At 68.9% G+C, this 57671-nt stretch carries 49 protein-coding genes (2 of these 49 running past the window's edge); 26 read left to right on the forward strand and 23 right to left on the reverse strand.

Going from position 1 to position 57671, the window contains the following annotated elements:
• From H7K45_RS09440 to H7K45_RS09455, 4 genes are all read right to left on the reverse strand, one after another.
• Positions 1–111: the 5' end (the start) of a GNAT family N-acetyltransferase gene (locus H7K45_RS09440; protein ID WP_263995523.1), read on the reverse strand. It extends 201 nt beyond the left edge of the window; 111 of the gene's 312 nt are visible here — the first part of the coding sequence; the start codon lies at positions 109–111; the stop codon falls past the left edge of the window.
• A complete protein-coding gene (locus H7K45_RS09445; protein WP_263995524.1) occupies positions 108–1079 on the reverse strand; it encodes a pirin family protein in 972 nt (323 codons plus the stop codon). The genes H7K45_RS09440 and H7K45_RS09445 overlap by 4 nt, the downstream gene beginning before the upstream one ends.
• On the reverse strand, positions 1076–1525 hold the full coding sequence (locus H7K45_RS09450; protein WP_263995525.1) for an EVE domain-containing protein: 450 nt from the start codon (positions 1523–1525) through the stop codon (positions 1076–1078). The genes H7K45_RS09445 and H7K45_RS09450 overlap by 4 nt, the downstream gene beginning before the upstream one ends.
• A gap of 305 nt (positions 1526–1830) precedes the next feature.
• A complete protein-coding gene (locus H7K45_RS09455) occupies positions 1831–2163 on the reverse strand; it encodes a WhiB family transcriptional regulator (protein ID WP_263995526.1) in 333 nt (110 codons plus the stop codon).
• Positions 2164–2499: 336 nt separating this feature from the next.
• On the opposite strand from H7K45_RS09455, the gene H7K45_RS09460 reads away from it, so the two are divergent.
• Complete coding sequence (locus H7K45_RS09460; RefSeq protein WP_263995527.1) at positions 2500–3249, forward strand: helix-turn-helix domain-containing protein; 750 nt, start codon at positions 2500–2502, stop codon at positions 3247–3249.
• Position 3250: 1 nt separating this feature from the next.
• Here H7K45_RS09460 and H7K45_RS09465 read toward each other — a convergent pair whose 3' ends face one another.
• The gene (locus H7K45_RS09465) at positions 3251–4609 is read right to left on the reverse strand and encodes a MinD/ParA family ATP-binding protein (RefSeq protein WP_263995528.1); all 1359 of its coding nucleotides are present in this window, start codon (positions 4607–4609) and stop codon (positions 3251–3253) included.
• 530 nt (positions 4610–5139) lie between these two features.
• On the opposite strand from H7K45_RS09465, the gene H7K45_RS09470 reads away from it, so the two are divergent.
• The 13 genes from H7K45_RS09470 (at position 5140) to H7K45_RS09530 (ending at position 19949) form a co-directional block, all read left to right on the forward strand.
• The gene (locus tag H7K45_RS09470) at positions 5140–5979 is read left to right on the forward strand and encodes an ESX secretion-associated protein EspG (RefSeq protein WP_263995653.1); all 840 of its coding nucleotides are present in this window, start codon (positions 5140–5142) and stop codon (positions 5977–5979) included.
• 16 nt (positions 5980–5995) lie between these two features.
• Complete coding sequence (locus H7K45_RS09475) at positions 5996–6385, forward strand: DUF2694 domain-containing protein (protein ID WP_263995529.1); 390 nt, start codon at positions 5996–5998, stop codon at positions 6383–6385.
• Complete coding sequence (gene eccA, locus H7K45_RS09480; RefSeq protein ID WP_263995530.1) at positions 6378–8099, forward strand: type VII secretion AAA-ATPase EccA; 1722 nt, start codon at positions 6378–6380, stop codon at positions 8097–8099. The genes H7K45_RS09475 and eccA overlap by 8 nt, the downstream gene beginning before the upstream one ends.
• A 3-nt stretch (positions 8100–8102) precedes the next feature.
• The gene (gene eccB, locus H7K45_RS09485) at positions 8103–9575 is read left to right on the forward strand and encodes a type VII secretion protein EccB (RefSeq protein ID WP_263995531.1); all 1473 of its coding nucleotides are present in this window, start codon (positions 8103–8105) and stop codon (positions 9573–9575) included.
• On the forward strand, positions 9572–11794 hold the full coding sequence (eccCa, locus tag H7K45_RS09490) for a type VII secretion protein EccCa (RefSeq protein WP_263995532.1): 2223 nt from the start codon (positions 9572–9574) through the stop codon (positions 11792–11794). Before eccB ends, eccCa begins: the two co-directional genes overlap by 4 nt.
• A gap of 28 nt (positions 11795–11822) precedes the next feature.
• On the forward strand, positions 11823–13589 hold the full coding sequence (gene eccCb / locus H7K45_RS09495) for a type VII secretion protein EccCb (RefSeq protein ID WP_263995533.1): 1767 nt from the start codon (positions 11823–11825) through the stop codon (positions 13587–13589).
• 159 nt (positions 13590–13748) lie between these two features.
• On the forward strand, positions 13749–14045 hold the full coding sequence (locus H7K45_RS09500; RefSeq protein WP_263995534.1) for a PE family protein: 297 nt from the start codon (positions 13749–13751) through the stop codon (positions 14043–14045).
• 39 nt (positions 14046–14084) lie between these two features.
• The gene (locus H7K45_RS09505; protein ID WP_276069728.1) at positions 14085–15437 is read left to right on the forward strand and encodes a PPE family protein; all 1353 of its coding nucleotides are present in this window, start codon (positions 14085–14087) and stop codon (positions 15435–15437) included.
• 98 nt (positions 15438–15535) lie between these two features.
• Positions 15536–15841 carry a WXG100 family type VII secretion target gene (locus H7K45_RS09510; RefSeq protein WP_276069729.1) on the forward strand — a complete coding sequence of 102 codons (306 nt, stop codon included), beginning with the start codon at positions 15536–15538 and terminating at the stop codon, positions 15839–15841.
• A 28-nt stretch (positions 15842–15869) separates the two neighbouring features.
• Positions 15870–16160, forward strand: a complete 291-nt coding sequence (locus H7K45_RS09515) for a WXG100 family type VII secretion target (protein WP_263995536.1) — start codon at positions 15870–15872, stop codon at positions 16158–16160.
• Positions 16161–16253: 93 nt separating this feature from the next.
• The gene (locus H7K45_RS09520; protein ID WP_263995537.1) at positions 16254–17645 is read left to right on the forward strand and encodes a MinD/ParA family ATP-binding protein; all 1392 of its coding nucleotides are present in this window, start codon (positions 16254–16256) and stop codon (positions 17643–17645) included.
• Positions 17642–19171: a type VII secretion integral membrane protein EccD gene (gene eccD / locus H7K45_RS09525; RefSeq protein WP_263995538.1), complete on the forward strand. Its 1530-nt coding sequence runs from the start codon at positions 17642–17644 to the stop codon at positions 19169–19171. The genes H7K45_RS09520 and eccD overlap by 4 nt, the downstream gene beginning before the upstream one ends.
• A gap of 13 nt (positions 19172–19184) precedes the next feature.
• Complete coding sequence (locus H7K45_RS09530; RefSeq protein WP_263995539.1) at positions 19185–19949, forward strand: type VII secretion target; 765 nt, start codon at positions 19185–19187, stop codon at positions 19947–19949.
• Between the two features lie 4 nt (positions 19950–19953).
• Here the strand turns inward: H7K45_RS09530 and H7K45_RS09535 are convergent, their stop codons facing one another.
• The 12 genes from H7K45_RS09535 to H7K45_RS09590 form a co-directional block, all read right to left on the reverse strand.
• The gene (locus H7K45_RS09535) at positions 19954–21330 is read right to left on the reverse strand and encodes an EspK C-terminal domain-containing protein (RefSeq protein ID WP_263995540.1); all 1377 of its coding nucleotides are present in this window, start codon (positions 21328–21330) and stop codon (positions 19954–19956) included.
• Positions 21331–22337: 1007 nt separating this feature from the next.
• Positions 22338–23459, reverse strand: coding sequence for an ESX-1 system-associated protein (locus tag H7K45_RS09540; protein WP_263995541.1), 1122 nt, complete (start codon positions 23457–23459; stop codon positions 22338–22340).
• A gap of 225 nt (positions 23460–23684) precedes the next feature.
• Positions 23685–23951, reverse strand: coding sequence for a hypothetical protein (locus H7K45_RS09545; RefSeq protein ID WP_263995542.1), 267 nt, complete (start codon positions 23949–23951; stop codon positions 23685–23687).
• A 136-nt stretch (positions 23952–24087) separates the two neighbouring features.
• The gene (locus H7K45_RS09550) at positions 24088–25173 is read right to left on the reverse strand and encodes an ESX-1 system-associated protein (protein WP_263995543.1); all 1086 of its coding nucleotides are present in this window, start codon (positions 25171–25173) and stop codon (positions 24088–24090) included.
• Positions 25174–25219: 46 nt separating this feature from the next.
• Complete coding sequence (locus H7K45_RS09555; protein WP_263995544.1) at positions 25220–25561, reverse strand: YbaB/EbfC family nucleoid-associated protein; 342 nt, start codon at positions 25559–25561, stop codon at positions 25220–25222.
• Positions 25558–27132 carry a PPE domain-containing protein gene (locus H7K45_RS09560; protein WP_263995545.1) on the reverse strand — a complete coding sequence of 525 codons (1575 nt, stop codon included), beginning with the start codon at positions 27130–27132 and terminating at the stop codon, positions 25558–25560. The genes H7K45_RS09555 and H7K45_RS09560 overlap by 4 nt, the downstream gene beginning before the upstream one ends.
• A gap of 46 nt (positions 27133–27178) precedes the next feature.
• Entirely contained in the window at positions 27179–28576 is a 1398-nt protein-coding gene (gene eccE, locus H7K45_RS09565; protein ID WP_263995546.1) for a type VII secretion protein EccE, read from the reverse strand.
• Positions 28573–29904, reverse strand: a complete 1332-nt coding sequence (gene mycP, locus H7K45_RS09570; RefSeq protein ID WP_263995655.1) for a type VII secretion-associated serine protease mycosin — start codon at positions 29902–29904, stop codon at positions 28573–28575. The genes eccE and mycP overlap by 4 nt, the downstream gene beginning before the upstream one ends.
• A gap of 237 nt (positions 29905–30141) precedes the next feature.
• A complete protein-coding gene (locus H7K45_RS09575) occupies positions 30142–30399 on the reverse strand; it encodes an HPr family phosphocarrier protein (RefSeq protein ID WP_263995547.1) in 258 nt (85 codons plus the stop codon).
• A gap of 33 nt (positions 30400–30432) precedes the next feature.
• Positions 30433–32445 carry a PTS fructose transporter subunit IIABC gene (locus H7K45_RS09580; protein WP_263995548.1) on the reverse strand — a complete coding sequence of 671 codons (2013 nt, stop codon included), beginning with the start codon at positions 32443–32445 and terminating at the stop codon, positions 30433–30435.
• Positions 32446–32477: 32 nt separating this feature from the next.
• Complete coding sequence (locus tag H7K45_RS09585; RefSeq protein ID WP_263995549.1) at positions 32478–33455, reverse strand: 1-phosphofructokinase family hexose kinase; 978 nt, start codon at positions 33453–33455, stop codon at positions 32478–32480.
• Complete coding sequence (locus tag H7K45_RS09590; RefSeq protein WP_263995550.1) at positions 33452–34231, reverse strand: DeoR/GlpR family DNA-binding transcription regulator; 780 nt, start codon at positions 34229–34231, stop codon at positions 33452–33454. Before H7K45_RS09590 ends, H7K45_RS09585 begins: the two co-directional genes overlap by 4 nt.
• 102 nt (positions 34232–34333) lie before the next feature.
• Here H7K45_RS09590 and H7K45_RS09595 point away from each other — a divergent pair, with 102 nt between their 5' ends.
• Positions 34334–36055: a phosphoenolpyruvate--protein phosphotransferase gene (locus H7K45_RS09595; protein WP_263995551.1), complete on the forward strand. Its 1722-nt coding sequence runs from the start codon at positions 34334–34336 to the stop codon at positions 36053–36055.
• A 58-nt stretch (positions 36056–36113) separates the two neighbouring features.
• Positions 36114–37088, forward strand: a complete 975-nt coding sequence (locus tag H7K45_RS09600) for a pirin family protein (RefSeq protein ID WP_263995552.1) — start codon at positions 36114–36116, stop codon at positions 37086–37088.
• On the opposite strand, the gene H7K45_RS09605 is transcribed toward H7K45_RS09600, so the two are convergent.
• Entirely contained in the window at positions 37085–39238 is a 2154-nt protein-coding gene (locus H7K45_RS09605; RefSeq protein ID WP_263995553.1) for an FUSC family protein, read from the reverse strand. The two genes, H7K45_RS09600 and H7K45_RS09605, sit on opposite strands and share 4 nt — an antisense overlap.
• Before the next feature lie 21 nt (positions 39239–39259).
• Positions 39260–39823 carry a TetR/AcrR family transcriptional regulator gene (locus H7K45_RS09610; RefSeq protein ID WP_263995554.1) on the reverse strand — a complete coding sequence of 188 codons (564 nt, stop codon included), beginning with the start codon at positions 39821–39823 and terminating at the stop codon, positions 39260–39262.
• 189 nt (positions 39824–40012) lie between these two features.
• Between H7K45_RS09610 and H7K45_RS09615 the strand changes: the two genes are divergently transcribed.
• The 10 genes from H7K45_RS09615 (at position 40013) to H7K45_RS09660 (ending at position 48605) form a co-directional block, all read left to right on the forward strand.
• Positions 40013–40648: a TetR/AcrR family transcriptional regulator gene (locus H7K45_RS09615; RefSeq protein ID WP_263995555.1), complete on the forward strand. Its 636-nt coding sequence runs from the start codon at positions 40013–40015 to the stop codon at positions 40646–40648.
• Between the two features lie 84 nt (positions 40649–40732).
• On the forward strand, positions 40733–41665 hold the full coding sequence (locus H7K45_RS09620; protein WP_263995556.1) for an SAM-dependent methyltransferase: 933 nt from the start codon (positions 40733–40735) through the stop codon (positions 41663–41665).
• Positions 41666–41763: 98 nt separating this feature from the next.
• Entirely contained in the window at positions 41764–43170 is a 1407-nt protein-coding gene (locus H7K45_RS09625; protein ID WP_263995557.1) for an aldehyde dehydrogenase family protein, read from the forward strand.
• A 40-nt stretch (positions 43171–43210) separates the two neighbouring features.
• A complete protein-coding gene (locus H7K45_RS09630) occupies positions 43211–44074 on the forward strand; it encodes an SDR family oxidoreductase (RefSeq protein ID WP_263995558.1) in 864 nt (287 codons plus the stop codon).
• Positions 44075–44078: 4 nt separating this feature from the next.
• Positions 44079–45050 carry an NADPH:quinone oxidoreductase family protein gene (locus tag H7K45_RS09635; RefSeq protein ID WP_263995559.1) on the forward strand — a complete coding sequence of 324 codons (972 nt, stop codon included), beginning with the start codon at positions 44079–44081 and terminating at the stop codon, positions 45048–45050.
• Entirely contained in the window at positions 45047–45766 is a 720-nt protein-coding gene (locus tag H7K45_RS09640) for a haloacid dehalogenase type II (RefSeq protein WP_372512520.1), read from the forward strand. The genes H7K45_RS09635 and H7K45_RS09640 overlap by 4 nt, the downstream gene beginning before the upstream one ends.
• Complete coding sequence (locus H7K45_RS09645; protein WP_263995560.1) at positions 45763–46245, forward strand: DUF456 domain-containing protein; 483 nt, start codon at positions 45763–45765, stop codon at positions 46243–46245. The genes H7K45_RS09640 and H7K45_RS09645 overlap by 4 nt, the downstream gene beginning before the upstream one ends.
• 108 nt (positions 46246–46353) lie before the next feature.
• A complete protein-coding gene (locus tag H7K45_RS09650) occupies positions 46354–47403 on the forward strand; it encodes a DUF3060 domain-containing protein (protein WP_263995561.1) in 1050 nt (349 codons plus the stop codon).
• 15 nt (positions 47404–47418) lie between these two features.
• A complete protein-coding gene (locus H7K45_RS09655) occupies positions 47419–47739 on the forward strand; it encodes an EthD family reductase (RefSeq protein ID WP_263995562.1) in 321 nt (106 codons plus the stop codon).
• An 11-nt stretch (positions 47740–47750) separates the two neighbouring features.
• Positions 47751–48605 carry a carbon-nitrogen hydrolase family protein gene (locus tag H7K45_RS09660; protein WP_263995563.1) on the forward strand — a complete coding sequence of 285 codons (855 nt, stop codon included), beginning with the start codon at positions 47751–47753 and terminating at the stop codon, positions 48603–48605.
• A 2-nt stretch (positions 48606–48607) separates the two neighbouring features.
• Here the strand turns inward: H7K45_RS09660 and H7K45_RS09665 are convergent, their stop codons facing one another.
• The 4 genes in view from H7K45_RS09665 to H7K45_RS09680 are tightly spaced (at most 34 nt apart) and all read right to left on the reverse strand, a layout consistent with a single transcriptional unit that may run on beyond the window.
• Positions 48608–49456 carry a tyrosine-protein phosphatase gene (locus H7K45_RS09665; RefSeq protein ID WP_308206397.1) on the reverse strand — a complete coding sequence of 283 codons (849 nt, stop codon included), beginning with the start codon at positions 49454–49456 and terminating at the stop codon, positions 48608–48610.
• Entirely contained in the window at positions 49432–50670 is a 1239-nt protein-coding gene (locus tag H7K45_RS09670) for an acyl-CoA dehydrogenase family protein (RefSeq protein ID WP_263995658.1), read from the reverse strand. Before H7K45_RS09670 ends, H7K45_RS09665 begins: the two co-directional genes overlap by 25 nt.
• A 34-nt stretch (positions 50671–50704) precedes the next feature.
• The gene (locus tag H7K45_RS09675) at positions 50705–53125 is read right to left on the reverse strand and encodes a PEP-utilizing enzyme (RefSeq protein WP_263995564.1); all 2421 of its coding nucleotides are present in this window, start codon (positions 53123–53125) and stop codon (positions 50705–50707) included.
• A 6-nt stretch (positions 53126–53131) separates the two neighbouring features.
• Positions 53132–57671 carry the final stretch of a type I polyketide synthase gene (locus H7K45_RS09680; RefSeq protein ID WP_263995565.1) on the reverse strand. The gene runs 7907 nt beyond the window's last position, so 4540 of the gene's 12447 nt are visible here — the last part of the coding sequence; the start codon falls outside the window, past its right edge; its stop codon occupies positions 53132–53134.

Genomic DNA, 57671 nt, shown 5'->3' on the forward strand with positions numbered 1-57671 from the left:
GAACTCGGCGAAGCCGGCTTGCTTGCCGTCGACGGCGATTACGAAGCGATCGGACTCGGCGGTGACGGTGGCTTCCGCACCGGTCTTGTCGGTGGTGCTGGCGGCGGTCATCGATCTCCTTTGGTCAGCTGGTTGGCACGGGGCCGCAGCGTCGAGTTGGGTAGCGGCGGGGCCGACAATCGGCTACCCGGGTAGCCGCTGACCGAACCGAATCGGTCGTCGTGCCGCTCCCACTCTCGACGGTATTCGACGATCTCGTCGTGGGTTCGGCCGACGAAGTTCCACCACATGACCAGTTCCTCACCGAAGGGGAGACCCCCGAGGAGCAGCATCCGCGCCGGGGTGTCGCCGCCGTTGGTGAGCCGGACGACGTCGTGGCCCGGTGACTGAAACCAGAGGTCGGCCACGTCGAGAGGCGTGTCGCCGGCGCGCACGTCGCCCTGGTCGAGCAGGACGCCGTGTTCGAAGGCCGGGTCGACCGTCAACTCGACCGTGCCGGCCGGCGCCAGGTCGACCTGGGCGCCCAGCAGAGGGGTGAAGGTGTGCACCGGAGAACGGACCCCGTCGAGTTCGCCGAGGAACACCCGGACGTCGGCGTCGCCCATGGTGTGGGCGGCCGGCGCGAAGTGGGCGAAGTCGCGATCGGTGTGCCGGTCGGCGTCGGGCAGGGCCACCCACAGCTGCACGCCGTGCAGGATGGGTGCGGTGGGCTGCGACACCTCGGAGTGGCAGATGCCTGCGCCCGCCGTCATCAAGTTGAGCTCGCCCGGGCGCACGACGGCACGCACGCCGGCGCTGTCGCGGTGCTCGATCTCGCCGCTGAACAGCCAGCTGACGGTCTGCAGTCCGGTGTGTGGATGTGGTGGGACGTCCATGCCCGCGCTCGTTCGAACGTCATGCGGGCCGTAGTGGTCGGCGAAACACCACGCACCGATCAGCGACCGTTCGCGCTGCGGCAAGGTGCGGCGCACCCGAATCGCCCGAGGACCTCCGAGTGGCACCTCTCGCGGGTGCAGGACACCGGTGAATCGCGAGGCACCGCAGGCGACGTGCTCGGGCGCGGCCTCGGTGTTGCTCACCCCGTCAGAGTAGCTCCGGGCGGGGTCGTCGACCCCGTCATGGCCGCGCGGATCAACTCGAAGTCGCCGACGTCGATCTTGAAGACACCGAAGCGAAAGCGATAACCCCACTGGGCCTTGACCTCGATGAAGTCGAGCTCGTCGATCAGTGGACGGATCGGAGTCTCGACGCATGGCAGGAACTCGACCCGGCGCCGCCACGGCTGAAACTGCGGGTCGAAGTCCTCCTGGTAGACCTCGTCGTCGACGACCCGGCCAATGGCAGTGAACGACTGCAGGGGCGCGCCGTCGGGATAGTCGGTCTTGGGCGAGTAGAAGACGATCCAATCGTCGCGGGCCATCCGCCGCAACATGTGCGGCTTGCCGTGGTTGGCCTGGGTGAAGCCCCCGGCCACGCCTCGCACCACATGGCCTCGGCTGACGGTGTTGATCCAGTAGGTGGTCATGTCGGTGAAGCTACGAGTGGCTGCCGACGAATTTGCGGGCGGAAGTCGGAGTCATCCACAGTCCGGACTCGATGCACAGGCCCAACGTGCCCCAGAAAACCCAAAGCCGCCGATGCGAGTGCATCAGCGGCTTAGGCGACGGTACCGCCATGGCGCCTCACGGCAAGTGGTCGCTCTAGGCGACGAATTTAGTTGGTACCCGGGGCATGAGCGGCACCGTCACGAAGAGTCTAACCGCTCAGGGGCCCTTGAGTATTCCGAACCGGCGACCCCTCGACGCCGATTCTTCGTGACTCAGCCGTTGATCAGGCAGATTCCAGGAACTGTTCGACGAAGATTCGCCGAGCGCGAACGGGATAGCCGTGGCGCTCGGCCAGTTCGCGAAGCTGACGCAGGGCGTGACCGCGGCCGCGGCCGGCTTCTGGCACCACGATGCCTGCCCACAAACCCTCGGCCTTCGGCAGTTCGACAGCCTCGCGTGCGCATGCCCACCGGCGCGGGCAGGTCCGACAGATCGCCTTCGCGTCCTCGTCGGCAACGGTCGTCCATCGCTCCGGATCCTTGGTGCATTCGCCGAGTGGTAGTCCGTCCAACCCGACGGGGTTCGTCGCCGCCAGTCCAATCCGGGAAGCCTGCATGTCGTACTCCTCTCTCCGGCGTCGCCGTCCGGGGCGTCGCAATGGGGAGAATGTATAGCACTAAACCGTAGCAATGCAACAGTTCAAACCGAAGCAGTTCGGCGGGGCCGCTGCGGAACGTCCGGTGTCGCCAGGTCGCGGACGGACCCATATTCGACTGTGACTACCGCTCAACTGGGAGAACGCAACCGCTGCCACCAAGCCGTCGTCATTTCCCGTCTTGACCGCCAGCCGTAGCGATGAGACAGTTCAGGGGGTCAACCGAAGCGGTCGGAGACGACTGCTACGGTCAGCGGGGCCGTCAAACCATCGCAGCTCGACGAGGACCAAGCAGAGATGACCATCCCGGCGGAGGCGGACGACGACGCCACGATCGTGGACCCGGGCATGGCCCGAGCCGGAGCAGCAGCGGCTGCCCGCCGGCGTGAACTGGACATCTCACAGCGCAGCCTGGCCGCCGACGGCATCATCAACGCCGGCGCCCTGATCGCATTCGAGAAGGGCCGAAGCTGGCCGCGCGACAAGACCCGGGCGAAGCTCGAAGAAGTCCTTCGGTGGCCTCCCGGCACGATCAATCGGCTGCGCGCCGGCGCACCCACGGCGGAGCCCGAGCCCACGGCGGTCGGACGTCGGGACGCGGCCGCTGGTGACGAGGGCTCGCTCATCGCCGAAGCCGTGGTGGCCGCGGCCAATGCCCTTGGCTCCACGGTCGACGCACTGCCACCCGTCGACGACCCCGACTTCATCGCGCGGGTCTCTGCGATCCTGGCCGATCTCCGGCAACTCGAGGCCGTGGCGGCGCGCGCGACGAGGATCGGTCGCGTCACCCCCGCCCTGATCCGCGCGCTCAGCACGGTCCGGCGACGGATGGACGAGCTGACCATGCGGGCTGCAGTTGCCAAGGGCGCCACGCTTGGTCAGCGCCTCTATGCCGCGCGTCGCACCGCCAACCTCACCATCGATGAGACCGCCCAAGCCGCGGGCGTCGAGGAGGACGTCATCGTCCGCCTCGAGTCGGAGCAGACGGTTCCAGAGACCGCAGTCGCCGCCGTCGAGGCATTGATCGGGCAGCTCGACTGGAGCTGAATCAGCGGCGGTCCCGGTTCCGGTCGTCGGTGGTGGGGAAGTGCTCGGCCAGCGCGGCGGCGACCTCGACGAACTTGCGGCGGGTGGGCTCGGACATCACGGCCGTGCCGTCGATGACCCCGCCCGGTCGAAGGTGGGGGTCGAACGGGACCTCGACCACCACTTGGCCCTGGCCGGCGAACTGCTGGGCAAGGATCGCCCTGGTTCGCTTGTCGGCATGCCCGTCGGAATCGTTGAGCACCACGACCGTGCGTCGCAGCAGATTGGTCAGCCCGCGGTTGGCCAGCCAATCCAGCGTCTGACCGGCCGCCGCCGCACCGTCGACCCAGGGTGACGAGACCACCACCAACGCGTCGAGGTCTCGCAGCACCTCCTGGGTGACCGGCGTGTCCATCGTCGAGCTGCAGTCGACGATCGTGATGGAGAAGTAGCGGTCCAACCGAGCGGTGGCTTCGCGATAGATGGCCGGGTCGAGCACTCGCCGGCGCGCCGGGCTCGCCTCGCCCGCCAAGACGAACAGCCCGGCGGAGTTGTTGCCGACCCGGCTGCGCACGTCGGCGAACGTCTCGAGGTGCTGATCGGCCGCCAGCTCCCAATAGGAGCCCATGGCCTTCGGGTCGACACGGCTGCCGAGCTTGCCAAAGGCGGTGTCTGCGTCCACCGCGACGACGCGGTCCTCCTGGCGTAGTTCGGCGAACACCGAGCCGATGCTGGCCGACACGGTGGTCTTGCCCACGCCGCCCTTGCCCATCACGCCAACCTTGTAATGGCCGCGCATGACGACCTTGACGCGGGCCTCGAGCTCGGCGAGGCGGATCTCCTGTGGCGACGGGCCGGGGTTGACGAGTCCGAAGGTCAGCCGGTGCACCGCGCGCCGCCACCCCGACGCGGGGACGGGGCGCCGGGGTCGAACCAAGTCGTCGGCGCGGATCCGGTCGGCGTACGACGCGGGGGGAGCCGACGGCGCGAGGCGGGGATCCGGCCCTGGGGGCTGGCCCGGCCACGTGCCGTACGGGGGCGGCGGGCCGGGTGGCGGCGGGCCGGGCCGCTGGGGTGGACCCTGGTGCCAGGTCGGAGGCGGTTGCTGCGGCTGCGGCGGCCACTGCGGCGGTGGCGGGCCCTGCGGTGGCGGGCCCTGGGGTGGTGGTCCCTGCGGTGGTGGTCCCTGGGGCGGGCCGAACCGTTGCGGCTCGCGTGGTGGTGGTGGCGACGATTCGGGCAGGTCGACGGGCGGCCGCGGTGGCAGCGGAGCGGTGGCGGAGGTAAAGGTTTGTGGTGGGTCGGGATTGGGCTCGTAGTCCGAGTCCTCTGGTCCGGTCCAGCCCAGTTCCCTGCGCAGGGCATCGTCGCGATCGCTCACGGCACCATGCTCCTTCCCGTGTCCCACACGACGCGCCAGCCGGCTTCGGAGTCCAGTATCAACCACCCGGCGAGGACGCGACCGTGGCGTCGAGCCCCGCCGGATTCGTCACGCTGCCTAGCAAACGATCGGTCGGCGAACTCAGACGACGGGGTTCGAGCCGGCGCACGGCACGAATCCGACCTTGTTGCAAGCGCTGCCGCCGGGGTCCGAGGCTTCGCCCGTCTCGGCCCGGGGCGACGGACGCCAGGCCGGTCGGTTCGCGTGAATCGTCATAGACACAGTTCAACGGTGGTTAAAGGACGGATTCAACCGATCCGTGGCGGCGTCAATTAGTGCACCGGGGATGCCGAAACCGCTGGTAGCCTCATATCCAGTGGGGGACTGGGATCTGACCATCGCATCGGTGGCCGACGGGTCGTCGGCAAATCTCGGCGGGGCGCACTGCACGACCGTGATCACGTCGAGGCGGGCACTCGTCCCGACCCCCGGACCGACGTACAGGTGAAGGGAGTGGACCGACCGTGACGATGCCCACCGGCAGCCGTGGCACGCACGTCGACGACGTCGTCGCCGTGGAAGTGACGATCGACGGCATGCTCGTCATCGCCGACCGGCTCCACATGATGGAGTTCCCGCCGGCACTCGGCATCCGCCCCAACATCCCGCAGCTCGAACTGCGGGACATCGTCTGGGCACAGGTCGCCCGCGATCTCACCGACCAGGGCGTGCTGGACTTCTACGGGGCACCGCATCCCGAGGTCGCGGCCATGGTCGACACGTTGAGCCGTGCCGACCGCACCCTCGAGGGCCGTTGGTGGCGGCGTGAATTGGGCAAGATGGTCCGCTTCGCGGTCTGCCGCAAGGGCGACCGTCACGTCATCGCCGCGCGCGACGGCGACATGATCGTGCTGCAACGCATCGCGCCGCAGGTCGGACTCGCCGGCATGGTGACGGCGGTGCTGGGCACCGCGTCCCCCGCCGACGTCGAACCGCTCACCGGCGTGGCGAGCCAACTCGGGCAGTCCACGACGGCCAATCAACTCGCCCAGTTCGGCATCGACCCGCCGTCGGCCAGGTTGTACGCCGAGATCACCGCGGCGCCGAGCAGCTGGGTGGAGATCACCGCCAACGAGCGTCACCCCGGTGGCACCTACACCCAGTCCGAGGTCGCGGCCGGTGTCCTGGACTCCCGCCAGGGCCGGATCGTGTCGTTGCCCCGCCGCGTCAACGGCGAGTTGTACGGAAGCTTCTTGCCAGGCACCAACGAGAACCTTCAGCGGGCCCTCGACGGCCTCATGGAGTTCCTGCCCTCGAAGGCCTGGTTCGACAAGAAGCCGCTCGACTTCGACGCCCACCTTGCGGATTGAGAAGGGCCATCACGTGATGGACGACTCTTGGCCGCGAGACGAGGACGAGCCGGGTACCGACGACGGCGACGAGCACCCGACCTTCACCGTCACCAATCCGTCCGGCACGGTCACCGTGTCCGCGTTCACGGACGGCGGCGTCCACCGAATCGACCTAGCGCAGGAAGTGATCTCGATGACCGAAGCCGATCTCGCGGAGGAGATCGTCGTCATCGCCGGACTCGCCACTCAGGACGCGAGGGCCGCGCAGTACGTCCACGTCCTCGACGGGATGCGGCAGCAGGGCCACGACGACGCCGCCACCCGTGACTTCCTCTCCAGAGACCTCGACCTGCCGTCGCCGGAAGACGCCAGTGCCGCTCGCGCACGCGCCTTCGCGACGCGGTATGCAGGTGACCATGAATGAGCACCTGAGCGCGCTCTTTGGCAGCGCCGTCGGCATGCTGCCCACCGCGCCAAACCGATCCATGCAGATGTTCACCGAGATCACCGCCGTCGACGACACGGCGTGTGACGCCTGGGTCGGCCGCATCCGCTGCGGCGACTCCGACCGCGCAACCCTGTTTCGCGCGTGGTACTCGCGGGGCAGCTTCGGACAGCTGGCAGGTGCCGCCGAGGTCTCCATGAACGTGCTCGAGGCACGCGTCGAGATCGGTGGAATGTTCGGCAACATCACCTATCCGGTGAACTCGCCGCTGTCGCTGACGCTGGGCTTCGCCGTCAACGAGGCATTGCTCGGCAACTACGCCGACGCGATGGAGGCGCTGGAATCCGTCCATCCCGGCGGGGCCGATCACCTGGTGGCGTGGGCCAAGGCGGTGGTCTACGGCGCGGCCGAGCGGTGGACCGACGTCATCGACGAGGTGCGGGGGGCCAGCGCGTGGCCCGACAAGTTCCTGGGGGCGGCCGCGAGCGTCGCGCACGGCGTCGCGGCCGCCAACCTCGGGCTGTTCAACGAGGCCGAGCGTCGGCTGACCGAGGCCAACTCCTCACCGGCCGGTGAGGCCTGCGGGCTGGCCATCGCGTGGTATCTGGCGATGACGCGGCGCAGCCTCGGCAACGAAGAGTCCGCCGTCGTGCTGCTCGAATGGCTGCAGGCGACGCATTCGGAGCCCAAGGTCACCGCTGCGCTGCGGGACCCGGGTTACCGGCTCGCCACGACGTCGGCCGAGAAGATCGCCGCTCGCCGAGATCCGTGGGACCCCAGCAGTGTGGTGGCCGACAACTCCGGACGTGAGCGGCTGCTCGCCGAGGCCCAAGCCGAGCTGGACCGCCAGATCGGTCTCAGCCGGGTCAAGGAGCAGATCGAGAGATACCGCGCCGCAACGCAAATGGCGAAGGTACGGGCCGCCAGAGGAATGAAGGTGGCTCAGCAGTCCAAGCACATCATCTTCACCGGACCGCCGGGGACGGGCAAGACGACGATCGCGCGAGTGGTGGCCAACATCCTGGCCGGTCTCGGTGTGATCGCCGAACCCAAGCTCGTCGAGACCTCCAGAAAGGACTTCGTCGCCGAGTACGAGGGGCAGTCCTCGGTCAAGACGTCACGCACCATCGACCGCGCCGTCGGAGGAGTGCTCTTCATCGACGAGGCCTACACGCTGGTGCAGGAACGCGACGGACGGGCCGACCCGTTCGGCACCGAGGCACTGGACACGCTCTTGGCGCGGATGGAGAACGACCGCGACCGCCTCGTGGTGATCATCGCGGGCTACCCCAACGACATCGACCGGCTCTTGGAGACCAACGACGGTCTGCGGTCGCGGTTCTCGACTCGAATCGAATTCGACTCCTACGGTCCGGACGAGATCGTCGAGATCGCCAAGGTCCTTGCCCAGAACAACGACTCGACGCTCAGCGAGGAGGCGACCAAGCGTGTGCTGGCCGCGGCGACCCTGCTCAGCCAGCGGTCGCTCAACGGCAAGCCGGCGCTCGACATCGCAGGCAACGGCCGCTACGCCCGGCAGCTGGTGGAGGCCGGCGAGCAGAGCCGCGACATGAGGTTGGCCAGGTCCATGGACTTCGAGAGCCTCGGCGTGGATCAGCTCAGCGAGATCGACGGAGACGACATGGCCGGCGCCATCGAGGCCGTCCACAGCCGACTGAACATCGGCGACTGACCCATGGCAGGGTTCCGGTTGACCACCAAGGTCCAGGTCAGCGGCTGGCGCTTCCTGCTGCGGCGCGTCGAGCACGCGATCGTGCGTCGCGATACGCGCATGTTCGACGATCCGCTCCAGTTCTACAGTCGCGCAGTGTCTCTCGGCATCGTCATCGCGGTGTTGATCTGTCTGGGTGCCGCCCTGCTGGCCTACTTCAAACCGCTGGGCAAGAGTGGCGGCGACACCCTGCTGGTCGACCGGAACACCAACCAGCTCTACGTCGTCATGCCCGGCAACGGCCAGTTGCGACCGGTCTACAACCTGACCTCGGCGCGATTGGTCCTCGGCAACGCCGGCATGCCGAAGGCAGTGAAGTCCGAGGAACTCGACCGTATGCCCAAGGGACAGCCGATCGGCATTCCTGGTGCTCCCTATGCGACACCCGTTGCCGGCGTGGCCGAGTCGAGCTGGACTCTGTGCGACACCGTGACCAAGGCCGAGAGCGTCGCGCCCGTCGTCGCGACGTCGATCATCGTGCTGCCGCTCGTCACCGACTCCTCCGTCGCCCCGATGACGCCCGGGCAGGGAATGCTGGTGTCGTTCCAAGACCGGGATTGGCTCGTCACGTCCACCGGCCGGCACGCCATCGACCTGTCCGACCGCGCCGTCACCTCGGCGGTGGGCATCCCGGTGACCGCGAAGTCGACGCCAATCTCGGAGGGTCTCTACAACGCGCTTCCGAACGCTGGTCCGTGGATGCTGCCGCAGGTGCCCGCTGCCGGTGCACCCAATACCCTTGGGCTGCCTGCCAACCTGGTCATCGGATCGATCTTCCAGACCGTGTCCGATTCGGGCGCCCAGCAGTACGTCGTGCTGCCCGACGGCGTGGCCAAGGTCAACGACACCACCGCCGCGGCGTTGCGGGCGTCGAACTCCTATGGGCTGATCTCCCCGCCGTCGGTGGAGTCCAGCGTCGTCGCCAAGATCGCCGAGCAGGTGTTCACCTCACCGCTGCCTGCGACGCCGCTGCAGATGCTCCTGCGTGAAGACGCGCCTGCGCTGTGCTGGTCGTGGCAGCGGGCACCGGGTGACCAGTCACCCAAGGTCTCGGTCATCGCCGGCAGGCACCTGCCGATCGCCGCCTCGGCGATGACCACCGGTATCGACCAAATCGGCGGTGACGCAACGGTGTACATCGCCGGCGGCCAGTACGTTCAGCTGCAGTCCCCGGACCCGCGCTATGGCGAGAGCCTGTACTACATCGATCCCCAGGGTGTGCGGTACGGCATTCCCAACCAGGACACGGCGAACAAGCTGGGCCTGACCACCCCGCTGACCGCGCCGTGGCAGGTCGTGGGTCTGCTGGTCGACGGTCCGGTGCTGTCCAAGGAGGCCGCGTTGCTCGAACACGACACGCTGCCACCGGATCCCGACCCCAGGAAGATTCCCGACGGAAGGCAACCCGTGGTGGCGGGGGCCGGAGGTGGCTCGTGACGACGCGAAAGTTCACGCCGATCATCAAGCGCGGGCCGCGGCTCACGCCTGGTGAGATCAACGTGACCCCACCGGATGACCTCGGGGTCGAGATCCCCCCGTCGGGCGTCCAGAAGATCCTTCCGTACGTCATGGGTGGCGGCATGCTCGGCATGATCGCGATCATGATCTTCACCGGCATCCGCCAGCTGTCGCCGTACATGCTGATGATGCCGCTGATGATGATCATGGGGACCGTCGGCTTCATGGCCGGTGGCGGCCCGGGCGGAAAGAAGGTGCCCGAGATCAACGCCGACCGCAAGGAATACCTGCGGTACCTCGCCGGCCTCCGCACGCGCGTCACGTCGTCGGCGGCCGCGCAGGTCGCCTTCTTCAACTATCACGCCCCGCATCCCGACGACCTGTTGTCGATCATCGGAAGCAACCGCCAATGGTCGCGAACGTCCAACGCCGACTTCTTCGCGGCCACCCGCATCGGCGTCGGCCTCGAGGCAGCCGTCGACCGGCTGCTCAAGCCGAACGTCGGCGGTGAACTCGCGGGCCCGCAGGCCGCGCCGCAGCCCCACCTGGAACCCGTCAGCCACATGTGGGTGACGAAGTTCCTCCGTACGCACGGGCTCATCCACGATTGCCCGAAACTCGTTCAGCTGCGGTCGTTTCCGACGATCGCCGTCGGTGGCGACCCCGGCGGTGCAGCCGCACTGCTACGCGCCATGATCTGCCACTTGGCCGTCTTCCATCCGCCGGACCTCTTGCAGATCCGGGTGCTGACCGACGATCCGGAAGATCCCGACTGGGCCTGGTTGAAGTGGCTGCCACACGTGCAGCATCAGACCGACACCGACGCCGCGGGTGCCGTACGGCTGGTGTTCACCCGACCCGACGGACTGGCGGATCTGACTGCGCGCGGCCCACATTCGGCCGATTCGGCGCCCACCGGACCCTACGTCGTCGTCGTCGACCTCACCGGTGGGCGGGCGGGGTTCCCGATGGACGGGCGTGCCGGCGTCACGGTCATCACCCTGGGCAACCATCGGTCGGCCTACCGCATCCGGGTGGCCGCCGACGGCACGGCCGACGACAAGCTGCCCAATCTGAACTTTCGCCTGATCACCAGCACCTGCGACCGGATGACGCCCGGCCAGGCCGGACGCATTGCGCGCAAGCTCGCCGGCTGGTCGATCACCGGGACGATCATCGACAAGACCACGCGCGTACAGAAGAAGGTAGCCACCGAGTGGCACCAACTGGTCGGCGCGCAAAGCGTGGAGGAGGTCACGCCGTCCAGGTGGCGGATGTTCACCGACCTCGACCGCGACCGGCTTCGCATTCCCTTCGGCCACGAGCTCAAGACGGGCGAGATTCAGTACCTCGACATCAAGGAGGGCGCCGAATTCGGTGCAGGTCCGCACGGGATGCTGATTGGCACCACCGGTTCGGGCAAGTCGGAATTCCTTCGTACGCTCATCCTTTCGCTGGCCGCGACGCATCACCCAGACCAGGTGAACCTGCTGCTGACCGACTTCAAGGGCGGTTCGACGTTCCTCGGCATGGAGAAGCTGCCCCACACCGCGGCGGTGGTCACCAACATGGAGGAGGAGGCCGAGCTGGTCAGCCGCATGGGCGAGGTGCTCTCCGGCGAGCTCGACCGCCGCCAGTCGATCCTGCGTCAAGCCGGGATCCAGGTCGGTGCAGCGGGTGCCCTGTCCGGCGTAGCCGAATACGAGAAGCACCGTGAGCGCGGCGCCGATCTCGCCCCGTTGCCGACGCTGTTCGTCGTCGTCGACGAGTTCGCCGAGCTGCTGCAGAACCACCCGGACTTCATTGCGCTCTTCGACCGGATCTGTCGGGTCGGTCGCTCGCTGCGAGTGCACCTGCTGCTCGCCACGCAGTCCTTGAACACCGGTGGCGTCCGGATCGACAAGCTCGAACCGAACCTGACCTACCGCATCGCGCTTCGGACGACGAGCTCGGCGGAGTCCAAGGCGGTGATCGGAACGCCCGAGGCGCAGTACATCACCAACGCCGAGAGCGGCGTCGGCTTCCTGCGAGTGGGCATGGAGGACCCGGTCAAGTTCCGCAGCGTGTTCACCGGAACCACCTACGTTCCCGCGTCCTCGGAATCCGACGCCGTGGCCGCCCCAAAGCACGCGGCCCAGAGTCCGCTGCGGATCCGGCCGTTCACGGCCACGCCCATTCCGGAGCCGGTGATCTCGTGACTTCACGACGACGAGCAGGAGTCGAGGAATGACCATCGAGCCTGAACAGCGCGTGTTGCGCGAGGTCGTCCTCGGGCAGCTGGGCACCGGTGAGATGCGGGCCTACCGAATGTGGTTGCCGCCCTTGACCGATCCGACACCGGTCAACGAACTCGTCGCGCGCGACCACCGTCAGCCGTTGCGCTTCGGTCTCGGCATCATGGACGAACCCAGACGACATCGGCAAGAGGTATGGGGCGTCGACGTCTCGGCGGCGGGCGGCAACATCGCCATCGGTGGGGCCCCGCAGACGGGCAAGTCGATGTTCCTGCAGACCCTCGTGCTGTCCGCGGCCGCGACCCACACGCCGCGGCAGGTGCAGTTCTACTGCGTGGACATGGGCGGCGGCGGCCTGATGTACCTGGAGGACCTGCCCCACGTCGGCGGTGTCGCCACCCGCGCGGAACCCGACCGCGTCAACCGCGTCGTCGCCGAGATGAAGGCCGTGCTCCGTCAACGCGAGGCGACGTTCAAGGAGTACCGGGTCGGCTCCATCGCCTCCTACCGGCAGATGCGCGAGGACCCCAGCCACCCGGCGTCGGCGGATCCGTTCGGCGACGTGTTCCTGATCATCGACGGTTGGCCGGCGTTCGTCGCGGAGTTCCCCGAACTCGAGCCCGTCGTCCAAGACCTCGCCGGTCAGGGCCTCGCCTACGGCGTGCACACCATCATCTCGACGCCACGGTGGACCGAGCTCAAGTCCCGCATCCGCGACTACCTGGGCACCAAGGTGGAGTTCCGGCTCGGCGACGTCAACGAGACCCAGGTCGACCGCATCACCCGCGAGATCCCGGCCAACCGGCCCGGGCGCGCCATCTCGATGGAGAAGCACCACCTGATGATGGGGGTGCCGCGGCTCGACGGCGTCCACGGCGTAGCCGACATCGTCCCGGCGATCACGGCGGCCGTGCAGTACGTCTCTTCGCAGCACTCCGACGAGGCGCCCAAGGTGCGGGTGCTTCCCGAGCGCATCTACCTCGACGAACTGGACCCGGCCCCGCCCGGCCCGGACAGCGACTACCGGACGAGGTGGACCATCCCGCTCGGCGTCCGCGAATCCGATCTGTCAGTGGCCTACAGCTCGATGCACTCGTCGCCGCACCTGCTCATCTTTGGTGCGCCGAAGTCGGGCAAGACGCGCATCGCGCACGCCGTCGCGTCGGCCATCTGCGCGCGCAACAGTCCCGAACAGGTCCGGTTCATGCTGGCCGACTACCGCTCGGGTCTACTGGATGCGGTGCCGCAGAGCCACATCATGGACGGTGCCGGCGTCAACCGGAACAACGCTGCCCTGGAGGAGGCCATCAAGGCGTTGGCCTCGGCGTTGAAGCAGAGGCTGCCTCCGCCGGATCTGACCACGGCTCAACTCCGCGCCCGCTCCTGGTGGAAGGGACCCGACGTGGTCCTGCTCGTCGATGACTGGCACATGGTCGTGGGCGCCGGAGGACCGATCGGACCGATGACGCCACTGACGCCGCTGTTGCCCGCGGCGTCGGACATCGGCCTGCACCTCATCGTGACCTGCCAAATGAGTCAGGCCCAGCGCTCGACGATGGACAAGTTCGTCGGCGCCGCCTACGGCGCGGGCTCGCCCACGCTGTTCCTCTCGGGCGAGAAGATGGAGTTCCCCACCAGCGAGTTCAAGCTGAAGCGGCGGCCACCCGGTCAGGGTCTCCTACGTACTCCGGACGGCAAGGAAGTCATCCAGGCGGCGTACGTCGATCCCCCCGAAGAAGAAGTGTTCGCAGCACCCTAGAGGTGCCGGTAATATTCGACACAGACGAATAGCAACAATGCGGGGTACATCCCAGCAAAGGATCCAGGGGGATCCGACGGGGGAGCAAGATTTCCGCTCCGGGCGGGCCGCCTGGCTTCGCAGTCGAGGGATATTCGCAATGAGTGAGGAGTGATCGAAATGCAACCGTTGGAACACAATCCCGCCGCGGTCGGGGTCGGCACCGAGGTGACCGCAAACGGCACCCGCGGCTTGGCGACCGGAATGGCGGCGACGACCGAGGCCAGCGCGTTGGTGCCCGCCGGCGTCGACGAGGTGTCCATCCAGGCGGCCCTGTCGTTTGCGACCGAGGCGCTCGAGATGAATGCGATCAACGCGTTCGCACAGCAGGAATTGGCGCGGGCCGGCCTGCAGTACGTGGAGTCGGCGGCGATCTACGAGGCGGTCGACGCCTCCACCGCCACGACGCTTCTCTAAGACTTCCTCACGACCCAGAGAGATTGAGCTCAGCAAACCATGTCCGCCGTGCCCGCAATGCTCGCCATGTTCTATGGCGCGCTACCGCCCGAGGTCAACACGGGCCGGCTGATGGCGGGTGCGGGCGATGCGCCGATGTATCAGGCCGCCGCCGGGTGGGAGATGTTGGCGATCTCGCTGGAGACGCAGGCCGAGGAACTGGCCGCCAGTTTGGTTGCGTTGCAAGGGTCGTGGCAGGGCTCGGGTAGTCAGCAGGCCATCACCGCCTCGACCCCGATGGTGCAGTGGCTGCGGACCGCGGCGCTGCAGGCGCAGAAGCGCGCAATGCAGGCAATTGCGCAGGCGAGCGCCTATGCCGCGGCGTTGACGACGACGCCGCCGCTGCCCGAGATCGAGCAGAACCACATCACCAACGCGGTGCTCAACGCCACGAACTTCCTCGGTGTGAACACGGCGCCGATCGGCGCCAACGAGTTCGACTACTTCGTGCGCATGTGGAACCAGGCGGCGGGCGCCATGGAGGGATACCAGGCCGAGACGTCGATGAACACCATCTTCGAGCCGGTGCTGCCGCCCAAGCCGATCGTGGTGCCGGGGGTCGGTGAGATGGGCGCTGCGACGGCCGTCGCGCAGAATGCCGCGCTGATGGGCGGCGCCGTCGTCCGTGACGCGACCTTTGCCTACGTCACCGCACAGGGCGCGGTCGACTCGACGAACATGGCGGTGGGCAACGCCGTCGGGCAGGGGGCCTTTGCGGCCGAGCGCGCCGAGGGTGCCTCGCAGAACGCCCAGAACGCCGGCCAGCAGGCAGCCAGCCAGCAGGACAAGCCGCAGCAGGGCATGCAGATGATGACGCAGGTGGCGTCGCAGATCGGGTCGACCGTGGCGCAGCTGCCGCAGCAGCTCGGTCAGATGGTCACCCAGCCGTTGCAGCAGATGACTCAACCGATGCAGCAGTTCACGCAGATGTTCAGCCAGATGGGCAGCAGCTTCGGTTCCGACAAGGGCGCCCAGATCGGATTGATCGGGGCCAGCCCGATGTCGAATCACCCGCTCGCCGGGGGATCGGGTGCGGGGAGCGGCGCAGGACTGGTGCGGGCAGCCTCGTTGCCGGGGATGGGCGGCTCGGCCGCGCGCACACCGCTGATGTCCAGCTTGGTCGCCAGTCCCGAGGCGGCGGCACCGTCCGCCCAGGCCGGCGTCGTCGGTGCCGCGCCCGGTGCAGGAGGTCCCGGAGCTGCGCCGGTCGGCAATTCGGGCGCCGGTGCCGGCGGGCCCATGGGTGCCGCCGGCCAGCACGGCAAGAACGGCGGTGGCGGGACCAGGGCCGGCCTGAAGGTGCCGACCACGCTGCCGACGGACACGCGCGAAGACGACGACGACGACTGGTAACGGTCACCACAGACTTTCCGGCCCGGGGGGCTGGAAGACTCGCCAAAGCCTTGGTGAGGACACAAGGATGAGAGAGGTAAACAGCAATGGGTCAACCGATGCAGACAGACTCAGCGGTCCTCGCCAGCGAGGCCAGCAACTTCGAGTCCATCGCCTCGCAGCTGAGGGCCATCATGAGCCAGGTCGACTCGACCGCCGGCGGACTTGCGACGCACATGGTGGGCCAGGCGGGCACCGCCACCCAGCAGGCATTCGTGCGCTACCAGGAAGCGGCGCTCGTCCAGAAGAACGAGCTCGACGAAATCTCGGCGAACATTCACACCGGCGGCACGCAGTACGCGTCGACCGACGAGGACCAGAGCGCTGCTCTGGGGCAGACCATCAATCTGAACATCCACGGTTAACGACAGCCCGAGCGTCAGGAGACACGACATGAGTGAACAGGTTTGGAACTTCGCGCAGATCGAGGCCGCCGCTGGAGAGGTCCAGGGCTACGGAAGCGCCGTGCACGGGCTGCTCGACGAGGGCACCGCGTCCCTCGGCCGCTTGCAGGCCGCGTGGCAGGGCACCGGCCAGGCGTCCTACGAGGCCGTGCAGATGCGCTGGAACAACGCCTCCACCGAATTGAACGCCGCGCTGCAGAACCTCGCGACCACCATCAGCGAGGCCGGCATGACGATGCAGGGCACCGACCAACACGTTGCGGGTAGCTTCGGCGGCTAATCGTCGCCCTACTTCAGGTGGGCGGCAGGGTGACCGCCCCTCCGCCCACCTATGCACGTCTTCCCGCGATCGAAACACTTTGAGAGGCAACCCATGTCGGCGGACTACGATCGGCTCTTCCACTCCTCGGAGGCGTCACAGCCCGATGAGGAGCCCGTGACCGCCGACCGCGACTCGGTGGCACCGGCCGCACCCGCGCCGGCGGCCCCGGCCCGGGGTGACCTGCCGTCCGGACCGCTGCCCGCACAGGCCCAATCGGCGCCGAGCCCGACGACGGCGTCTCCACCGCGGCCCACCGAGGTGACGATGCAGATGCCCCCGACGAAGGCGGGTGCGCCACGCGTCCAAAACGGGTTGATGCGGGCCCCGCAGGCCGCGACCCAAACCGGTGCGCGCTTCGACCAGCGGGCCACGACCGCGGCGACACCGGCCCGGCCCACGACGGCACCGCCACAGCACTACGCCGACGGGCCGTCCGAAAGCCCCCCGACGTGGGCGTCGGCCCAACAGGCTTCGGTTCCGCCGGCTCCGACGTCGGCCGCGACGATGGGCAATCACCGCGCCATCGACGCTCTGTCGCACGTCGGTGTGCGGTCCGCGGTCAAGATGCCGTCGCAGCGGGGTTGGCGCCACATCGTCTACCTGCTCACCCGAATCAACCTGGGGCTCTCGCCGGACGAGATGTACGAGATGGATCTGCACTCGCGGATCCGCCGGAACGCGCGCGATTCCTACCAAATCGGCATCTTCGGACTCAAGGGCGGTGTCGGCAAGACCGCGGTCACCGTGGCACTCGGTTCGTCGCTGAGCAAGATCCGTGGTGACCGGATCCTCGCGGTCGACGCCGACCCCGACGGCGGCAACCTCGCCGACCGGGCGGGCCGCCAGTCCGCGGCCACGGTGGCAGATCTGTTGTCGGACAAGGAATTGTCGCGGTACAACGACATCCGCGCGTACACCAGCATGAACGGCTCCAATCTCGAGGTCCTCTCCTCGGAGGAGTACAGCGGTGCGCGCCGCGAGTTCAACGACGACGACTGGAAGGGTGCCGTCGGCATCGTGTCGAGGTACTACAACCTCGTCCTCGCCGACTGCGGTGCCGGGCTGTTCCAGCCGGCGTCGCGCGGTGTGCTCTCCACGGTGTCGGGCCTCGTGATCGTCGCCAGCGCATCCATCGACGGTGCCAGGCAAGCCGCGGTCACCATGGACTGGTTGCGGCAGAACGGATATCAGGACCTGCTGGGGCGTTCGTGCGTGGTGATCAACCACGTCACCCCCGGCAAGCCGAACATCGACGTCGACGACCTCGTGCAGCAGTTCGAGCGCCACGTCCCGGCTGGCCGCGTCATCGTCTTGCCCTGGGACAAGCACATCGCCGCGGGTCCCGAGATCCAACTCGATCTGCTCGGCCGCGACTTTCAACGACGGGTCACCGAACTGGCCGCCGCGCTGTCCGACGACTTCGACCGACTCGAACGTCGTTGACCGCCACAGCCGCCGCACCCACCTCGTCGAGCGTCACGCCCGGCAGGCCTTCGACGACCCGCGTCACGATCCTGACCGGTCGGCGTATGACCGATTTGGTGCTGCCGGCGGCGGCGCCCGTCGAGACCTACATCGACGAGACCGTCTCCGTGCTCGCGGAACTGCTGGAGGACACCCCGGCCGACGTGCTGGCGGGGTTCGACTTCAAGGCGCAGGGAGAGTGGGCGTTCGCGCGTCCGGGTGCACCGCCGCTGAAGGCGTCCGAGTCGCTTGACGACGCCGGTGTCGTCGACGGTGCGCTGTTGACTCTCGTCTCGGTGAGCCGCACCGAGCGGTACCGACCGCTGGTCGAGGACGTGATCGACGCGATCGCGGTTCTGGACGAGTCGCCTGAATTCGACCGCCGCGCCCTGAATCGGTTCGTCGGGCTGACGATTCCGGTCGTCTCGACGATCGTGGCACTGCTGGTCGTGCTGAGTTGGGCGCAGACCGACCACGGCTGGTGGTGGACGCTGGCGCTGGGGCTGCTCGGCGTCGGCACCTTCGTCGGCAGCGTGGTGGCACGCAACCGTTACGGCAATCCGAGTACCTCGGAGAGCCTGCTGATCGCCTCTCTCGCACCGCTCGCCGGCGCCGCGGCGTTGGCGGTGCCACTTCCCGTCGGGGTCGACGGCTTAGGCGCGCCCAACGTCGCGGGCGCCGCGGCGGTGGTGCTCTTGGTCGTACTCGCGTCGCGTGGTGGTCCGCGTAAGCGTGCCGAGGTCGCCTCGTTCCTGGCCGTCGGCGCCGTCGCAGTGACGCTGGCCGCGGTGGCCTACGGTTACGGCTGGCAGGAATGGGTGCCCGCGGGTGCCATCGCATTCGGCATGATCGTGGTGACCAACTCCGCGAAGATGACCGTGGCCGTCGCGCGAATTGCGTTGCCGCCCATCCCGGCCCCGGGTGAGACGGTCGCGAACGAAGAACTGCTGGACCCGGTGTCGGCCCACGAGGCGACCGACGAGGAGTCGCCCACCTGGCAGGCGATCATTGCCTCGGTCCCGGAGTCGGCTGCCCGCCTGACCGAGCGCAGCCACTTGGCCAAGCATCTACTCATCGGCTTCCTCTCGGCGGGCGTGCTGGTGCTCGCCGCCGGCGCGATAACCGTCGTCGAGCAGGGCCACTTCTTCGTCCACAGCTTGATCGTGGCGGGCCTGGTGACGACCCTGTGTGCCTTCCGATCCCGGCTCTACGCCGAAAGATGGTGCGCGTGGGCCCTTCTCGCTGCCACCGTCGCGATTCCCACCGGTGTGGTGATCAGGTTGACGCTGTGGGATCCGAGCAGCGCATGGCTGGTGCTCAGCATCTACGTGGCCGGTGCCGTGGTGACGCTGATCCTAATCGGCGCCACCGAGGGCGTGCGGCGCGTGTCGCCGGTGACCAAGCGCATCCTCGAGCTCTTGGACGGGGTGGCCATCGCGGCGGTCATCCCGCTGTTGCTGTGGATTGCGGGCGTCTACGACCTGCTGCGAAACATCCGGTTCTGAGCGGAGGCGTGACATGGGAAGCAGCCCCGGTGGTTATCCGACTCTGAAGGTGGATCCGGAACTCCTGCAGAAGTACGGCGGTCAGCTGCTCGCTGCCGCGGGAGACCTCCCCGACGCACCCCCGCCCTTCACGGTGACCGGATCGGATGCGATCAGTCAGGCCATCTCGGAGAAGTTGCAAGGCCTCGAAGACCCGATCCAACAGCAGCTTCCGCAACTCAAGACCGAGGCGTCGGACACGGCCAACAACGTCATGGCGGCCGCGGGACGCTACTCGGAGACCGACGCTCAGCTCGCCGCCAACTACGAGAAGCTGCAATTCGGTGAGGCGGGCGGTGCCGGCGGCGCGGGCGCTGGTGGTGCTGGTGCCGCTTTGGGCGCGGGTGGCGGCGCCGGGGGCGCGATGGGGCAGATGGGCCAGATGATGAGCATGCCCATGCAGATGGCGAGCCAGGCCGCGCAGATGCCCATGCAGGCGATGAGCGCGCTCGGTCAAGTGCCACAAGGGATCATGCAGGGCGTTCAGCAGATTAGCCAGATGGCTGGGGCAGGCAGCGGTGCCTCGTCGGCGTCCGAGGTCGGCGCGGATAAGCCGGCCGACGGCGACGCGCCGCCGCAGGACGATCGCCGCGAGCAGGACGACAAGCGCTCGCCGGGGGCGGCCGCGGGCGACAAGTCCGCCGAACGGGCTCCCGAGCCGGCACCTCCGGCTGCGGCCGCCGCACCTCGACCAGGGTCACCGCGGCACGCGGCACCGGACCCGACGGTCGAGCTGTAACCGATTAGACCGTCACCTCGGAGCTGATCGCGTCTGACATCAGCACGCTGAGGTGCTGCCAGTACACCCAGTCGGCGATGGCAGATCGTTGGACCTCCGCATCAAGAGCGTTGTGCGCCTTGTGAAGTGCCAACTCTTGAGCGTGATCGGCGTAGGTCACGAACGCTTCGAGGTGAGCGACGCCGCGGTCGGGCGACGTGCTCATCAGCGGCTTGATGAGGGCGAACCACAGTGCCGCGGTCCTGTCCTCGGGGGCGGTGGAATCGGTCGGCGCGACCGGCAGCAGGTCTTGCAATCCGCCGTCGGCGACGGATGCCAGCCGCGTGGCGACGCTGGGTGCGATCACCTCGAGTCGGCTGCGGCCTTGCATCTTTCCGGTCTCCGGGATGTCGTCGCGCTGCAGGACGACCTTCGGGACACCGGGGTCGAAGTTGGCGAACTGCTCCTTGGTGGCGATGACCGCGCGGAGCGTGTGATCGTGGGCTTGAGCCCAGCCCTGGATGGCGAGGATGGGGTAGGTGGCCCACTTGCCGCGGTCGGTCGGGCTGATGGATTCGTCGGCCGAGGCCACCGTGACTTGAGCCGGGAGCTCGACGCCGTCGGGGATGTAGGCCAGACCGAAGCTGTTGGCCACGACGATGGATCCGTCGGCAGTCAGCCCGGTCACCCAGTAGAAGCCGTATTGCGGGGCGCCCATGTTCAGCGCGGCGGCGATGCGGCGGGCCTGGATGAGGGCGGCGTTGGCGTTGCCGCGGTGTCGTTGCATGGCGCCGGCGGTCGAGGCGGACAGGATGGCGTCGCGCTCCAGTCGGGCGGGCGACACCGGGATGGGCGCCACGCCGGCCAGTGCGGGGTCGACTCGGCTGGTCGAGGCGGCGTTGACGCCGGGGCCGGTGCCGGTCGACGCCGCAGGTTGGGCCGGGGTGCCGCTGCCACTTCCTGGGGACGGTGGGCCCGCCGGGGGTGGGGTGGCCGGGGGACCCAAGGGCATCGGCGGTGGCGTCGGGGCACTGGCGGACGGCGAGCCGAATGATCCGTTGCCGCCGGCCATTCCACCGACACCGCCGCCGCTTCCTCCGCCAGCTCCGCCGGTCGACCCGGCGGAGTGCTGGATGGGAGCGGATGCGGCCGGGTCGGTCGGGGGTGCCAGGGGTGTGGGCGGTGGGGCGGTGGCCGCTGCGGGGGACATGGTGGGCTGCGCGGTGGCTGACTGAGCGGTGCTGAGACCCTTGGCGAGCTGATCGGCGGGGGCCTTCTCGCCTCCGCCGCCCGGACCGCCAGTGGCACCCGCCTTGGCCGGCGCGTTCTTGGCGTCGGCGGCCGGATCTGCCTTGGCGCCCATGTCCGCGCTGGCTTTCGCGCCGGCGGACGCACCGCTCATCGACTGCGACGGCGAGGACGCCGAGCCACCTGTTGACGCGCCACCGCCGGTGGACGGGGCTGAAGGAGAACCGCCGCCGCCCATGTTCAGGCTGGGGGCGCTTGGGGGGCTGGGGGCCGGTGGTCGAGGTGCAGGTGTCGAAGGAGCACCGGTCTGGGTGCTGTTGAAGCCAGCGTTCTGCACGTTCTGGGGAGTGCCGCGGTTGTCCGCGTTCTGATTCGAAGCACCGGCTGGTGGAGGTGTAACTGCGGTGACACCGGTAGCCGTTTGCTCGGAGTCGATGTTTTGTGTCTGGGCGGCTGTCGGTGTACGGACACCGTTTGATTGCCCGTTCGGATTCGACGATCCTGACGCGCCTGAGTTGGAGTTCGGTGCGGCAACAGGGCCGGCCCCCACGGCCCCCATGGCCCCCACGGCGCCCATCGCGCCCCGAGGTGTCTCGAGCGATGGGACGTTAATCGAGAAGTCTGGAACGGCCTTATCGGATGGGGGCGGGACGACTTGGCCAGCGCGCACGGCGGCGGCAGCAGCTTTTACAACTGCCTCATTTGCTTGGAGGGCCTGATCAATAACAGCCCGGATAGCGTTGTCACGTTGTTGCTGTTGGTCGGCCTGAATGGACTGCGATAGCATGCCATCAATCGTTTTCTGGGCGGCTTCGCAGTTGGCTATTATTTGATTTTTTGCATTGGTAATAGACGTGAATGCATTGCGGTGGAAATTAATTGCGTCTGCAAGTAGTTCTCCCGTTGAGCGCATCGTGTCGGCTAACTTTTCAATCAGCTTCTCGCCCGCCGCGGACGCCTGACCAAACCAGGTATTGCCGTCGAAAATCCAAGTCTGTGCTCGCAACCATGCTTCTGCAGCTCGCTCCAAGCCGAGGGCTGTCTTGAGGAGCTCGCCAGCCTGATGCGAGTGGGTGTCCTCATCGGCCTCGGGCCAAGCCGTGGGTGGCGTCGTCATCTGGCTTGTGTATTCGCCCGTCGGCCGCGTAATGGTCATTCTAGCTAGCCTGACACCGCGCGACACGCACCAAGAACGACTTGATTCAGTTTGAGCGAGACGTATGAAAGCCAACTGTCAGTGGCGGTGTAATTGTCGCCGACTGCAATATACGCGCGCAGGTAAACGGCCGCCGTAGCGGCGAAATCTTCCAGAGTGGGGTTGTTACTCTCTCTGCCGACTTTTTCCATTCCATCTGCCCAATTTGACATGGCAGGCAATGCTGCCGCCTGAGTTGCGCGCTGCTCGGGTGTCCACTGGTTGGCTGGAATCGATGAGTCCATCCGTTGCCATTCGGCTGCCTCTACATCGAATTGGTCGGACAACTGCTGGAACGAAGTGCACGCCGCGTCCTTGTCAGTGATGAACCGCTGCGGGCTCGAAATATCGGCGGGCTTATCGGTCGATGGCGGCTTGACTGGGTCCAGCGCGACCGAACGCGCGGCCGAACCGTAGGTGATCGCATTACATATCCCCACAAGCGCCGAGCTTGCGTTTACGTTTGCCGAAGCAAGTCCGTTATCTGCCGGCGTGTAGTCGTTAATGCTATCGGCGTACGCCCTTCCATAGGAAATAAACTGCTCGTAGAGCCTAGCTACCACTCGGTTCGGCGTCTGCCTCGCCAGCGGGGCCATCTGGTCGGCTGCATTTTGCGTTGCCTTTGTCACCAACTCCACCTGGGCAAGCTGATCAGGGGTCCAACTCTGCCGCGGTCCCAGCGTGCTGCGTTGTGCGCCCCAACCTTTGGCCTGGATATCGGCCAGGCTGTTGTTGATTCCGACAAATGCGTTGCAGGTGGGCTCGGTTGTAATCACTGACACCGGCCCCGTGTCATTCGCACTGGCGATATCGCTCGTACTGTTCGACGTCGGCGAAGTGCTCCCGGCACCACCGTCGCGCGTGAAAAGCAGTGTGGCCCCAACGGTTATGCCAATCACCAACAGAACCGCCACACCGATCAACAGCCACTTGAGGCTGCCGTTCTGCTTGGGCGGAGGGGTCTGCTGGGGCCATCCCGGCGGCGGTTGTTGAGGCGGGTAACCCGGTTGGCCGTACGGCTGGCCCTGATTGAACGGCGGGTTCGGTTGCTGCGGAGGTGGCCAGCCACCGGAAGGGGGCATGCTCATGCTCGCGTACCTGCGACCGGCAACTGCATTCCTACACCCTCACGAGATCCGCTCATCACGTCGCGAAGTTTACCGACGTGTAGACATATCGAGCCTAAGCCAGGAATGCAGGAGGGCGTTGCATCAATTCAAAAGTGGACTCGCAGCCATCACCCCAATAGACGACGCTGCCGCCACGTTAACGCGGCTTATGAGTGGCCACCGAAAGGTCGTTTCCCGCACGACCTAAACCAACAACGCGACGGCCACTGCCACGACGAGTACCACTAGCACCGCCACCGCGAAGAGCAGCCACCTGCCGCTGCCCTCGGCGTTCTTGGACCCGCCGTGCTCGGTCCACGTGCCGCCGTCCCATCCCGGTGGCGGGGGTTGCTGCTTCGGGCTCGACACCGTCGGGTCGAAAGGCTGACCGTAGGGCTGCTGCCCGCGATCGGTGGGCATGGGGTCCCATTGCTGAGGTGAGGACCATCCGTCCTGAGGAGGCGTGCTCATACCCGCGCTCCCCCGACAAACCCGTACATGTCAGTACCCCCGCCACGTCGCCGGTCGCGCGTCACCCGGCGACGCGCACACGTCTTCACCGTAAGCCGAAAACCGCACTCCCCCGAGCACCAAAATGCCGCATCCGCTACCCCTCGGTCGCCAGGCACGCGGAGTCGATGGCCCCCGTGGCCGCGGACGCGGCACGCGTCAGTGCGCCGTCGGCCGGCACATAGGTCGGCAGCGCCGCGGCGAAGGCCCGGCGATACTCCCCGGCGAACGTCGCGAAGTCCTGGAACACCGCATTCGCACTTCCCTGGGCGAGCGCCTCGACATCACCGGCGAACCCGACCATCACCGGCGCAACGGCGTTGCTGACCCGTTGCTGGGCCGGACCCCACTGGGCCGCCGCGATGGTCGGGTCGGTGCCTCGCCACGGCGCGAACGCCGCGGTGTACTTCTCCACCAGCGCGTGCCACTGCGTGCACACCGGATCTGTCGGCGGCTGGAAGAACCGCGTCGGTGGCCCCGACGCCACCGGGGCTGCGGTGGGCGCCGCCGCCGGCGGAACGAGCCCGGCCCGGGCCGCCGCCGATCCGTTGCCGATCGCCTCGCACATCGACGTCAGCGCCAGCGCCGTGGACGTGGCCACCTGCGCCAGTGCGTCGTTGGCCGGCACGTAGGTGGCGACGCCGTCGGCATAGGCCCCCAAGTAGGCCGCGGTCTGTTCGTACAGCTCACGTACCACGCGGTGCGGTGTCTGCTTCGCCAAGGCGACCGTCTGATCCGCCGCGGTGCGCATTGCAGCGCCGACGGCTTCATAGGTGGCCTTCTGGTTCGCCGACCACGCCGTCGCGGGCGTCGAGGGATCCCGTTGCGCCCAGCCGTTCTGCTCGGCGGCGTTCAGCGCGTCGTTGACCGGCGTCCACGCGGCGCAGGTGGGCTCTTCGGTCACGACGCCCACCGGTCCCGTGTCGGCCGCGCTGGCGAAGTCGGAGGGATTCGGCGACGGGGTGGCGCCCGTCGAACTCACGGCCGCAGCCGTGGGGCCGGGCTCCGCCGAGCTGCCGCTGGACGAGTCTCGGGTGAAGTAGACCGTGGCACCGGCGATCACGCCGAGCACGGCGACCAGCGCCACCGCGATGATCGCCCATTGGGGCAGGCCGCCCGGTTTGGACTCCGACGCCCACGGCCGCTGCGGTCCCCAGTTCGGAGGGCCTGCCGGGGTGTTCACGCGGTCCGTCGCGGCTGGGTGCGGTCCATCGCAATGACTCCCGTTGCTAGTCGTTGGCGTCGTCGAGGTCTGACGTGATCTCTGCGACGACGGAGTCTATGCGTTCACGGTCGGCTTCGATCGAGGCAGACGCCGTAGCGCCCGCGTTCTGTAGGGCTTCGTTCACCCTGGCGGCGACCTCGTCGGCACCGAGTCGCAGCAACCCCTCTTCGATGAAGACGTCGGTCAGCCAGTGGTGACCGTTGAGCGTCACCTCGACGGTCTTTGCTTCGTCGGTCGCGGTGAAGGTCTCGCTGGCCATCTTGTTCAGCTGGTCGTCCATCAACGCCTGCAGGCGCTGCGCCTGCCTGAGCACCGCCGCGACCTGCGGGTGCATGTCCTCGGTCACTGGGAGTCCTTGGGATCCTGCACGGTCCTGCGCTTGCGGTCACCGATCACGCCGCGCGTGTACTCGCGGTCCTCGACGTAAAGGTCCTCGTCGGGGGACAGGCCGGGGGTGCGCCGCTTCTCCTTGCCGCTTTGGGCCTGACCGCCGTGGCCGCCGCCCATTCCACCACCCATGCCGCCGCCCATCGCGCCACCGGCGCCGCCGGCCGCGGTGCCACCGCCCGGGCCGCCCGCACCGGCTGGGCCCGGTCCGACGGATACTCCACCGACGCTGGGCTGCAACGGCATCGAGCCCGCACCGCCGCCAGCTCCGCCGCCGGAACCGCCGCCCGCGCCACCGCCGGCCTCGGCGGCGGCGGGATGCAAGCCGGGGTCGTCGGGCAGGAAGGGGGTGTCCGCCGGTTCGCCACCGGGCAGGCCGCCGCCAGGTGAGCCTCCCGACGGTGACCCACCCCCGGACGGCGACCCGCCACCGGAGCCTGAGCCCTGACCACCGGACGGCTCACCCGCACCCTTCTCCGCCGACATCGGCGAGACGCCTCGTGTTGGTGACTGCGGCATCGTCGGCGACCCGCCGGGCTGCTGTCCCCCGCCCCCGCCCCCGCTGCCGGCACCGCCTCCGCCGGTCGACGGCGATCCGGGGCCCTGTCCCGGGGACCCCTCCTTCCAGTCGGACGGCAGTTGCCTCGGGTCGCCGTTCTCGGTGACCGGCGCCGACGGGGTTCCCACGGGCGGAGGTGGATTGTCGACCGTCACTCGGTCGACCGCGGCGGCGGTCGTGTACTCGTCCTGAATGTCCTCGGACTGCTCGACCAGCTTCTCCATCGCAACCAAGCTCGCATGCTGGTTGGCGGTGGTCATGTTCTCTTCCAACGACTTGTACTGCTCGTAGACCGGATTGTGCTTGCCCACGGCCGCGAGATGGGCGTCCCACACCTTCTGGGCCTCTTGCGCCAACTTCTGCCACTTTTGGCCGAGTTGGGTGATCCAGTTGCCGTAGTCGAAGAACTTGCCGTACGCCTCGTCGGCCGCTTCACCCTCCCAGTTGACGATGGGCGCGATGAACGTCGCCCCCGCCTTTTGCAACGCAACGCCGTTGGCGTCCCACTTGTTGCGGGCGGCTTCGAGCGACGCCCCGTGGTCACCGCTGCCGAGGGCGTCCTGGGCGAGGTCGATGAAGACATTGCCGCCGCTGCTCGTTCGCGACGGCGCCGCAAGTGGGCCCGGTGCCTTTGGCTCCGGGGTCCCGCTACCCGCCGGGACGACGGGTGCCGGTGCGGGCCCGCCGCTGTCGATGCTGTGCCGCGCGGCCTCGTCGAAGTCGTCGTAGGCCTTGGCGACTGACCTCAGCGTCTCGGCCAGGCGCTGCTGCTCCGTCCTCGCGAAGGCTTGATTCTTGGCCAGGTAGTCCGCGTTGGCCTGTAGATGCTCGATGGTTCGTTGCGTGTGAGGCAAGCTATCCGGCGCCTGAAGCCCCGAGGAGAGCCCCTCGGGGTCGGCGAACTCGACATTCGCGACCTGGTTTGCCTTGGTGCGTAGATCGCCCGTGTCGACCTTGATGCCGTCGCCCATCAGTCCCCCTCACGCCCCGCCCACATGTGGCTCCAGAATCGAAGTGTCATGGCTCCAGCGCCATCTGGTAGCGGCTTTCCTCACGCGGGTTGATCAACCGGATCGGCAGCTGGCGGTGGCGTGGTGTGTCGATGAAGTTGTGTCGCAACACGACTCGTCCGACACCGGCGTGCGGTCCCAGATAGGTCGTCGAGTTGGGCCACACGATCTTCGCAACGGTGCCCACGCGGGCGTTGATCAGCCCGGCGAACTCACGGAACTGCGGGCCCAGGGTGATGACGGCGCCGGCCGCGGCCGACCGGATGACGAACTGCGTGAACAGGCGAGCATCGCCGAGGTTGACGCTGACGTCGACGTCGTCGAATGGCATGTACACCGGGTACCGATCGGCGGTCTCCCCGACCAGGACGCCCGCCGATCCGATCGGCAGTTCGTAGTGTCGGTCGGTCGTCGGGCTCTCGCCGTGCAGTGCGGCGCGCTGGCCGCCAAAGAGGCACGAAAAACCGCGCGGTGTCGAGGGTTCCGCGAGCGTCGTCAGCAGAACGGTCGTCGTCGGGGCGGTGCCGGGACGCACCCGCACCCGGGTGATGGTGTGGTCGGCCCGCGCCGACCACCACACGTCCGGACCTCCGGGTGCGGTGTACGCCGCGGTGAACGTGCTGCGCCCCTTGATCAGTGACCACGCCTCGCGCTCGAAGCTGATCTCGGTGGCGCGGTCGAAGTCGTCGAAGCTGCGTCCGCACCTCGCGTCGATTCCGTTGCTGGACAGGTAATCCGCGATACGGGTCGTCGAGGCCACCAGGTAGCGGGCGAGGCCGGCGACGCCGGCGTCACGGCGTAGCGCCGACCTGCGGGTCTCCTCGGGCAGCGCGCGCAGCACGATCCAGGTGCGCCGGTTGGCCGGTGCCGGGTACGGCCCCACCACCTGGTCGTACAGCGCCACCAGGCTCGCCGGGGCGGTGCGGCCCACGCGGTAACCGGCCGAGACCACGTCGGCCTGCAGGTCCGGGCAGTAGGTCGAGATGAGTCGTTCGACGAGTTGGGTGTCGACCACGTCGTCGGTGAACGCCTCGCCGGAGACGATGACCGTCGGGGTGAACGGCCTCGGGACGAGTTCGATGATGGAGATGAGGTGGTCGTCCTGCCACCGCACCGCCACGTGGTCACCGGGAACGACCGTGGCGCCGACCGCCGCGGTCGACGGTGCCGCCGGCGGGACGACGTGGCGACGCCGCCACGCGAACACCGCGGCGATCCAACCGGTAATCCGCCGGCCGCGGACGGTCAGCGTGGTCGCGATCGCAATCAGCACCGCCAGCGTGATCGCCAGCCACATCAGATGTATGTGGACGAAGAACACCACGCACGCCGGGATCAGGACGGCAGCCCAGAGCAGGTGGCCAGTCGTGACGCGAAGACCGAAGAGCGACAGCACGTTCTTCATCGGCGCCTCAGCGCGCGCCTCGCCAGCGCGAGGATGCCAAGGGCCACGGCCAGGCTGACACCCGTCACCACGACGAGCGTGATGGGTCCACGGTCGGGCGGCGGGACGTACACCGGCGCCGGAATCGACTGGACCTTGTAGGGCACCGTCTTCGGACCCGAGGGCACGTCCCACGTCAGCGCGGCCACCGGGTCGATGACGCCGGCGCCCACGTAGTTGTCGACGCCGCCGCCAGGATGCCGCGCCGTGGCGGTGATCCGGTACATGATCTGGGCCGGGGTCAGGTCGGGAAAGCGTTGGCGCAGCAGCGCGGCCAGGCCCGACACGTAGGCGGCGGCGAACGAGGTTCCGTTGATCGGGATCGGGCCGTCTTGGCCCGCAAGCGCGTTGACCGGGTTGCCGTCGTACCCCAGGGCGACGATGTTCTCGGCGGGCGCGGCTGCGCCGAGCCACGGGCCCGACATCGAGAACGTGCTGGGTTGCCCGGTCTGGCCGATGCCGCCGACGGTCAGCACCAACGGCGAGTACCACGCCGGCGAGACGATGGTCTGAACCTGCTTCCAGCCGCGTGGATCGGCCGGAGTCGCCGCGTCGGGCGGGGGGTTCTGGTTGCATTCCTGGCCGGTGTTGCCCGCCGCCACGACGACGACCGCGCCCCTCGCGTTCACCGCGTATTCGATGGCGGCGCCGAGGCTCTTCTCGTCGATGGGCCGCGTGATCTTGTAGCACGCGGCCTCACTGATGTTGATGACCTGCGCCCCCAGGTTGGCAGCGTGCACGATCGACCGGGCGAGGCTGCGCAACGACCCGGCGGTCTGGGTGGTGTTCGGATCGTTCGGGTCGGTCCGCGCCCCCACCGGCTGATAGTTGTCCGACGTTTGACGCAGTGACAACAGCCGGGCGTCGGGGGCGACGCCGATGAACCCGTCCGTGGGAGAGGGCCGACCGCCGATGATCGACGCGGTGAGCGTGCCGTGGCTGTCACAGTCGTTCATGCCGTCGCCAGCCTTGTCGACGAAGTCGCCGCCGGGCAAGGCTGGCACCCGCGCCGAACCGTTCACGCCGGTGTCGATGACGGCGACGGTGACGCCCGCGCCGGTGGCGAACTTCTGCGCGTCGGCGATCCGGAGGTAGTCGTTGGCCCACGGCTTGTCGGCGAAGTTCGCGCCCGGGAAGATCGTCGGGCTCGAGCAGACCCGACGTAGCTCGGTGGGGGTGTCGGGCCCCGTCTCGTCGGGTGGCAGTGCCCCCGGGTCGATGGCGGGCGGCTCGATCGCCACGGCGGGCGGCGCGGTGAACACCGTCAGGAACAGCACGGCGATGAGCATGACGATGCGGCGCGTCACAGGTCACCCCTTCGTTCCCCGACCCGGCCCAGCTGGCGCCGAGACCCCCATAGCAAAGCTGCAGCCGCCCCCTGGGCAGCGCATTCCCTCACGTCAAGCCCCACGAGCACGTGCACAGCGCAATCCTACGATGCAGCTGGAGTGCCCCATGCACCTTTATTGACGGCTCGGGGGGAGGTGCCTGGTGGCACCTCCCCCCGAGTGGGACCTGCGGCGGAGCTAGGCGTCGAGGTCCTTCTGAATGAGCTCCGCTACGGTGCCCAGCGCGGCCTCGTCGTCCGAGGCGACCGTGACCTGAGCGCCGTTGCCGGCCCCGAGGGTCATGATCATCAGCGCCGAGCCGGCGTCGACCGGCTCACCGCCATCGAGGGACAGGGTGACGGGAACGCCGGCGTTGACGACGGCTTCGGCGATGATCGCCGCGGGGCGGGCGTGCAGGCCGATGGACGAACCGACGATGACGGTCTTGGCAGGCATGGTGAATCTCCTTCTGTGATGGGTTCGAGAATGTCAGGCGGCGACGAGTTCGGGTGCGGTATCGCTGTCCGCCTTCTTGGAGAACTGCTTGGCCGTGACCACCGCGGCGGCGGCCACGACGGTGCCCAGCGCCAGGGCGACCAGGAACCAGAGGAGGTTCCCGATGGCGAAGAACACGAAGATGCCGCCGTGGGGAGCCTTCAGCGTCACGTCGAACGCCATGATCAACGCGCCGGTGACCGCGCCGCCCGCCATCATGGACGGGATGACGCGCAGCGGGTCGGCCGCGGCGAACGGGATGGCGCCCTCGGAGATGAACGACGCGCCGAGAAGCCATGCAGCCCGGCCGTTCTCGCGCTCCGGCTCGGTGAACAGCTTGGGACGCACCGTCGATGCGAGCGCCATCGCCAGCGGCGGCACCATGCCGGCGGCCATGACCGCGGCCATGATGCGCAGCGACGACGGATCGGCGACGTTGAGCCCCGCGGTGGCGAAGGCGTAGGCCGCCTTGTTGACGGGCCCGCCCAGGTCGAAGCACATCATCAGGCCAAGGATGACGCCGAGCAGGATCACCGAGCTGCCGGACAGGCCACCGAGCCAGCTGGTCAGGCCCGAGGTGATGGCGGCCAGCGGACGGCCGAGCAGCAGGAACATCAACAGGCCCACGATCAGGGAGGCACCCAGCGGGATGATCACGACCGGCATGAGGCCGCGCATGGCCTTGGGGACGGTGATCTTGCTGATCCACAGTGCGGTGAAGCCGGCGATGAGGCCACCGACGATGCCGCCGATGAACCCGCCGCCCACGAACACGGCCACTGCGCCTGCGGTGAAACCCGGTGCGATGCCGGGCCGGTCGGCGATGGCGAAGGAGATGTAACCGGCAAGGGCGGGCACCAGGAAGCCAAAGGCCAACCCGCCCAAGGTGAACAGCACGGCGCCGAGGTACTGCACGAATCCGCCGGAGGGCAGATTGGTCAGCGAGTTGGTGCTCGCAATGATGTTGCCGAGGGACTGCGTCGCACCCTCGGGCTTGTTCGCGATGTCGTAACCGGCGAACAGGAAGCCAAGGGCGATGAGGAGACCGCCTGCGGCGACGAACGGGATCATGTAGCTGACGCCGGTCAGCAGGATCTGCCGAGTGCGGGTGCCCCAGCCGACGCCGCCCGATGCCGAGGGGCTCGACGACGACGCAGCCCCACCGGCCGACCCCTCGACGCGCGCGGCGTTGGGATCGCCTGCGGCGGCGACCGCTTCGGCCACCATCTTCGCGGGCTCGTTGATGGCACGCTTCACGCCGGAGGCGATGACGGGCTTGCCGGCGAACCGGCCGCGGTCCTTGACGCCCACGTCGGTGGCGAAGATGACGGCGTCGGCGGCGGCGATGACGTCGGCGCCCACCGGGGTGCTGCCCGAGGAACCCTGCGTCTCGACGTGCATCGTGACACCGGCGTCCTTCGCGGCCAGCGCCAGGGAGTCGGCGGCCATGTAGGTGTGCGCAATCCCGGTGGGGCAGGCGGTGATCGCGATCAGCGTCGTGGTCTTCTTCGCCGATTCGGCGGGTGCGGGTGCCGCCGCCGCGGCGGCGGGAGTGGTCTGGGGGTTCACCACACCCTCGACCAGCTCGACGATCTCCTCGGCCGACGTGGCGGCCCGCAGCGATGCGACGAACTCCTTGCGCACCAGGGCGCGGGCCAGGCTCGAGAGCAGCTTCATGTGCTCGGCACCGCCGGAGTCGGGAGCCGCGATCAGGAAGGCCAGGTCGGCGGGGCCGTCGGGTGCACCGAAGTCGACGGCGGGGGCGAGCCGCGCGAAGCCGATCGTGGCCTGGTCGACGTAGGGCGAGCGGCAGTGGGGGATGGCAATGCCGCCAGGAAGGCCGGTGGCGGACTGGGCTTCCCGTGCCATCGCGGCCGCGACCAGGCCCGCGCCGTCGGAGGAGCGCCCGGCATCGGCGAGACGCGCGGCGAGCAAGCCGATGACGGCCTCCTTGTCGCCGCCCGCGTCGACGTCCATGGCGACGAGGTCGGTGGTGATGATGGACATGGTTCTCTTTCCTCTGGTGTGAGTCGGGTCGGTCAGGGGCGGACGGCGGACGGGGTGATGCTGAACACGCGAACGGCATTCACGTCGACTTGCGACGGCGCGGGTAGCGCAGAGCCTGGCAGGGCGGCCGCGGCGCTGCCGTAGGCCACCGCCATCTGCAGTCGACGGGGAGGCTCGGCCCCGCCGACGGCGGCGCGCACGTAGCCGGCCAGCGACGAATCGCCGGCGCCGACGGTGCTTTTCGGGGTGATGGGCGGCGGGGCGGCCATCCAGCTGCCGGTCGGGTCGACCAGGACGGCACCCGCGGCGCCCAGCGTGACGAGGATGGTCTTGGCGCCGCGCTCGATGAGCTGGTTGGCTGCGGAGATGACGGGTGACGGATCACCCTGTGCGACGGCGTCTTCCAGCTCCTCGGGCGACGCGCCGACCAGTCCGGCGAGCTCCTCGGCGTTGGGCTTCATGAGATCCGGTGCCGCGGTGCCGAAGCCGGCGGCCAGGGCGTCGAGCGGCCGCTCCGAGGTGTCGACGGCGAGCTGGCATGGCGCCCCGGCTAGGCGTGCGACCACGTCGGCGTACCAGTCGTCGGGCACTCCTGGCGGCAGGGAGCCGGAAAGCACGATCCACGAAGCGCTTTCGGCATAGGAGAGCACGGTGTGGGTCAGCGCGTCGAGCGCGGCGGCGTCGAGCGCCGCGCCTGGCTCGTTGAGCTTGGTCGTGGTGCCGTCGGCCTCGGTGATCGCGAGGTTGGTGCGCACGACTCCACCGACGGGCACGGTACGGAAGTTCACCCCGGCGGCGCGCAGGGCGGTCACCATGGCGTCGTCGTCGCCGGCGGGCAGCACGGCGACGGTGTCGAGCCCGGCGAGGCCCAGCGCCCGCGCGACGTTGACGCCCTTGCCGCCGGGCTCACTGGTCGCCGAGGTGACGCGGTGCACCGCGCCGCGCACGAGCGATGCGCCCAGTGACACCGTGCGGTCGATGCTGGGGTTGGGGGTGACGGTGACGATCATTCGGGTGCTCCCGTCACGATGACCTCGACGCCTTCGTCGGTGAGGGTTCGGCGGTCGGCCTCGGAGATCTCGGCGTCGGTGATGAGGGTGTCGACGCTCGAGATCCGGGCGAAGCTGACGAAGTCCTCGTGCCCCACCTTGGTCGAATCGGCGGCGACGACGACGTAGTTGGCGCACGCGACCATGGCGCGCTTCACGGCGGCCTCCTCGCTGTCGGGGGTGGACAGCCCGTGTCGGGCGCTGATGCCGTTGGTTCCGATGAAGGCGATGTCGACGCGGAGGTTGTCGAGGACGCGCAGCGTCTGCTCGCCGACCGCGGCCTGCGTGACGCCCCTGACCCGGCCGCCGAGCAGCTGCAGGGAGACCGTGGACATCGCGGCGAGCCGGGCGGCGATGGGCACCGAGTTGGTGACCACCAGGAGTTGGCGGTCGGTGGGCAACTGGTTGGCGATGCGGGCGGTGGTGGTGCCGGCGTCGAGCAGCACGCTGGCGCCGTTGAGCGGAAAGAACTCCGCAGCCGCCTCGGCGATGGCGTCCTTGTAGTCGGCGCGGGTGGTCTCGCGCTCTCCGACGCCGGGTTCGACGAGGTGCAGCGCCCGGGTGGGGACGGCACCGCCGTGCACGCGACGGAGCACGCCGGCCCGGTCGAGTGCGGCGAGGTCCCGGCGCACGGTCTCGGTGGTGACGTCGTAGGTTTGCGCGAGTTCGGCGACCGAGGCGCGACCCTGGCTGATCACCATTGCGGCGATCGCTTGTTGGCGCTCTTCGGCGTACATGACTCTCCGTTTTTGTGGGTTATGCGGTTCGGTGATGTTGATATAGTTGGTTTTACCCTTGAATATGTTGACTTGTCAACGGTTTGTTGTAATCTGGTTCACATGAGCGCCACTTCGTCTCCTGTATCACTGCACCCGGCGGACACCCTGCCGCCGGCCGTCGGCACCGTGCTGCGCGGCATCCCCGCCGTGGGCGGCGTGCAGTACGCACCGGTGATCAGGCCGGGCTCGCGTCCCTCCGTGGAATCCACGACCGCGACCGCCGAGCTGGAGGAATCCCGCCGCCCCGGGGAGGTCGCCCGCTTCACCGCCGCCGCAGCGGCCGTGGCCGACCGGTTGCGCGAGCGGGCCGCGAACGCCTCGGGCGCCGCCTCGGAGGTCTTGGCCACGACCGCCCAGCTCGCCCAGGACCGGGCCTGGATCGCCGCCACCGAGAAGCGAATCGGGCAGGGCAATCCGGCCGTCACCGCCGTGACCGGTGCCGTCGACCAGTTCGTCACGATGTTCACGCAGCTGGGCGGCCTGATGGCGGAGCGGGTGACCGACCTGCGCGACATTCGCGATCGCGTGATCGCCGAACTCGACGGTCTGCCCGAACCCGGCGTCCCGGTTCCGGAGGTTCCCTCGATCCTGTGCGCCGAGGATTTGGCTCCCGTCGACACCGCGGGTTTGGACGCCGCGCTGGTCGTGGCGCTCGCCACCACACTTGGCGGGCCCACCAGCCACACCGCGATCATCGCCCGTCAGCTCGGCATTCCGTGCGTGGTCGCCGTCGACGGCCTGGACTCGGTGGCCGCGGGCACCATGGTGATGGTCGACGGCACGGCGGGCACGGTGACCGTGGCGCCCGACGAGGACGTGGCGTCCCGGGCGGTCGCGGTGGCCAGGGGCGAGGCCGATCTGGCCAAGAGTTGGAACGGTCCGGGCGCCACGGCCGACGGTCACGTCGTGGCCATCCTCGCCAACGTTCAGGACGGAGCGGCCGCACGGGCTGCCGCCGAGACGCCGGCCGAAGGCGTCGGGCTGTTCCGCACCGAGCTGTGCTTCTTGAATCGCTCCACCGAACCGTCCGTGGACGAGCAGGCGCAGATCTACGGCGAGGTGCTCGAGGCGTTCGGCGGTTCCAAGGTCGTCATCCGCACGCTCGACGCGGGTTCGGACAAGCCACTGAAGTTCGTCGGGCATCCTGACGAGGCCAACCCCGCCCTTGGCGTGCGGGGCATCCGCATCGCCGACGGAAACCCCGGCATCCTGACCCGGCAGCTCGAGGGCATCGCCGCGGCGGCCGAGAACACCGGTAATGCGCCATGGGTGATGGCGCCGATGATCGCGACCCCGGCCGAGGCCAAGGCCTTCGCCGAGGAGACGCGCGCCCACGGCCTGGTGCCCGGCGTGATGATCGAGGTGCCCGCGGCGGCTCTGCTGGCCGACCGCATCCTCGAGCACGTCGACTTCCTCTCGATCGGCACCAACGACCTGACGCAGTACACGATGGCCGCCGACCGGATGTCGGCCGAACTGGCCACCCTGACCGACCCGTGGCAGCCTGCGGTGCTCGCGCTGGTCGCCATGGCGGCCAAGGCCGGCGCCGCGGTCGGCAAGCCCGTCGGGGTCTGCGGTGAGGCTGCCGCCGATCCGCAGCTGGCCTGTGTGCTGGTGGGCCTCGGGGTCACGTCCCTGTCGGCGGCCGCCGCCGCGGTCAGCGCCGTGGGCGCGAAGCTCTCGCAGGTCACCCTCGCCCAGTGTCAGGAGGCGGCCGCGGCCGCGTTGGACACGGCCACCGCCGCCGAGGCGCGGGCAGCAGCCGCGGCCGTGCTCGCCTGACGGAATAATCGGACCGCGGTCCGGTTATAGTGGATACATTCTGAGCAGGAGGTATCCGATGCCCGCCGTCACCGCCGACACACTCACCCTTACCCGCGTGGCCCCGCCCGCCGCCTCGGACACCGAGCGACCCGTGCGCTCGATCACGACTGGCCCGAGAGGATACGAGGGCGAGGGCTTTCCGGTCGTACGGGCCTTCGCCGGCGTCAGCGCCGCGGACCTCGACCCCTTCGTCCACATGGACCAGATGGGCGAGGTCGAATACGAGCCCGGCGAGCCCAAGGGCACCGACTGGCACCCGCACCGCGGCTTCGAGACCGTCACCTACATCATCGACGGACGGTTCGCCCATCAGGATTCACACGGCGGCGGTGGGCTCATCACCGACGGCGCAACCCAGTGGATGACCGCGGGCGCAGGCGTGCTGCACATCGAAACGCCGCCGGCCGAATTGGTGGAGAGCGGAGGAACGTTCCACGGCATTCAGCTGTGGGTCAACCTGCCCCGCAAGGACAAGTTCGCCGCGCCGCGCTATCAGGCCATCGAGGGTGGCGAGGTCAAGCTCCTCGCCTCCGACGACGGCGGCGCCCTGATCCGCATCATCGCCGGCGAGGTCGACCGGCAACGGGGTCCGGGAAGCACGCACACGCCGATCACCATGGCGCACGCCACCGTTGCCCCCGGCGCACGCCTCGACGTGCCGTGGAACCGGGACTTCAACGCGTTGGTCTACGTGCTGGCGGGCGAGGGAACGGTCGGTCCGGTCGACGCCCCGATTCGGCAGGGCCAGCTCGCGGTCATGGGACCCGGCGACCGAATCTCGGTCTCCGCTCGCTCGTCCCAGGACGCGCGCAACCCGGCGATGGAAGTCCTGTTGTTGGGCGGCAAGCCCATTCGCGAGCCCGTCTTCCACTACGGGCCCTTCGTGATGAACTCGAAGTCCGAGGTGATCCAGGCGCTCGAGGACTTCAACGCGGGCAAGTTCGGCGCCATCCCGCCGAATGCCCTGATGCCGCATCGGGGCGGGCGCTAACCGCTCCGCAGGGCGGCGGGGTGCACCGGCTCCGGGTACAGGAGCTCCAACTCACCGAGGTTGGCCGCGACGGTGACGAGCGGCAGCGCCGCCCGGATGGACAGGTCGTCGTCGCCGGCCTCCGCGCGCAGCGCGAGGACGAAGTCGTCGCTGATCGGGCCCAGATCGTGCACCGGGCGCCGGCCGTGCAGGCGCTCGCGGATCACCGAGGTGTGCAGTTCGAGCACCTCGCGCACCCGCGGGTAGGCGTCGATCGGCGGCGGCACCACGTCGGCGATCAACTCGGCGGCGGTGCGCACCCGCACCGCACGGTTCGCCGCACGAATCGCCGGAGCTCGCCGGTCGGTCGAACCGCCGCTCTCCGAGAGATAGTGGCGCACTGCGTCGTCGAGCGTGCGCGAGGCCGTCATGGCGGCGTGGCTCAGTGAGAACACCTGATCGTTCGCCGACTCCGAGGCGCCGCGCGTCACCCGCTTGACGGCGACGGTCAGGAACGTCGCCCCGGCCGAGATGGCATCGTCGACGGCACGGGACACCCTGGCCGCAGCCCCGCGCGGCCACAACAGCAGTGAGACGACCGCGCCCACCATCGCGCCGACCACCACGTCCTCGACGCGCAGCAGGCCCACCTGCCAGCCGCTGGGATTGATGACGTTGAAGATGATCAGCACCATCATCGTGAACATCGCCTGACCCGCCACGAACGAGGCCACCTCCGGCACGTATGCCGAGCCGAAGGCCACGACGGGCAAGGCCAACCACAGGACGACCGGGTCCACGCCCATCAGCTCGATGAACACCACGCCCAGCAGGAAGCCGATGGTCGTGCCGACGACGGCGCGAACCACCCGGGTGCCCGTCGTCAACGCGCTGCTGCGCAGGACCGACATGGCGCCGAGCACCACCCAGAAGCCGTGCTGTACGGGAAACACGTGAGTGACCGCGACCGCCAGAGCCAGGCCCAGGCCTGTCCGAATGCTGTTGCGCACCACCACCGCCCGGGTCGCCAGGAATCCCCCCGGCAACGAGGTCAACGCCTGCGACTCCGACAGCAGTCGCTCGGCGGCCCCGGCCTCGGGCAGGCGACGGCCCAGCAACCGGGCCCACACCGGACGGGCGTCGGCCGCGGCGGCGATGCCCACCACCCGACCCGTCGTGCCGACGCACCCGGAAATGGTGCGGCGGGTCAACAGCTTTCGGCCCACGCCGATCGCGGTGGCGTCATTCGGCTCGGCGAGGATCTCCAGGATGTCGTCGCGGTAGCGGCTCTGGGCGATCAGCCGATGGATGGCGAGCGCCTCGGACAGGTTCGCGCGGTGTGCGTCGCGCTCGGCGACCGAGGTGCTCAACACCAGGGCGCTCTCCCGCAGCACCCGCACCACGGGATCCCGCATCTCGGCCAGGAGTTCTGCGCTGGATCCGGTGATCCGATCGGACAGCCATTGGAGGTCGTCGACCACCCGCACCAGCGCCCGGCTGCCCGCGGTCAGCCCCACCGGGCGAAAGTCGGCGCCGAGGAAGTTGGCGCGCAGCGCGCCCATCGCCGCCGTCGTGTCGTCGTCGGTGGCGTCGCCGTCCAGTCGGTCGGCCAATGTCTGGCATACCAAGGCGGCGTGCCGGCGGAGCTCGCCGTGGTGGCGGGGCGGCAGAAGGAACAGGGCGGCAGGGATGGCCAACGAGACGGCGATCAACCAGCCCAGCAGCCGTTCCGGGATGGGGCCGACGGGCGTGCACGCGGGCAGGACGAAGAGCATCAGCGTCGAACGCTGACCGGCCGCGAACGTCTCGCTGAGCACTCCCGACAACGTCACCAGCACGGCCAGGACGAACATCGTCAGCACCGACAACCACGGAGAGGGTGCCACCAGGGTGCCCAGGGTGATGAGGATGGCGCCGTTGACGCCCAGGCCGCCGTAGGCGAGTGCTCGCGCCGGCCGGTTACCCGGGAAGTCCGTGGTGATCAGCAGCGCGACCGAGCCGAAGATCGCGAACAGCGGTGTCTGAGAATCACTTCCGAGCGCAAAGCCGATGGCCGCGGCTAGCGGCAGCACCAGTGCCGCCCGTAGCGCTCGCCGGGCCGCGTCGTGCTCGGGATCGCGCCGCCTGATCCTGTCGATGGCCCGGCTCCAGAGGAGGGCCGGGTTCAGCATGGTCCCAAGGTAGACCGCGCCTCACTCGTCGTCCGGCACGGAGGCGAACCGACCGGAGTCCAACGCGTCGAGCAGCTGATCCGCGGCCCACCTCAACCCGATGGTGTCGCGCGGCAGGGTGGCCTGCTCGTACCCGATCAGCAGATACATGCTCCAGGAGGCGAACACGTAGGCCTGGTTGGTCTTCCCGAGGATCTCGAACGCCGCGTCGTACATGACGTCGAAGCGGCGCTTGTCGACCTCGGTCTGCACGACGAGGACGTCGGGGTCCAGCGAACTCCAGACCCGGATGGCCGCCTCGGCACCGTGGGGCAGCGCCAGTGCGTGCTTGATGATGACGTCGATGCGCCGGCGGGGATCGGGCTCGTCGTGGGCGACGGTCATGCCGTCGAGGCGGCGCCGAAGCCAATGGGCGATGAGCTCGCGGGTGTAGGCCGACCAGCTGGGAAAGTAGTGGTAGAAGGATCCGGTGGTGACCCCGAGCCGGTTGCATACCTCAGCCAGTTTCAGGCCGCCGTAGCCGACGTCGGCCAGTACATCCAGACCCGTCTCGAAATACGACTCCCGAGACACCCCTCCCACCATGATGAAACGATAGTTGCAGGGGAGTGCGAACTCGAAGGGGAGGCGGTCTGGCCAGCTATGTCGGACTTTCGTAAGAATTGGCCGCACCAGCACCATTGACGGCGCCGACGGTTTGCTGCGAACCCCCCGAGCGCCGTTCCGCAACCAATTGGCGCTGGCTCGACACATTGTGTGTGGCACAATTTGACCGTGCCGTATACCGCTACCAGAGGCCCTGGCCGCCCGCCCGCAGCGAAGGCGGCCGAGACGCGTGAGCGCATCGTGCGCGCCGCGCGGGAAGTCTTCAGCGAACTCGGCTATGACGCAGCGACGTTTCAGGCGATCGCCATACGTGCTGATCTGACCCGCCCGGCGATCAATCACTACTTCGCCAGCAAGCGTGTCCTCTACGCCGAGGTGGTCGAGAAGACCAACGAGATGGTCGTCGCGGCCGGCATGGCCAAGGCCGACGGGCAAACCTCCCTGTTGAAGAGGCTCTCCGCCTTCTTCTCGGCGGCCATGCAGGCGGATTCCCGGGACCGCTCCGCGGCTGCGTTCCTGGTGACGTCGGTGCTGGAGTCTCAGCGGCACCCCGAGTTGAGCCGCGACGAGCACAACTCGCTCAAGACCTCCAGGGCCTTCGTGACCTGGGCCGTTACCGAAGCTCTGCAGAGCGGCGAGCTCACCACCGATACCGACGTGTCCACGCTCGTCGAGATGCTGGTGGCGGTGATGTGGGGCATGGGCTTCTACGCCGGCTATGTCGGCGGCCACGACGAACTTGGCAACATCGTCGACAAGCTGGAACTCCTGCTGGCGAACAAACTCTGGACGCTCGCCGAGTAACTCGGTGCCGTTCTGGCAAGGACGGAGGGCGAACCGCCCGACATCGCCCGATAGCACGACTAACTTTCTGGTTAGCATTGCGTGATGAGTTCTCTGCGCACCGATGACGACAGCTGGGACATTGCCACCAGTGTGGGTTCCACCGCGGTGATGGTGGCCGCTGCGCGCGCGGCCGAGACCGGGCGCGACGCCCCCCTGATCCAGGACCCCTACGCCAAGGTCCTCGTCGCCGGTGCGGGAACCGGCGTCTGGGAGTTCATGCTCGACGACTCCTTCGCCGACAAGGTCGCGCAGGCCGATCCCGAGGCGGCCGCGATCCTCGAGCACATGGGCAGCTACCAAGCGGTTCGCACCCACTTCTTCGACGCGTTCTTCGCCGACGCCGTGGCCGCCGGCATCGGGCAGGTCGTCATCCTGGCTTCGGGACTGGACTCCCGCGCCTACCGCCTCGCGTGGCCCGACGGTACGAAGGTGTTCGAGATCGACCAGCCGAAGGTCCTCGACTACAAGTCGGCGACGCTGGCTCGGCACGGTGTCGCGCCGTCGGCGACGCGGCTCGAGGTGCCGGTCGACCTGCGACACGACTGGCCCGCGGCGCTCGTCGACGCGGGATTTCAGACGGGGGCGCCTACGGCCTGGCTGGCCGAAGGCCTGCTCATGTACCTGCCGGCCGACGCCCAGGACCGGCTGTTCGCCGACGTCACCAGGTTGAGCGCGCCAGGAAGTCGGGTCGCGGTGGAGACCGTGGGCGTCCAAGCCCAGGATCGGCGCGAAATGATGCGCGAGCGGTTCCAAAGGATCGCCGCCCAGTTCGGCATGGAAGACGCCGTCGACGTCGGGGACCTGATGTACCACGACGAGAACCGCGCCGACGTCACCGACTGGCTCAACGAGCACGGCTGGACCGCGTCGTCGGTGACGTCGCGTGAGGAGATGCAGCGCCTGGGTCGCTGGGTTCTGCCCGACGCCGCCGACCAGAGAGCGTTCTCGGACTTCGTCGTTGGCGAACGGCACTGACCAGAAGGGTGTCGGTCAACCAGGCGGTTGGTTAGGATCGGGCGGACGCGAGGGGCAGTGCACGCCTCCCCGTAACCACAGGTCAGGAAGGACTCCCCGTGACGACCGAGGCCCCAGCCCCGCCTAGCTCAGTCCCCGAATCGGCCGACGTCGCAGCGATCGTCGCGCGCCTGCGCGCCACGTTCGCCACCGGACGCACTCGTGACGTGGCGTGGCGGAAGCGCCAACTCGACGCCATGGTGCGGCTACTGACGGAGAACGAGCCCGCCATCGCCACCGCCCTCGAGCAGGATCTGGGCCGCAAACCGTTCGAGGCGTGGCTGGCCGACGTCGCCAGCACGGTGGGCGAAGCCAAGGACGCGGCCAAGAACGTCGGCAAGTGGACCAAGCGCAAGCAGAGGCTGCTGGAGTTCGCGCAACTGCCTGGCCGCGGCTGGGTGGAGTACGAGCCCTACGGGACAGTGCTGGTCATCGGCGCGTGGAACTTTCCCTTCGCGCTGACGCTCGGGCCCGCCATCGGCGCCATCGCGGCGGGAAACACGGTCGTGCTCAAGCCTTCCGAGGTCGCACCGGCGTGCTCGGCGCTGATGGCCGAGTTGGTCCCGCGCTACCTGGATTCCGATGCCGTCGCCGTCGTCGAGGGTGACGGAGCGGTCAGCCAGGAGCTCATCGCCCAGGGCTTCGACAAGCTGTGCTTCACCGGCGGCACCGAGATCGGCCGCCGGGTCTACGAGGCTGCCGCCAAGCATCTCACCCCGGTCACGCTGGAACTCGGGGGCAAGAGCCCCGTGATCGTGGCCGCCGACGCCGACATCCCCGTCGCCGCCAAGCGGATCGCCTGGACCAAGCTGATCAACTCCGGTCAGATTTGCATTGCGCCGGACTACATCCTGGCCGACGCCACCATCCGCGACGAGCTGGTCGCACGGATCGGCGAGGCCGTCGCCACCTTCGAAGAGGGCAGCTCGGGCAAGCGCATCGTCAACGGGCGACACTTCGACCGCTTGACCACTGCGCTGGCGGCTACCAGGGGCACCGTGGCAGTCGGCGGCGGCTCTGACGCCGCGGCCGTCGAGATCGAGCCGACCGTCGTCGTCGACCCGGCGCTGGACGAACCGCTGATGACCGACGAGATCTTCGGGCCCATCCTGCCGATCGTCACCGTTCAATCCCTGGACGAGGCAATCGATTTCGTCAACGCGCGACCCAAGCCGCTCGCCGCATACCTGTTCACCAAGTCGAAGTCCGTGCGCGAGCGGGTGGTCAAGGAGGTGTCTTCGGGCGGCATGCTCGTCAACCACCTGCTGTTCCAATTCACCACTGCGAAGCTGCCGTTTGGCGGCGTCGGGCCGTCGGGAACCGGCGCCTATCACGGCAAGTTCGGCTTCGAGGAGTTCAGCCATCGAAAGTCGGTTCTCACCAAGCCGACCCGACCCGACTTAACCGCGATCATCTACCCGCCGTATACAGAGAAGGCGTGGAAGCTCGCGCGCAAGCTCTTCTGACCCAGCTCTAGTTCACCGAAGATCGAGAGATAGGAACGCAATGCCCGGAGTACAGGATCGTGTCGTCGTCGTCACCGGAGCCGGGGGTGGTCTGGGACGCGAATACGCCCTCACCCTTGCCCGTGAAGGCGCCAGCGTCGTGGTCAACGACCTCGGCGGTTCTCGCGACGGATCCGGCGCCGGACACAATATGGCCGACGAGGTGGTGGCGGAGATCAAGGAGGCCGGCGGACGCGCGGTCGCGAACTACGACTCCGTCGCCGAGTCCGAGGGTGCCGAGAACATCATCAAGACCGCGATCGACGAATTCGGCGCGGTGCATGGCGTGGTCAGCAACGCGGGCATTCTGCGCGACGGCACATTCCACAAGATGACCTTCGGGAACTGGGACGCGGTACTCAAGGTCCATCTCTACGGCGGATACAACGTGCTGCGCGCCGCGTGGCCGCACTTCCGCGAGCAGAGCTTCGGGCGCGTCGTGGTCGCGACGTCCACCAGCGGGTTGTTCGGCAACTTCGGCCAGGCCAACTACGGCGCCGCGAAGCTGGGGCTGGTCGGCTTGATCAACACGCTGGCTCAGGAGGGCGCGAAGTACGACATCAAGGCCAACGCCGTCGCGCCGATCGCGGCCACCCGGATGACGCAGGACATCCTGCCGCCCGAGGTCTTCGAGAAGCTGACGCCGGAGTACGTCGCCCCCGTGGTGGCCTACCTGTGCTCGGAGGAAGTGCCCGACACCGACTCGATCTTCATCGTGGGCGGAGGCAAGGTGCAGCGCACCGCGCTGTTCCAGAACGAGGGCGTCACCTTTGGCAGCGTGCCGTCGGTCGACGACGTGGCGGCCAAGTGGGGCGAGATCACCGACCTCTCGGCGGCACAGTCGGCCAGCTTCAAACTGGGCTGATTCGGTGAAGGCGCTCGTCGCGCAGGAACTCTCCGGTCCCGCCGGGCTGGTCTACACCGACGTGCCAGATCCGGTCGAGCCCGCCGACGGAGCCGTCGTCGTCGACGTCGGTGCGGCCGGGGTCAGCTTCCCCGATCTGCTGCTGCTCAAGGGCGAGTACCAATTGAAGTTGGACCCGCCGTTCGTGCCGGGTACGGAGGTGGCGGGCGTCGTACGGTCGGCGCCGGCCGACTCGGGATTCGCGGTGGGACAGCGGGTTACGGGGCTGAGCATGCTCGGCGCCTGGGCGCAGCGGGTGGTGCTGCCGCTGACGAGCGTGTTGCCCACCCCCGACGACCTCGACGACGGCGCGGCGGTGTGCCTGCTGGGCAACTACTACACGATGTACTTCGCGCTGGTGCGCCGCGGCGGCCTGTTGGCGGGGGAGACCGTGTTGGTGCTCGGCTCCGCGGGCGGGGTCGGCACGGCGGCCATTCAGATCGCGAAGGCGTTGGGCGCCAGGGTGATTGCGATGGTGCATCGACCGGGTGCGACGGAGTTCGTACAGTCCCTTGGCGCCGACGTGGTGTTGCCGCTGACCGAGGGCTGGGCGCAGGCGGTGCGCGAGCACACCGACGGCCGCGGGGTCGACCTGGTGGTAGATCCGGTGGGCGGGGAGGCGTTCGACGACGCCATCCGGGTGCTGGCCACCGAGGGCCGGCTGTTGGTGATCGGTTTCGCGTCCGGCGGCGGCATCCCCACGGTGAAGGTCAACCGGTTGCTGTTGCGCAACGTCAGTGTCGTGGGAGTTGGCTTGGGCGAGTTCATCAATCGCACACCTGGTGCGCAAGCAGAGATCGGCGCCGGGCTGGGCACGCTGGTGGCGGCAGGGCTGCGGCCGCCACCGCCGGTGCGGTACCCGCTGTCCGACGGCCGGGCGGCGCTGGAGAGCCTGGCGTCCGGTGGGGTCAGGGGCAAGGTCGTGTTGGAGCCGTGAGCGTGACGAGCGCGAAGCCCCGGGCACTGGCCTTCGACGTCTTCGGGACGGTCGTCGACTGGCGCAGCAGCGTCATCGGCGAACTCGAGATGTTCGGTGAGCGCCACGGGGTTGCCCAGGACTGGGCGGCGTTCGCCGATGCGTGGCGGGCGGGATACCCCGCGGCGATGGACCGCGTGCGCAGCGGGGACCTGCCGTGGCTGAAGATCGACGCGCTGCATCGGCTGATCCTCGACGATCTGCTCGACGGAGCCGGCCTCGGCGAGATCCCCGACGCCGACGTCGCGGAGCTCAACCTCGCGTGGCACCGCCTGGACCCCTGGCCGGACTCGGTGGCGGGGCTGACGCGGCTCAAGCAGGACTTCGTCATCACCACGCTGTCGAACGGCAACCTGTCGCTGCTGACGAACATGGCCAAGCGGGCCGGATTGCCGTGGGACTGCGTGATCTCCGCGGAACTGTTCCGGCACTACAAGCCCGACCGCGAGGCCTACCTGGGCTGTGCGGAACTGCTCGACGTGGCACCGGGTGAGCTGATGCTGGTGGCCGCGCACCCGAGCGATCTGCGAGCGGCCCGCGACGCCGGCCTGATGACCGGGTACGTCGCGCGACCGTTGGAGCGGGGCCCGGATCGGCGCCCGCCGACGGTCGAGGACGGCGAGTTCGACGTGGTGGCCGACGACTTCCTGGAGCTCAATGCCAAACTCGTAGGGTGACCGGCGTCGAGACCCTGCTCGTCGCGGTGGTGATCGCCGTTGGACTGGTGGGCATCCTGGTGCCCCTGCTGCCGGGCAGCGTCTTGATCTTCGCGGCCATCGGGGTGTGGGCCTACCTCGTGGGGACGGCCGTCGCGTGGGTGACGTTCGGGCTCGCCACGGCGATCCTGGGTGCGGCCTTGCTGGTCAAGTACCTGTGGCCGATGAAGCGGATGCGCAGGGCCGACGTCGGCGGGTGGAGTCTGTTCGCCGGGGGCCTGCTGGGCATCGTCGGGTTCTTCGTGATCCCCGCCGTCGGGCTGGTGGTCGGGTTCGTGGTGGGGGTGTTCCTCGCCGAGCTGACGCTGCGGGGCAACTCGCGGTTGGCGTGGGCGTCGACGGTGCACGCGATCAAGGGCGTCGCGCTGTCGGTGGGCGTCGAGCTGGCGGGCGCGCTGCTCGCGACGATGGTGTGGGTGGCCGGGGTGCTGCTGGTGTGACCTCGAGATTGACGTGGCGCAGGTCGCTACTCGACCTTCACCTGCGTGAGGTCAATCTCGGGACGGTTTTCGACATTGCAAGTGCGTGCATCGTGGGACCATGCGCCCATGACGTCGCCGGAGGACCCCGAGCAGCGCATCGCCGACCTCGAGGCGCAGCTCGCCGAGGCGCGTGCGCAACAGTTCGCCGGAACGTACCGCGCCTCTGGGCCTGCGCCGGGCGGCTCCCTGGCCGACGCACCCCGGCGCATCCCGCTCGGCTTCGTACTCGCCGAACTGCTGCCGTTTCGCTGGTGGTACCTCTTCGCCATGTTCATGGTCGCCATCCCGCCGATCATCGTGTGGATCATCCATCCGCAGTGGTTGGCACCGGCCGCCGTGTTGGCGCTGGTGCTCGTCTACGGCCTGCAGTTCCGGGCGGCGCGCACGCGACTGGCGCTCCTGAAGTGGGGCCGGGTCGCGCAGGTCGTGGACTCCGACGTCAGGTCCCGCGCCACCTATTACGGCGGTACGACGTACTCCAACGTATGGCTACCGCAGGCGCACGGGTGGACGGTCACCCGCCAACTGTGGAGCGGGCCCAGCACCACCACCGTGGTGCGCTACACCCTCGACGGCTACCGGGGCGAGCTCAAGGTGAAGGGGCGCGAGTACGACGACGGCGTCATCCTGGCCGACGCCCGCCACCCGGGTCGCGCGCTGTGCGTCAGCTCGTTTCCCTACGACCTCGACCGTGACGACTCCGGCAACTGGACCGGCCGACTGCGACCCCGGCTGGTGATCGGGATGATGGTGTGGGTGCTGATCGCCGCCGCCTGGTTGGGCGGCGCGCTGTGGATCAGCACGGGGCTGGCGGCACGGATGCTCGCCGAGGACAACGCCATTCGGCTCACCCCCGGCGCCACCACCAGGCTCAGCGACAGCGGACCGCACACCGTGTACTGCAACGACGGGCACCTCGTCATCAGTGGTGGAGCCACCCCGGTCACCGTCAACGGCCACTGCGCCAGCCTCGAAGTCGCAGGGATCGACGCCGACGTCACGGTCGACTCGGCCGACGTCATCACCCTGAACGGCATCGACAACCACGTCACCTTTCACTCCGGGAGTCCTAAGATCGTTCAGGACGGGATCGACAACACCGCCGTCCGCGGCTGACAACGGAGGATCGCCATGTCCGAAACGAAGATCACGGTCATCTACGACAACCCGACCGATCCGGAGGCGTTCGAATCCGCCTATCCAGCAGACCAATTGGAGGCCGCCCGGAAGGTCCCCGGATACGTCCGCTTCGAAGCGTCGAAGGTGTGGCCCAAGGAGGACGGCTCACCCACCCCGGCCTACCGGATGGTCGACTGGTACTTCGCCGACTACGACGCCGCCAGCGCCGCCGTCACCACCCCCGAGTTCGGGGCCTTCTTCCAAGCGATGGGCGCCCTGTCCACCGGCGGGGTTCGGGTGCTGTTCTCCGACGTCGAGGTGCCCCAGCAGTAGAGAGGTCGACCGTGTTGAAGGAATTGTCCCTCGCCCTCGTCCAGGATCCGGCCGCAGCGTCGTTCGAGGAGTTCGAGCACCGCCTGCGTGAACTGGTGCGGCAGTACCCGAGAACGCAGCTCTTCGTCTTCCCCGAACAGCACCTGCTCGGCGCGTTCGACCCGTCGGACCAAGCCGACCTGGCCCGCCATGCCGAACCCCTGGACGGCCCGACGGGTCGCGAACTGGCAAGGCTGACAGCCGAACTCGGCGTGTGGCTGATCCCCGGCAGCGTGTTGGAGTCGACGGATTCCGACCTGGTGTACAACACCCTGGTGGTGTACTCACCGTCCGGCGAGCTGGCGGCGAGCTACCGCAAGATCTTCCCGTGGCGGCCCTCGGAGACCGTCGAGCCCGGCGCCGACTTCACGACGCTGCGCATCGACGACGCCGGAACCATCGGTCTGACCGTCTGCTACGACGCGTGGTTCCCCGAGCACTCCCGCCAGCTGGCCTGGATGGGGGCCGAGCTGTTGGTCAACGTCGTGCTGACGCCCACCGGCGACCGGGCCCAGGAGGTGATCCTGGTCCAGGCCAACGCGATCGCCAACCAGGTCTTCGTGGCCAGCGTCAACGCCGCCGCACCCCGCGGCCAGGGGCGCAGCCTCCTCGTCGACCCCCAGGGGCGCATCCTCGCCGAGGCCGTCGGGGCGGAGTCGACGGTGCTCGCCGCCACCGTCGACCTCGACGAGGTCCGGCGCACGCGCGAGTACGGCACTGCCGGCGTCACCAGGCCGTGGTCGCACTTCGCCGACACCGACCAGCCCATCGAGCTGCCCGTCTACGGGGGCCGGATCACGCCTCAGACCTGGCAACCCAAACTCTGAGGTCAGCCCACCAGGAACGTACGCAAACGCAACACCTGGTCGTCGGTGACGCCAAGGGACTCGAGATACCCGGCCGTGGAACCGTATTCGCCGTCGATGGAGCGCTTCGCCGCCACCAGGTAGTCCTCGCGAACGCCGAGCACCTCGTCGTTGAGTCGTGCCTCGGCGAACGTCACGATCTCCGGCGTCGTCGTCTCCTCGGCGCGCGCGCGAATGGACTCGAGGATGCGGTCGCGCAACCGTGGTACCGCGGCGTTGCTCCGCAGGAAGTCCGCGACGATCGCATCCCGTGGCACGCCAACGGTTTCCAGCACCAGGGCGACGGTGAAGCCGGTGCGGTCCTTGCCGGCGAAGCAGTGCGCGATGACGGGCCGCTGCTCGGCGAGCAACGAGACCACCTCACGCACGGCGGTCCTGGCACCTGGTAGCGAGGGAAAGCGCTCGTACTCCTCGGTCATGAAACGCGCCGCGGCCACCGACACGTCCTCGTCGTCGGGCTTGGCGGTCAGCATCTTGTCGAACGCGCTCTCGTGCGGGGCAGCGGCCTGCTCGGCGGTCAGCTCGTGGAACGGCAACGAGTGCACCGCCACCCCGTCGGGCACCAGGCCCGGGCCGCGCCGCTCGACCTCGCGGGCCGAGCGCAGATCGGCGACGTCACCAATGCCGTACCGCGCCAACGCTTCACGGCCCGCGTCGTCGAGACGACTCAGCTCGCTGGACCGGAACAGTCTGCCGGGTTGGATGCCCGTCTCCTCCGCGACGTCGCGGAAGTTCCAGGCTCCGGAGAGCTCGTCTCCCGTGGAGATCCCCTGGCCGCCAACGACCACTACGACGTCACCGCCGTGCCAGATTGGCGGCACGCCGCCGTCGCCAGCGCGTCCTTCTCCCGGCCCAGTTCCGCCCGTGCGATGGCCCGCATGTGCACCTCGTCGGGGCCGTCGAACAAGCGCATGGCGCGGTGCCAGCCGTACAGCCGGGCCAGCGGCGTGTCGTCGGTGACACCGGCGCCCCCGTGCACCTGAATGGCGCGGTCGATCACGTTGCACGCCATCTGCGGTGCGACGGCCTTGATCATCGCGACCTCGTTGCGCGCGGCCTTGTTGCCGTGCTGGTCGATCACCCAGGCGGCCTTGTGGCACAACAGCCTGGCCTGGTCGATCTCGTTGCGGGACAACGCCACCTGCTGCTGCACCACGCCCTGCTCGGCCAGCGGCTTGCCGAACGCGATGCGCTTGTTGACCCGGTCGACCATCAGCGCCAGCGCGCGCTCGGCCACCCCGATCGCACGCATGCAGTGGTGGATGCGGCCGGGGCCGAGGCGGGCCTGGGCGATCGCGAACCCGCCGCCCTCCTCCCCGAGCAGGTTGGAGGCGGGCACCCGGACGTTGTCGAAGACGATCTCGGCGTGGCCGTGCTGATCCTGCCAACCGAACACCGGCAACGAACGGAGGATGGTCACGCCGGGAGTGTCCAACGGCACCAAGATCATCGACTGCTGCTGATGGCTTGCGGCGTCGGGGTTGGTACGGCCCATGACGATCAGGATCTTGCACCGCGGATCGTTGGCGCCGGAGGTCCACCACTTGCGGCCGTTGATGACGTAGTCCCCACCGTCGCGCAGCATCGTGGTCTCGATGTTGCGAGCGTCGCTGGAGGCCACCGCGGGCTCGGTCATCGCGAACGCGCTGCGGATCTCACCGTTGAGCAGCGGCTCGAGCCACTGCGTGCGCTGCTCCTCGGTGGCAAACAGGTGCAGTGTCTCCATGTTGCCGGTGTCGGGCGCCGCACAGTTGGTGGCCTCGGGAGCCAGTTCCATGCTCCAGCCGGTGAGCTCGGCAAGCGGCGCGTACTCGAGATTTGTCAGCCCGGACTCAGACGGCAGGAAGAGGTTCCACAGTCCGCGGTCGCGGGCCAATTTCTTGAGCTCCTCGACCACCGGCGGGACGGTGTGGTCGTCGGGACCCGCTTCCAGGCGGTACTGGTCGTAGACGTGCTCGGCGGGGAACACGTGCTCGACCATGAAGTCGGTGAGCCGCTGGTGGTAATCCTGCCCTTTTGCCGACATCGCGAAGTCCATGACCGCCACGATATGACACCTGTCAGAGCACGTGGACCTCGCCGGTCGCCCCGTCCACTTCCACGACGGTTCCGGTGACCAGTCGCGCGGTCGCGCCACGCGCGTTGACCACGCACGGCACCCCGAACTCGCGGGCCACGATCGCCGCGTGGGACGTGGGCCCGCCCAGTTCGGTGACGACGGCCGCGGCGTAGGCGAAGGCCGGGGTGTAGCCGACGTCGGTGACCTTGGCGACGAGGACCTCGCCGGGCTGCAGGTCGTCGATCGTCTCGGCCTGCACGATGCGGACGCGCCCCCGGGCGCTCCCCCCTGAGACGCCGATGCCGTGCAGCACCTCCCCGCCCCCGAAGGCGGTGGTGGGGCCCTCGGTCGGGGTCCAGTGGCCGCTGAACGCCTCGGGTGGGACCAGGCCCTGCAACGTCGCCTGTTCGGCGCGCCGCCGGGTGACGATGCCCGCCAGGTCGGGCGGCGGGGCGTTCACCTCGTCGACCAGTAGGTAGAACACGTCGTCGATGTCGCGGAGTTGACCCGCGTCGACCATGCGCCGTCCCTGCTCCCGCAGCAGCCGTCGCAGAACCCAGATGGCGCGCACCATGCGGTCGCGGCGTACTTCCCGCTCGCGGAGCTGGGTGGCCGCGGCGACGCCCACCGCCCGCGCGCGCAGCGGCACCTGCGGCAGCCGGGGCAGGTCCCTTGGCAGAGCCGTCAACGCCTTGCTCACCATGCGGACCAGCAGGTCGGGATCGTCGGCGTAGGTCGCCGAGCGCATCTCGACCTCACCGGGTCCGCGGTGCCCGATGAGGGCCAGCTCATCGCTGAGCGCGGCCGAGAACGCGGGCGCCCGCGCGGCGAGCGTCGCGGCGTCGACGTCCGGTTCGGACAGCAGCTTGGCGGCGACGGGATCGCGGCGCGCCGCGGCGGCCAGCCGGTGGACCGCACCGAGCGCCTGCGCGCTGACCAGTTCGTCCCCGGCGGCGGGCATCACGTCGCGCCCGCACAGCAGGCGCATCACCACGCCGTACCCGGCGCACAGCAGGATCGACGCCGACGACAGCACCCACCCGTGAACGACGTGGTCGCGGCCCAGCAGGATGAGCTCCCGCAACCGCTGGTCGTCGAGGGCGGTCGGGTCCGTGGCGGCCGTCTCCAGACGCTCGACGTCGGCGACGAAGGCCTGGGTGTCACCGCGCGAGCCGGCGGACAGGCCGACGAGGCAGTTGGCGAACGTCAGGCCGCCACGCAGTTGGCGGACCAGGCCGCGGGGCTCCACGGGGGGTAGGTGCTCGCCGAACAGCTCGAGGCCGTCCTCGGTGTGGCCGAAGAACCCCGACAGCACCAGGTTCGGGTCGATGAAGGGCACGGTGTGGGCCATGAAGTGCCCGGTGGTGATGCCGGCGTACAGACGGTGCCCGAAGACGCCGGTGGTCCGCACCGACATCTCGCGCTGCACGGCCCCGCCGGGGCGCAGCCGCTCGGAGATCACCAGACCGGCCGCGCGGGTGCCAAGCACCGTCACCGATGCCGACGACGGCGAGAACGGCCCGGCGAGTGCCTCCGACAGGTTGGTGGCGATGAAGGCGGGGAAGCGCGGGTCGATCGGGGTGTCGAATTCGCCGGTCACCTCGCCGGGGCCGGCGGGCACCGGCTCGACTCCGTCGGCGGCCGGGGCGTCCACCGCCGGGATGGACAGCACGCGCGGCAGCCGCCAGGGAATGTCGTGCACGGCGCTGCCGACGGCGATGCGGCCGCGGCACGCCAGGGTGAAGTCCTCGATGGCCTGCGCCGCGTCGTAGGTCGGGGTGACGCCCCAATCCTCGCGCAACGCGGTGGGGTCGAGGGTCGGCACCGTGACGGGCCGGCGGGCGAGGACGCGGGCCAACGGGCCGGGCACCGTGACGACGGGCCGACCGACGGCGGTCGCGATCGCGCGCAACGTGGTGGGTTCGGAGGCGGTGACGTCGACCCGACCGGTGGGCAGATCCTCGTCGAGTGCCGCCCGCACCAACACCCGTTCGACGTCATGGGCGTGCACCACCTGCAGGGGTCGGTCCGCGGAACCGTCGTCGACGAAGACCGGCGCGGTGAACCTCGTCAGCACCGCGTCGTCGACGTGGCGGCCCAGCACCAGCGCGGTGCGCACCACGATCGCGCCGTCCACTGCCGCGGTGGTGTCGTCGACCGGCCAGGTCGCAGACATCACGACGACGCGTCCCACGTCGGCGGCCACCCCGTCGAGGCCATGGGTGCCGCCGCAGTGCAGCACCGCGTCGGCGCCCTTGGTGGTGTCCGCCAAGTACACCTCGGAGGTCACGAACTCGACCGTCCCCGGCCAACTCTCGGGACGACGAGCACCGAAGCCCACCACGTCGTGGCCGAGGGTCACCAGGCGCGCGGACACCCCGCGGCCGATCGCGCCGTCGGCGCCCCCGACGACGATCCTCATCGAGTCCTAGCCCGCATCGTCGTCGCTGAACGCGGCCAGCAGATCCTGCAGGTCCATGTCGGCGATGTCCTGCGTGCGATCCGGTTCGGTCGACCCCGCGGCCTCGGTGTCGGCACCGCCGCCCGCGGCGAGGTTGAGCAGCATGTCCAGCACGCCCGCCTGCCGCAGCCGCTTGATCGGAATGGTCGCCACGACCCGCTGCAGTTCCGCGTCGACGTCGTTGGTCGCCGCGCCCTGCTCGTCCTCGCCGACCAGCTGGGTGCGGAAGTACTCCGCGATCGCCGCCGGGTTCGGATAGTCGAAGATCAGCGTCGGCGAGAGGGTCAGACCCGTCGCTGCCTTCAACCGGTTGCGCAGCTCGACCGCGGTGAGCGAATCGAAGCCGTGGTCCTGGAATGCCAGGTCCGGCGCGATCGACTGCGGGTTGGGCACGCCGAGCACCGTGGCCATGTGCGACCGCACCAGGTCGAGCAGCAGGTCGTACTGCTCGTCGGTCGGCAGTCCCGACAACCGTTGCGCCAGTGCCGACCTCGACTGCGCCGCGGCCAGCGAGTCGCCGACCTGACGGCGCGCCGGACCCGAGATCAGGTCGACGAACATCGGCGGCAACGTGCCCGCCGAGGACTTGGTGCGCAAGGCCGCCCGGTCGATGCGTGCGGGCACCAGGAACGGCTCGTCGACGGTCAGGGCCTCGTCGAACAAGGCCAGCGCGTCGTCGAGTGCCAGGGCGAGGATGCCGTCGCGGTTGAGGCGCGCGAGGTCGACGTCCTGGAGGTGGCCCGTCATGCCGCTGGCCTGCTCCCACAGACCCCAGCCCAGCGACATCGCCGGCAGGCCCTGGGCCCGTCGATGTGCCGCCAGCGCGTCGAGGTAGGCGTTCGCCGCGGAGTAGTTGGCCTGTCCGGATGCACCGACCAGACCCGCCATCGACGAGAACATCACGAATGCCGACAGGTCGTGGTCACGGGTGAGCTCGTGCAGGTTCCACGCCGCGTCCACCTTGGAGCGCAGCACCGAGTCGACCCGATCCGGGGTCAGCGACGTCACCACTGCGTCGTCGATGACGCCCGCGGTGTGGATCACGGCCGACAGCGCGTGCTGGTGGTCGATGCCGGCAAGGGCCTTGGCGAGCGCGTCGCGGTCGGCGGCGTCGGCGGCGACCACCTGAACGTTGGCGCCTGCGTCGGTCAGTTCGGTCACCAGCTCGGCCGCACCCGGTGCGTCCTGGCCGCGCCGCGACAGCAGCACCAGGTGCCGCACACCGTGATTGGCGACGACGTGGCGGGCCACCGAGGCGCCTGCCATGCCGGTGCCGCCGGTGATCAGCACGGTCCCGGTGGCCCAGGCGTCCGGCATCGTCAACACGACCTTGCCGATGTGGCGAGCCTGGCTGAGGTGTCGCAGTGCCGCCGGTGCCCGACGCACGTCCCACGTCGAGATGGGAAGTGGCCGAAGCACTCCCGCGTCGGCGAGCTCCGCGACGCCGGTCAGGATCTTGCCGACCCCGTCGGCACCCGCCTCGAAGAGGTCGAAGGCGCGGTAGCGCACTCCCGGGTGGGCGGCGGCGACCTCGTCGGCGTCGCGCATGTCGGTCTTGCCCATCTCGAGGAACGCTCCGCCGCGCGGCAACAGGCGCAGCGACGCGTCCACGAAGTCACCCGACAGCGAGTCGAGTACGACGTCGACCCCGCGCCCGCCGGTGACGGCCAGGAACTTCTGCTCGAAGTCCAGCGTCCTGGAGTCGCCGATGTGGTCGTCGTCGAAGCCCATGGCTCGCAACGTGTCCCACTTCGGCTGGCTCGCGGTGGCGAACACCTCCAGACCCCAGTGGCGGGCCAGCTGGACGGCGGCCATGCCGACGCCGCCGGTGCCCGCGTGGATCAGCACCGACTGGCCCGGCTGCACGTCGGCCAGCCCACGCAGCGCGAAGTACGCGGTGGCGAAGCCGACCGTGAAACCGGCGCCCTGGGCATATCCCCAATCCGACGGGATGGGCAGCACGACGCGAGCGTCGGTGGTGGCCATGGTGCCGGTGCCCTCGGGGAACAGACCCATCACCCGGTCACCGACGGACACCTCGGTCACGCCCGGCGCGACCTCCACGACGATGCCCGCCGCCTCGATGCCCATGGAACCGCCACCCGGGTAGAGCCCAAGGGCGATCATGACGTCGCGGAAGTTGGCGCCGATGGCACGCACGGCGACCCGAATGCGACCGGCCTCCAGCGGTTCGTCGGCGTCGGGGATCGCCTGCAGCGTCAGGTCGTCGAACGTGCCCGACTCGGCGACGGTGAGCCGCCACGGCGCATCATCGGCAGGCGGGGTCAGCAGCGACTCCGCGGCCCGGCTCGGCAACACCCTCGCGGTGTGCAGCACACCGTCGCGGATGACCACCTGCGGTTCGCCGAGCGCCACGATCGGCGCCGGATCTACCTGATCTGACTGTGCATCGACGAGGACGACGCGGCCCGGATGCTCGGTCTGCGCGGCGCGCACCAGCCCCCACACCGCGGCACCCGCCAAGTCGGTGACGTCCTCACCGGGCAGGGCGACGGCCCCGCGGGTCGTCACCACCAGGGTCTTGGGCGTGGTCGCCTCGGCGGTCTCGGCGAGCCAGGACTGCAGCCGTTCCAGCGCGACGTGAGTGGCGCCGTAGACGCCGGCCAGCTCGTCGGATTCATCTGAGACGGGCTGAGATTCGAAGATCGCGAACTCGCCGTCGGGGATCTCGGTGGCCGGCGTGGCCGCCGACCACACCACCTCGAACAGTTCACCGCCGCCGGTGCCGCCGACCGCGGCCGCCAACTGCTGGGCCGTCACCGGCCGGGCCACCATTGCCTCGACCGACAGCACGGGAAGGCCGAGCCCGTCGGCGAGGTCGATCGACATCGAGCTGGTTCCGTTGGGTGCCAGCCGTGCCCGCACCGCGGAGGCCCCGGATGCGTGCAGGGACACCTTCTGCCAGGAGAACGGCAGCGCCATTTCGCCCTCGGCGTCGTCGCGGCTCATCACCACGGCGTGCAGCGCGCCGTCGAGCAGCGCCGGGTGCACGCCAAAGCCGTTGGCCTGCAACTCCTGCGGCATGGACACCTCGGCGAACACCTCGTCGCCCCGCTGCCACATGCCCTTCAGCCCGCGGAACGCCGGACCGTACTCGTAACCCCTGGCCGACATGGTGGCGTAGGCGTCGGTCACGTCGACCTCGCGGGCACCGACCGGAGGCCAGATCGACAGATCCGAACCGGGAGCCGACGCCGCGACGCTCAACTCGCCCTCGGCGTGGAGGATCCACGCCGACGAATCCTGCTGTGCGCGCGAGAAGATCGACACGACGCGGCCACCGGCCTCGTCGGCCTGACTGACCACGACCTGCACGGCGACGCCCTCGGCGGGCAACACCAGCGGTGCGTGCAGCATCAGCTCGTCGACGCTCGAGCACCCGACTTCGTCACCCGCCCTGATGGCGAGCTCGACGAACCCGGCACCGGGGAACAGCACGACGCCGGCGACCGCGTGGTCGGCCAGCCAGGGCATGGTCGACGTGGACAGGCGGCCGGTCAGCACGACGCCACCGGTCTCGGGCGACTCGACGACCGCGCCAAGCAGCGCGTGGTCGGTGCGGCCAAGACCCAGACCCGTGGCGTCGGTGGAACCGGATCCACCGCTGGTCAACCAGAAGCGTCGCCGTTGGAAGGCGTAGGTCGGCAGGTCGAGCAGGCGACCGCCGGTGCATGCCGCCTGCCAGTCCACCTCGACCCCGGACACCGACAGCTCGGCGAGCCCGGTGAGCAGCGTCTTCGGCTCGGCGGCGTCCTTCTTCAGCGTCGACACCGTCACCGGCTCGGACTCGGCCAACGACATCGCGATCGTGGCCGTCAGCCCGCTGGCCGGGCCGACCTCGACGAAGCGCGTGACCCCCGCGGAGGCGAGGAAGCGCGCGCTGTCGTCGAATCGGACCGCCTCGAGGATGTGGTTGGCCCAGTACGGCGCGGTCGCGAAGTCGGCACCCGCCAGCTCGCCGGTCACGTTGGAGACGACCGGAATCCCTTGCTCCGCCAGCGTCATGCCACCGGCGACGGTGTTGAACTCCAGCAGCATCGGCTCCATCAACGACGAGTGGAACGCGTGCGAGACCGCCAGCTGGTGCACGCGGCACCCGGTGGCCTTGGCCTCCTCGGCGATGGCCAGGACGGCGTCCTCGGGACCCGAGATGACGACGGACTCCGGCCCGTTGACCGCAGCGATGCCGACGCCGTCGCGCAGCAGCGGCCGCATCCGGGCCTCGCTGGTGCCGACCGCCACCATCGCGCCGCCGTCGGGCAGGCGCTGCATGAGCCGGCCGCGGGCGGCCACCAGGGCGGCCGCATTCTCCAGCGACAGCACGCCGGCGACGTGCGCAGCGGTCAGTTCACCGATGGAGTGCCCGAGCACGAAGTCGGGTTCGATGCCCCACGACTCGAGCAGGCGGAACATCGCCACCTCGACGGTGAACAGCGCGGGCTGCGCGTACTCCGTCGAATCCAGCACGGCGGCGTTGCTTCCCCAC

This window comes from Mycobacterium yunnanensis (genome assembly GCF_025823185.1).
GTDB classification, from domain to species: Bacteria; Actinomycetota; Actinomycetes; order Mycobacteriales; family Mycobacteriaceae; genus Mycobacterium; species Mycobacterium yunnanensis.

Coding starts and splice junctions, on each gene's coding strand:
- H7K45_RS09450 (WP_263995525.1), bottom strand. CDS start 1,525: ATGACCACCTACTGGATCAACACCGTCAGCCGAGGCCATGTGGTGCGA.
- H7K45_RS09455 (WP_263995526.1), bottom strand. CDS start 2,163: ATGCAGGCTTCCCGGATTGGACTGGCGGCGACGAACCCCGTCGGGTTG.
- H7K45_RS09460 (WP_263995527.1), top strand. CDS start 2,500: ATGACCATCCCGGCGGAGGCGGACGACGACGCCACGATCGTGGACCCG.
- H7K45_RS09470 (WP_263995653.1), top strand. CDS start 5,140: ATGCCCACCGGCAGCCGTGGCACGCACGTCGACGACGTCGTCGCCGTG.
- H7K45_RS09475 (WP_263995529.1), top strand. CDS start 5,996: ATGGACGACTCTTGGCCGCGAGACGAGGACGAGCCGGGTACCGACGAC.
- eccA (WP_263995530.1), top strand. CDS start 6,378: ATGAATGAGCACCTGAGCGCGCTCTTTGGCAGCGCCGTCGGCATGCTG.
- eccB (WP_263995531.1), top strand. CDS start 8,103: ATGGCAGGGTTCCGGTTGACCACCAAGGTCCAGGTCAGCGGCTGGCGC.
- eccCb (WP_263995533.1), top strand. CDS start 11,823: ATGACCATCGAGCCTGAACAGCGCGTGTTGCGCGAGGTCGTCCTCGGG.
- H7K45_RS09500 (WP_263995534.1), top strand. CDS start 13,749: ATGCAACCGTTGGAACACAATCCCGCCGCGGTCGGGGTCGGCACCGAG.
- H7K45_RS09505 (WP_276069728.1), top strand. CDS start 14,085: ATGTCCGCCGTGCCCGCAATGCTCGCCATGTTCTATGGCGCGCTACCG.
- H7K45_RS09510 (WP_276069729.1), top strand. CDS start 15,536: ATGCAGACAGACTCAGCGGTCCTCGCCAGCGAGGCCAGCAACTTCGAG.
- H7K45_RS09515 (WP_263995536.1), top strand. CDS start 15,870: ATGAGTGAACAGGTTTGGAACTTCGCGCAGATCGAGGCCGCCGCTGGA.
- H7K45_RS09520 (WP_263995537.1), top strand. CDS start 16,254: ATGTCGGCGGACTACGATCGGCTCTTCCACTCCTCGGAGGCGTCACAG.
- H7K45_RS09530 (WP_263995539.1), top strand. CDS start 19,185: ATGGGAAGCAGCCCCGGTGGTTATCCGACTCTGAAGGTGGATCCGGAA.
- H7K45_RS09535 (WP_263995540.1), bottom strand. CDS start 21,330: ATGAGCGGTGCGTCCGCCGGCGCGAAAGCCAGCGCGGACATGGGCGCC.
- H7K45_RS09540 (WP_263995541.1), bottom strand. CDS start 23,459: ATGAGCATGCCCCCTTCCGGTGGCTGGCCACCTCCGCAGCAACCGAAC.
- H7K45_RS09545 (WP_263995542.1), bottom strand. CDS start 23,951: ATGAGCACGCCTCCTCAGGACGGATGGTCCTCACCTCAGCAATGGGAC.
- H7K45_RS09560 (WP_263995545.1), bottom strand. CDS start 27,132: ATGGGCGACGGCATCAAGGTCGACACGGGCGATCTACGCACCAAGGCA.
- eccE (WP_263995546.1), bottom strand. CDS start 28,576: ATGAAGAACGTGCTGTCGCTCTTCGGTCTTCGCGTCACGACTGGCCAC.
- mycP (WP_263995655.1), bottom strand. CDS start 29,904: ATGCTCATCGCCGTGCTGTTCCTGACGGTGTTCACCGCGCCGCCCGCC.
- H7K45_RS09575 (WP_263995547.1), bottom strand. CDS start 30,399: ATGCCTGCCAAGACCGTCATCGTCGGTTCGTCCATCGGCCTGCACGCC.
- H7K45_RS09580 (WP_263995548.1), bottom strand. CDS start 32,445: ATGTCCATCATCACCACCGACCTCGTCGCCATGGACGTCGACGCGGGC.
- H7K45_RS09585 (WP_263995549.1), bottom strand. CDS start 33,455: ATGATCGTCACCGTCACCCCCAACCCCAGCATCGACCGCACGGTGTCA.
- H7K45_RS09590 (WP_263995550.1), bottom strand. CDS start 34,231: ATGTACGCCGAAGAGCGCCAACAAGCGATCGCCGCAATGGTGATCAGC.
- H7K45_RS09595 (WP_263995551.1), top strand. CDS start 34,334: ATGAGCGCCACTTCGTCTCCTGTATCACTGCACCCGGCGGACACCCTG.
- H7K45_RS09600 (WP_263995552.1), top strand. CDS start 36,114: ATGCCCGCCGTCACCGCCGACACACTCACCCTTACCCGCGTGGCCCCG.
- H7K45_RS09605 (WP_263995553.1), bottom strand. CDS start 39,238: ATGCTGAACCCGGCCCTCCTCTGGAGCCGGGCCATCGACAGGATCAGG.
- H7K45_RS09610 (WP_263995554.1), bottom strand. CDS start 39,823: ATGGTGGGAGGGGTGTCTCGGGAGTCGTATTTCGAGACGGGTCTGGAT.
- H7K45_RS09620 (WP_263995556.1), top strand. CDS start 40,733: ATGAGTTCTCTGCGCACCGATGACGACAGCTGGGACATTGCCACCAGT.
- H7K45_RS09630 (WP_263995558.1), top strand. CDS start 43,211: ATGCCCGGAGTACAGGATCGTGTCGTCGTCGTCACCGGAGCCGGGGGT.
- H7K45_RS09650 (WP_263995561.1), top strand. CDS start 46,354: ATGACGTCGCCGGAGGACCCCGAGCAGCGCATCGCCGACCTCGAGGCG.
- H7K45_RS09655 (WP_263995562.1), top strand. CDS start 47,419: ATGTCCGAAACGAAGATCACGGTCATCTACGACAACCCGACCGATCCG.
- H7K45_RS09670 (WP_263995658.1), bottom strand. CDS start 50,670: ATGTCGGCAAAAGGGCAGGATTACCACCAGCGGCTCACCGACTTCATG.
- H7K45_RS09675 (WP_263995564.1), bottom strand. CDS start 53,125: ATGAGGATCGTCGTCGGGGGCGCCGACGGCGCGATCGGCCGCGGGGTG.